Source organism: Serratia sp. DFXYC6 (genome assembly GCF_057196085.1).
The window spans coordinates 255,426-305,422 of record NZ_JBXUNV010000005.1; the positions used below are offsets into that span (position 1 = coordinate 255,426).

The 49,997-nt window shown below is 60.9% G+C and carries 46 protein-coding genes and 1 pseudogene; 38 read left to right on the forward strand and 9 right to left on the reverse strand.

The window, feature by feature from the left end:
• The 4 genes from ftsY to rpoH all read left to right on the forward strand — a co-directional run.
• The coding region (gene ftsY, locus AC2CGQ_RS22215; RefSeq protein ID WP_484593888.1) for a signal recognition particle-docking protein FtsY at positions 1–1,097 on the forward strand (1,097 nt) is incomplete at its 5' end.
• Between the two features lie 5 nt (positions 1,098–1,102).
• Positions 1,103–1,774: a cell division ATP-binding protein FtsE gene (ftsE, locus tag AC2CGQ_RS22220; protein ID WP_004934337.1), complete on the forward strand. Its 672-nt coding sequence runs from the start codon at positions 1,103–1,105 to the stop codon at positions 1,772–1,774.
• Positions 1,764–2,717 carry a permease-like cell division protein FtsX gene (gene ftsX, locus AC2CGQ_RS22225; RefSeq protein ID WP_004934340.1) on the forward strand — a complete coding sequence of 318 codons (954 nt, stop codon included), beginning with the start codon at positions 1,764–1,766 and terminating at the stop codon, positions 2,715–2,717. Before ftsE ends, ftsX begins: the two co-directional genes overlap by 11 nt.
• 317 nt (positions 2,718–3,034) lie before the next feature.
• The gene (gene rpoH / locus AC2CGQ_RS22230; protein WP_004934345.1) at positions 3,035–3,892 is read left to right on the forward strand and encodes an RNA polymerase sigma factor RpoH; all 858 of its coding nucleotides are present in this window, start codon (positions 3,035–3,037) and stop codon (positions 3,890–3,892) included.
• A 63-nt stretch (positions 3,893–3,955) separates the two neighbouring features.
• On the opposite strand, the gene AC2CGQ_RS22235 is transcribed toward rpoH, so the two are convergent.
• The 3 genes from AC2CGQ_RS22235 to panM are packed head-to-tail and all read right to left on the reverse strand — an operon-like array spanning position 3,956 to position 7,624.
• Positions 3,956–5,974, reverse strand: a complete 2,019-nt coding sequence (locus tag AC2CGQ_RS22235; protein ID WP_484593892.1) for a hypothetical protein — start codon at positions 5,972–5,974, stop codon at positions 3,956–3,958.
• A 43-nt stretch (positions 5,975–6,017) separates the two neighbouring features.
• The gene (locus AC2CGQ_RS22240) at positions 6,018–7,235 is read right to left on the reverse strand and encodes a DUF3142 domain-containing protein (RefSeq protein ID WP_021504805.1); all 1,218 of its coding nucleotides are present in this window, start codon (positions 7,233–7,235) and stop codon (positions 6,018–6,020) included.
• Complete coding sequence (panM, locus tag AC2CGQ_RS22245; RefSeq protein WP_015376288.1) at positions 7,232–7,624, reverse strand: aspartate 1-decarboxylase autocleavage activator PanM; 393 nt, start codon at positions 7,622–7,624, stop codon at positions 7,232–7,234. Before panM ends, AC2CGQ_RS22240 begins: the two co-directional genes overlap by 4 nt.
• A 405-nt stretch (positions 7,625–8,029) precedes the next feature.
• On the opposite strand from panM, the gene AC2CGQ_RS22250 reads away from it, so the two are divergent.
• The 12 genes from AC2CGQ_RS22250 (at position 8,030) to AC2CGQ_RS22305 (ending at position 20,316) form a co-directional block, all read left to right on the forward strand.
• Entirely contained in the window at positions 8,030–9,145 is a 1,116-nt protein-coding gene (locus AC2CGQ_RS22250) for a branched-chain amino acid ABC transporter substrate-binding protein (RefSeq protein WP_015376289.1), read from the forward strand.
• Positions 9,146–9,262: 117 nt separating this feature from the next.
• Positions 9,263–10,189, forward strand: a complete 927-nt coding sequence (livH, locus tag AC2CGQ_RS22255) for a high-affinity branched-chain amino acid ABC transporter permease LivH (protein ID WP_015376290.1) — start codon at positions 9,263–9,265, stop codon at positions 10,187–10,189.
• A complete protein-coding gene (locus AC2CGQ_RS22260; RefSeq protein ID WP_060441197.1) occupies positions 10,186–11,469 on the forward strand; it encodes a high-affinity branched-chain amino acid ABC transporter permease LivM in 1,284 nt (427 codons plus the stop codon). The genes livH and AC2CGQ_RS22260 overlap by 4 nt, the downstream gene beginning before the upstream one ends.
• A complete protein-coding gene (gene livG / locus AC2CGQ_RS22265) occupies positions 11,466–12,236 on the forward strand; it encodes a high-affinity branched-chain amino acid ABC transporter ATP-binding protein LivG (RefSeq protein WP_015376291.1) in 771 nt (256 codons plus the stop codon). The genes AC2CGQ_RS22260 and livG overlap by 4 nt, the downstream gene beginning before the upstream one ends.
• Position 12,237: 1 nt before the next feature.
• Positions 12,238–12,939 (forward strand): high-affinity branched-chain amino acid ABC transporter ATP-binding protein LivF, encoded by a 702-nt coding sequence (gene livF / locus AC2CGQ_RS22270; RefSeq protein WP_015376292.1) that lies wholly within the window; start codon positions 12,238–12,240, stop codon positions 12,937–12,939.
• A 44-nt stretch (positions 12,940–12,983) separates the two neighbouring features.
• Entirely contained in the window at positions 12,984–14,171 is a 1,188-nt protein-coding gene (locus AC2CGQ_RS22275) for an aminotransferase-like domain-containing protein (protein WP_099982196.1), read from the forward strand.
• A gap of 187 nt (positions 14,172–14,358) precedes the next feature.
• Positions 14,359–15,678, forward strand: a complete 1,320-nt coding sequence (ugpB, locus tag AC2CGQ_RS22280) for a sn-glycerol-3-phosphate ABC transporter substrate-binding protein UgpB (protein ID WP_004934396.1) — start codon at positions 14,359–14,361, stop codon at positions 15,676–15,678.
• Between the two features lie 78 nt (positions 15,679–15,756).
• Entirely contained in the window at positions 15,757–16,644 is an 888-nt protein-coding gene (ugpA, locus tag AC2CGQ_RS22285) for a sn-glycerol-3-phosphate ABC transporter permease UgpA (protein ID WP_015376293.1), read from the forward strand.
• On the forward strand, positions 16,641–17,486 hold the full coding sequence (ugpE, locus tag AC2CGQ_RS22290; RefSeq protein WP_019455301.1) for a sn-glycerol-3-phosphate ABC transporter permease UgpE: 846 nt from the start codon (positions 16,641–16,643) through the stop codon (positions 17,484–17,486). Before ugpA ends, ugpE begins: the two co-directional genes overlap by 4 nt.
• 5 nt (positions 17,487–17,491) lie before the next feature.
• Entirely contained in the window at positions 17,492–18,562 is a 1,071-nt protein-coding gene (locus AC2CGQ_RS22295) for a sn-glycerol-3-phosphate import ATP-binding protein UgpC (RefSeq protein WP_043137521.1), read from the forward strand.
• Positions 18,562–19,299, forward strand: coding sequence for a glycerophosphodiester phosphodiesterase (ugpQ, locus tag AC2CGQ_RS22300; protein WP_004934408.1), 738 nt, complete (start codon positions 18,562–18,564; stop codon positions 19,297–19,299). The genes AC2CGQ_RS22295 and ugpQ overlap by 1 nt, the downstream gene beginning before the upstream one ends.
• A gap of 60 nt (positions 19,300–19,359) precedes the next feature.
• Positions 19,360–20,316: an AEC family transporter gene (locus AC2CGQ_RS22305; protein ID WP_015376296.1), complete on the forward strand. Its 957-nt coding sequence runs from the start codon at positions 19,360–19,362 to the stop codon at positions 20,314–20,316.
• Here the strand turns inward: AC2CGQ_RS22305 and AC2CGQ_RS22310 are convergent.
• Positions 20,297–20,626, reverse strand: a complete 330-nt coding sequence (locus AC2CGQ_RS22310; protein WP_016929457.1) for a hypothetical protein — start codon at positions 20,624–20,626, stop codon at positions 20,297–20,299. The genes AC2CGQ_RS22305 and AC2CGQ_RS22310 overlap by 20 nt on opposite strands.
• 151 nt (positions 20,627–20,777) lie before the next feature.
• On the opposite strand from AC2CGQ_RS22310, the gene AC2CGQ_RS22315 reads away from it, so the two are divergent.
• On the forward strand, positions 20,778–21,638 hold the full coding sequence (locus tag AC2CGQ_RS22315; RefSeq protein WP_484593889.1) for a carboxylate/amino acid/amine transporter: 861 nt from the start codon (positions 20,778–20,780) through the stop codon (positions 21,636–21,638).
• 16 nt (positions 21,639–21,654) lie between these two features.
• On the opposite strand, the gene metR is transcribed toward AC2CGQ_RS22315, so the two are convergent.
• A complete protein-coding gene (gene metR / locus AC2CGQ_RS22320) occupies positions 21,655–22,599 on the reverse strand; it encodes an HTH-type transcriptional regulator MetR (RefSeq protein WP_015376299.1) in 945 nt (314 codons plus the stop codon).
• Positions 22,600–22,689: 90 nt separating this feature from the next.
• Between metR and metE the strand changes: the two genes are divergently transcribed.
• Positions 22,690–24,978, forward strand: a complete 2,289-nt coding sequence (metE, locus tag AC2CGQ_RS22325; protein ID WP_174242154.1) for a 5-methyltetrahydropteroyltriglutamate--homocysteine S-methyltransferase — start codon at positions 22,690–22,692, stop codon at positions 24,976–24,978.
• A gap of 86 nt (positions 24,979–25,064) precedes the next feature.
• On the opposite strand, the gene AC2CGQ_RS22330 is transcribed toward metE, so the two are convergent.
• Positions 25,065–25,892, reverse strand: coding sequence for a dienelactone hydrolase family protein (locus AC2CGQ_RS22330; RefSeq protein WP_015376301.1), 828 nt, complete (start codon positions 25,890–25,892; stop codon positions 25,065–25,067).
• A 493-nt stretch (positions 25,893–26,385) separates the two neighbouring features.
• Between AC2CGQ_RS22330 and udp the strand changes: the two genes are divergently transcribed.
• From udp to hemB, 12 genes are all read left to right on the forward strand, one after another.
• Positions 26,386–27,147, forward strand: coding sequence for a uridine phosphorylase (gene udp / locus AC2CGQ_RS22335; protein WP_004934432.1), 762 nt, complete (start codon positions 26,386–26,388; stop codon positions 27,145–27,147).
• 129 nt (positions 27,148–27,276) lie between these two features.
• A complete protein-coding gene (locus tag AC2CGQ_RS22340) occupies positions 27,277–28,059 on the forward strand; it encodes a tyrosine-protein phosphatase (RefSeq protein ID WP_484593890.1) in 783 nt (260 codons plus the stop codon).
• A gap of 79 nt (positions 28,060–28,138) precedes the next feature.
• Positions 28,139–28,669 carry a DedA family protein gene (locus AC2CGQ_RS22345; protein WP_004934438.1) on the forward strand — a complete coding sequence of 177 codons (531 nt, stop codon included), beginning with the start codon at positions 28,139–28,141 and terminating at the stop codon, positions 28,667–28,669.
• 140 nt (positions 28,670–28,809) lie between these two features.
• Positions 28,810–30,357: a DNA recombination protein RmuC gene (rmuC, locus tag AC2CGQ_RS22350; RefSeq protein WP_015376303.1), complete on the forward strand. Its 1,548-nt coding sequence runs from the start codon at positions 28,810–28,812 to the stop codon at positions 30,355–30,357.
• 78 nt (positions 30,358–30,435) lie between these two features.
• Positions 30,436–31,191, forward strand: coding sequence for a bifunctional demethylmenaquinone methyltransferase/2-methoxy-6-polyprenyl-1,4-benzoquinol methylase UbiE (ubiE, locus tag AC2CGQ_RS22355; RefSeq protein WP_004934443.1), 756 nt, complete (start codon positions 30,436–30,438; stop codon positions 31,189–31,191).
• Positions 31,192–31,204: 13 nt separating this feature from the next.
• A complete protein-coding gene (gene ubiJ, locus AC2CGQ_RS22360; RefSeq protein ID WP_015376304.1) occupies positions 31,205–31,813 on the forward strand; it encodes a ubiquinone biosynthesis protein UbiJ in 609 nt (202 codons plus the stop codon).
• A complete protein-coding gene (gene ubiB, locus AC2CGQ_RS22365) occupies positions 31,810–33,441 on the forward strand; it encodes a ubiquinone biosynthesis regulatory protein kinase UbiB (RefSeq protein WP_004934451.1) in 1,632 nt (543 codons plus the stop codon). Before ubiJ ends, ubiB begins: the two co-directional genes overlap by 4 nt.
• An 80-nt stretch (positions 33,442–33,521) precedes the next feature.
• A complete protein-coding gene (gene tatA, locus AC2CGQ_RS22370) occupies positions 33,522–33,785 on the forward strand; it encodes a Sec-independent protein translocase subunit TatA (protein ID WP_004934452.1) in 264 nt (87 codons plus the stop codon).
• Between the two features lie 3 nt (positions 33,786–33,788).
• A complete protein-coding gene (gene tatB / locus AC2CGQ_RS22375) occupies positions 33,789–34,340 on the forward strand; it encodes a Sec-independent protein translocase protein TatB (protein ID WP_021504797.1) in 552 nt (183 codons plus the stop codon).
• Positions 34,341–34,343: 3 nt separating this feature from the next.
• Positions 34,344–35,114, forward strand: coding sequence for a Sec-independent protein translocase subunit TatC (tatC, locus tag AC2CGQ_RS22380; RefSeq protein ID WP_004934456.1), 771 nt, complete (start codon positions 34,344–34,346; stop codon positions 35,112–35,114).
• A 53-nt stretch (positions 35,115–35,167) separates the two neighbouring features.
• Positions 35,168–35,950 (forward strand): 3'-5' ssDNA/RNA exonuclease TatD, encoded by a 783-nt coding sequence (gene tatD / locus AC2CGQ_RS22385; RefSeq protein ID WP_048326672.1) that lies wholly within the window; start codon positions 35,168–35,170, stop codon positions 35,948–35,950.
• A gap of 14 nt (positions 35,951–35,964) precedes the next feature.
• Positions 35,965–36,987, forward strand: a complete 1,023-nt coding sequence (hemB, locus tag AC2CGQ_RS22390; RefSeq protein WP_004934463.1) for a porphobilinogen synthase — start codon at positions 35,965–35,967, stop codon at positions 36,985–36,987.
• A gap of 45 nt (positions 36,988–37,032) precedes the next feature.
• Here the strand turns inward: hemB and rfaH are convergent, their stop codons facing one another.
• Positions 37,033–37,521, reverse strand: coding sequence for a transcription/translation regulatory transformer protein RfaH (gene rfaH / locus AC2CGQ_RS22395; RefSeq protein ID WP_004934466.1), 489 nt, complete (start codon positions 37,519–37,521; stop codon positions 37,033–37,035).
• 244 nt (positions 37,522–37,765) lie between these two features.
• On the opposite strand from rfaH, the pseudogene pepE reads away from it, so the two are divergent.
• From pepE to fre, 3 genes and pseudogenes are all read left to right on the forward strand, one after another.
• Positions 37,766–38,489, forward strand: a pseudogene (gene pepE / locus AC2CGQ_RS22400) (dipeptidase PepE).
• Positions 38,490–38,551: 62 nt separating this feature from the next.
• Positions 38,552–40,072, forward strand: a complete 1,521-nt coding sequence (gene ubiD / locus AC2CGQ_RS22405) for a 4-hydroxy-3-polyprenylbenzoate decarboxylase (protein WP_033631521.1) — start codon at positions 38,552–38,554, stop codon at positions 40,070–40,072.
• A 50-nt stretch (positions 40,073–40,122) separates the two neighbouring features.
• Positions 40,123–40,824: an NAD(P)H-flavin reductase gene (fre, locus tag AC2CGQ_RS22410; protein ID WP_004934474.1), complete on the forward strand. Its 702-nt coding sequence runs from the start codon at positions 40,123–40,125 to the stop codon at positions 40,822–40,824.
• Between the two features lie 172 nt (positions 40,825–40,996).
• On the opposite strand, the gene fadA is transcribed toward fre, so the two are convergent.
• The gene (gene fadA, locus AC2CGQ_RS22415; protein WP_025304928.1) at positions 40,997–42,160 is read right to left on the reverse strand and encodes an acetyl-CoA C-acyltransferase FadA; all 1,164 of its coding nucleotides are present in this window, start codon (positions 42,158–42,160) and stop codon (positions 40,997–40,999) included.
• A 10-nt stretch (positions 42,161–42,170) separates the two neighbouring features.
• The gene (gene fadB, locus AC2CGQ_RS22420) at positions 42,171–44,360 is read right to left on the reverse strand and encodes a fatty acid oxidation complex subunit alpha FadB (protein ID WP_033631522.1); all 2,190 of its coding nucleotides are present in this window, start codon (positions 44,358–44,360) and stop codon (positions 42,171–42,173) included.
• A gap of 233 nt (positions 44,361–44,593) precedes the next feature.
• Between fadB and AC2CGQ_RS22425 the strand changes: the two genes are divergently transcribed.
• The 5 genes from AC2CGQ_RS22425 to hemG all read left to right on the forward strand — a co-directional run bounded on the left by AC2CGQ_RS22425 (position 44,594) and on the right by hemG (position 49,890).
• Entirely contained in the window at positions 44,594–45,790 is a 1,197-nt protein-coding gene (locus AC2CGQ_RS22425) for an MFS transporter (RefSeq protein WP_484593891.1), read from the forward strand.
• A gap of 112 nt (positions 45,791–45,902) precedes the next feature.
• On the forward strand, positions 45,903–47,234 hold the full coding sequence (pepQ, locus tag AC2CGQ_RS22430) for a Xaa-Pro dipeptidase (protein ID WP_004934485.1): 1,332 nt from the start codon (positions 45,903–45,905) through the stop codon (positions 47,232–47,234).
• Complete coding sequence (locus AC2CGQ_RS22435; protein WP_004934489.1) at positions 47,234–47,848, forward strand: IMPACT family protein; 615 nt, start codon at positions 47,234–47,236, stop codon at positions 47,846–47,848. Before pepQ ends, AC2CGQ_RS22435 begins: the two co-directional genes overlap by 1 nt.
• Positions 47,849–47,883: 35 nt before the next feature.
• Entirely contained in the window at positions 47,884–49,335 is a 1,452-nt protein-coding gene (gene trkH, locus AC2CGQ_RS22440) for a Trk system potassium transporter TrkH (RefSeq protein WP_004934492.1), read from the forward strand.
• A 21-nt stretch (positions 49,336–49,356) separates the two neighbouring features.
• Complete coding sequence (gene hemG, locus AC2CGQ_RS22445; RefSeq protein WP_004934493.1) at positions 49,357–49,890, forward strand: menaquinone-dependent protoporphyrinogen IX dehydrogenase; 534 nt, start codon at positions 49,357–49,359, stop codon at positions 49,888–49,890.
• Positions 49,891–49,997: the final 107 nt, after the last annotated feature.

The window sequence follows — 49,997 nt, forward strand, 5'->3', positions numbered from 1 at the left end:
CGGTCGTTGAGCCTGAGCCGGTCGTTGAGCCTGAGCCGGTCGTTGAGCCTGAGCCGGTCGTCGAACCCGAGCCGGTCATCGAACCCGAGCTGGTCGTTGAGCCAGAGCCGGAAGCGGAAGAAGAGCCGCTGGAACCCGTCGTGCCGGCCGCTGCGCAAGAGCAGGAGCGCCCGACCAAAGAGGGCTTCTTCGCGCGCCTGAAGCGCAGCCTGCTGAAGACCAAGCAGAACCTCGGCTCCGGCTTTATGGGGCTGTTCCGCGGTAAAAAGATCGACGACGACCTGTTCGACGAGCTGGAAGAACAGCTGCTGATCGCCGACGTTGGCGTGGACACCACGCGCAAGATCATCACCTCCCTGACCCAGCACGCCAGCCGCAAGCAGCTGAAAGACGCCGAAGCGCTGTACGGCAAGCTGAAGGAGGAAATGTCCGAAATTCTGGCCAAGGTCGATCAGCCGCTGGATGTCAGCGGGAAAACCCCGTATGTCATCCTGATGGTCGGCGTGAACGGCGTGGGTAAAACCACCACCATCGGCAAGCTGGCGCGCCAGTTCCAGGCGGAAGGCAAGTCGGTGATGCTGGCGGCGGGGGACACCTTCCGCGCCGCGGCGGTGGAGCAGCTGCAGGTGTGGGGTGAACGCAACCGCATTCCGGTGGTGGCGCAGCATACCGGCGCGGATTCCGCTTCGGTGATCTTCGATGCGGTGCAGGCCGCCAAGGCGCGCGGCATCGATGTGTTGATCGCCGATACCGCCGGCCGTCTGCAGAACAAATCGCACCTGATGGAAGAGCTGAAGAAGATCGTCCGCGTCATGAAAAAACTGGACGACCAGGCCCCCCATGAGGTTATGCTGACGCTCGATGCCAGCACCGGCCAGAATGCGGTCAGTCAGGCGAAATTATTTAATGAGGCCGTGGGCTTAACCGGCATCACGCTGACTAAACTGGACGGTACCGCCAAGGGCGGGGTGATCTTCGCCATCGCCGATCAGTTCGGTATCCCGATCCGCTATATCGGCGTCGGGGAAGGCATCGAAGATTTGCGGCCGTTTAAGGCTGACGATTTTATTGAGGCACTTTTTGCCCGAGAGGATTAATACGGATGATTCGCTTTGAACAGGTCAGTAAAGCTTATCTGGGCGGACGGCAAGCGCTGCAGGGGGTTGATTTCCATCTGCGCCCGGCGGAGATGGCGTTTCTGACCGGCCATTCCGGCGCGGGGAAAAGTACCCTGCTGAAACTGATTTGCGGTATCGAACGGCCCAGCGCCGGCCACATCTGGTTTGGCGGTCACGACATCAGCCGTTTGAAAAACCGCGAGGTGCCGTTCCTGCGCCGGCAGATCGGCATGATCTTCCAGGATCACCACCTGCTGCTGGATCGCACGGTGTATGACAACGTGGCGATGCCGCTGATCATCGCCGGCGCCAGCACCGAAGATATCCGCCGCCGCGTTTCCGCCGCGCTGGACAAGGTCGGTTTGCTGGATAAAGCGAAGAACTTCCCGATTCAGCTGTCCGGCGGTGAGCAGCAGCGTGTGGGCATCGCCCGTGCGGTGGTGAACAAGCCGGCGGTGCTGCTGGCGGATGAACCGACCGGTAACCTGGACGATGCGCTGTCGGAAGGCATTTTGCGCCTGTTTGAAGAATTCAACCGCGTCGGCGTGACCGTTCTGATGGCGACGCACGACACCGGGCTTATCGCCCGCCGCAATTACCGCATCCTGACGCTGAGCCAGGGCCGCATGCAAGGAGGCGCTCACCATGGCCAATAACGCAAAAACCGCCAAGAGCAAGGCGCTGCGCGGCGGCTGGCGCGAACAGTGGCGTTACGCCTGGATGAACGCCATCAAAGACATGCTGCGTCAGCCGTTGGCGACGCTGCTGACGGTGATGGTGATCGCCATTTCCCTGACGCTGCCGAGCGTATGCTACATCGTGTGGAAAAACGTCAGCACCGCGGCCAGCCAGTGGTATCCGACGCCGCAGCTGACCGTCTATCTGGATAAATCGCTCGATGACGACGCCGCGCTGAAAGTGCTCGACGCCATCAAGGCGGAAGCCGGCGTGGAGAAGGTCAATTACCTGTCGCGTGAAGAAGCGCGCGGCGAGTTCCGCAACTGGTCGGGCTTTGGCGGCGCGCTGGATATGCTGGAAGAGAACCCGCTGCCGGCGGTGGCGATCGTCACGCCGAAGCTGAGCTTCCAGAGTTCGGATACCCTCAACACCCTGCGCGATCGCGTAGCGGCGGTGCAGGGCGTGGAAGAAGTGCGTATGGATGACAGCTGGTTTGCCCGCCTGGCGGCGCTGACCGGGCTGGCGGGCCAGATTGCGGCGATCATCGGCGTGCTGATGATCGTGGCGGTGTTCCTGGTGATCGGCAACAGCGTGCGTCTGAGCATCTTCAGCCGTCGCGACACCATCAACGTGATGAAACTGATCGGCGCCACCGACGGTTTTATCCTGCGGCCGTTCCTCAACGGCGGGGCGATGCTGGGCTTTGCCGGCGCGCTGCTGTCGCTGGTGCTGTCCGGGGCGCTGGTATGGCAACTGGAGTCGGTGGTCGCCGGCGTGGCCAAGGTATTCGGCACCACCTTCACCCTGCACGGGCTGGGCTGGGATGAGGCGCTGCTGCTGCTGATCATCTCCGCGATGATCGGTTGGATCGCCGCCTGGCTGGCGACGGTGCAACATTTACGCCGATTTACACCACAGTAAGATTTTTTTGGTATACTCTTCTCCTGCTGCTTTTGATCGCGTTGCGGGAGAAGAGTGACCTCAAGCGAAGTCAGCACCATCCCTCTCTTCTTAGCGCACAAATTCCCTATCGGCCTGCACCTTCGTCACGTATTGTCAGCAACAATGCTTGCAAAAAAGGGTGAACTTCTGGGGCGGAGTACGGTCAAAAATTGCAGCAAATGTTAAGGTGCCCGGCGTGTGGAACCGCTTTTGCTTCAGCAACTGCCGTAGAATCAATCATTTCCCCGCTGTAATAATCACCTGCATGATTTTGTATTCTCATAGAGAGGGTTTGAATGACCAAAGAAATGCAAACTTTAGCCTTAGTACCCCAAGGTAGCTTGGAAGCCTATATCCGGGCAGCCAACGCCTATCCGATGCTGACGGCAGAGGAAGAGCGGGAGCTGGCTGAACGGCTGCATTATCAGGGCGATCTGGATGCCGCTAAGCAGCTCATCCTGTCTCACCTGCGCTTTGTCGCTCATATTGCCCGCAACTATTCAGGCTATGGTCTGCCGCAGGCGGATCTGATTCAGGAAGGCAATATCGGCCTGATGAAAGCCGTTCGCCGCTTCAACCCTGAAGTCGGCGTGCGTCTGGTTTCCTTTGCGGTGCATTGGATTAAGGCGGAAATCCACGAGTACGTATTGCGCAACTGGCGCATCGTGAAAGTGGCGACCACCAAAGCGCAGCGCAAGCTGTTCTTTAACCTGCGCAAAACCAAGCAGCGTTTGGGTTGGTTCAACCAGGATGAAGTGGAACTGGTGGCCCGTGAGCTGGGCGTAACCAGCAAAGACGTGCGCGAGATGGAATCGCGCATGGCGGCGCAGGACATGACGTTCGATCCGACTCCGGACGACGAGGCCCGCGACGGCCAGTCGATGGCGCCGGTGCTGTACCTGCAGGACAAGAGCTCGGACTTCGCCGAAGGCATCGAGGAAGATAACTGGGAAAGCAACGCCGCAGACAAACTGGCCTATGCGCTGGAAGGTCTGGACGAGCGCAGCCAGCATATCATTCGCGCCCGTTGGCTGGACGACGACAACAAGTCGACGCTGCAGGAGCTGGCCGATCAGTATGGCGTTTCCGCCGAACGCGTGCGCCAGCTGGAAAAGAACGCCATGAAGAAACTGAAAATGGCGATCGAAGCCTGAGTCGATGCGAGATTCGATAAAAAAGCCCGGCAAGCCGGGCTTTTTAGTGCCTGAAATCCGGCGCTATGGCGCCACGGCGGCAAAGTCTGGCGCCGGGCAGTCGTAGCCGAATTTCGCCGCCCACGGGTAGCGGGTGCCGGTGTTGATGTAGCGCTGATAAAGCGCCCGGCCGGTTTTGGCGTCGCGCTTGATAACCCAGCTGGCGGCGTTACACAGCACGGCGGCATAGGCCTGGCTCTTCGGCGGCAGCAGATCGGCCGCCTGCTGCGCCAGCCCAACCGCCTGCCAGCGATAGTGCAGGAAACGGTTGTCTTCCGCCGGTAGCGCCGCCTTGGCGCGTACCGCTTCCGCGCTGTCGATCCAACTTTTGTGCTTCAGCTCGCGGGTATCGAACGCATCCCCCAGATAGGAATAGCCGGCGCCATAGATGGCGTAGTCCGGCGTCATCTCATAGCCGGTAAATTCCAGCCCCTGGGCGCGCAGCAGGTTGGCGGCGCGATAGTAAGCCTGCGCACGCGCCAGCGGTGCGGCGGATTTGTCCTTGGCGGCCTTCAGCTCGTCGGCATACTGCTGCGCTGCCTGCCGGTAGTTGGGGATATCGAAGTAGGCCAGCGCCTCCGGGGCTCTTCCGGCGCGCATCAGCCGCCGCGCCAGCAGTTCGCGCAGCTGCACTTCCGGCGTGATCTGCTGGCCGCCGTAGTCGTCCGGGTTAACCGGCTTGAGCGGCGTCGTCGGCGCCGGGGCGTGCTTATCGACAAAGCCTTTCAACTCATCGACGGTCAGCACTCGCTCCGCCACGTCGGCCACGTCGGCCCAATAGAGCGCCTTGCCGCGATACAGCAGGTCCATCGCCTGCAGATAGTCGCCGCGGTTCAGCGCCAGGATGGCCTGTTCGCCGGCCACCCGGCATTCGGGCACGATGGTTTCCGCAACGAAGTCGGCGTTGCGCTGTTCACCCCAGCTTTCGTCGGCGGGGAACGCGCTTGCCGCCTTGGCGTAGGCGGCGGTGGCGGCTTTCACATCGCCGTCGCGCAGCGCCATTTTGGCGCGCAGCCACCACGCCAGGCCGCTGTCGCCGGCATTTTTCAGCAGGCTCGCCGCCATCGGGTACTGCCCCGAACGGTAAGCCAGAGCCGCCAGCCGATCGCTGCCGGCGAAGCCGCTTTTCACTGAGCCGTCCAGCAGCGTCAGGATCTGGTTGATGATTTGCGCGGAGCGGCCGTTGCCGTCGGTATCCGCCATTTGCAGGTTGCCGCTGCGAGCGAACAGCTCAATGGTCACCAGCTGCTGGATCAACGGATCGCCGATAATCTGTTTCAGCGTGTCCAAATGGTCGGGATTGACCAGGAAGCTGGAGACGTACTGCAGCGACTGCCCGCCGCTCGGATCGCCCTGCGCCGCCTGCTGTGCGTACAGGTGGGCGGCGGGGGCGACCTCACCCAGCCACAGGTGGATGCGCGCCTGCTGCCCAAGGCTGCTCAGCGCCAGCTGATCGGGATCGGCGGTACCGTTTTTCACCCGATCGATCACCTGCTGGAATGCAGCCAGCGCCTGTTCGAGCGCGGCTTTTGGCGGGTGCTCGGCGGCGGGGGCCGCTTCACCGGATTCGTTCACCGGCGTCCCGTGGTCCGCCATCAGTACCCGCCCCAGCGAATACTGCGCCCGCAGCCCCCAATCGCCCTGCTCGGCGGCCGGTAGCTTCAGCACCTGCTGGAAATAGTCTGCGGCGCGCGGATCGTGGCTGGCGAAAGCCACGGCGCCCAGTTGATAGAGACGCGCAGCGTTGGACAACCCCTGCGTATTGACGGCGTCAGCCTCTTCCACCGTTTTGGCGGCGCGCATTTTGCCGATCGCTATCGTTTCCGGCGATTGCGGCATCGGTTTCGGCGGCATCGGCGGCGGCGGGGCCTGCCAGTGCGGCAACTGACTGTCCGCCGGCACCAGCCGGCCGGCTTCGAAGGCGAAATTGCCCTCCGGCATATACAGCAGGGTGCCGTTGCGGTCGATCAGCAGCCGGTTAGGAAAATCCGGGCCGCAGGCATAGCCGTTCAGCGGCAGCGCCAGCGCGGCGCCGATCAGCATGGCCAGCGGAAGAAGGCGGCGGGTGTTCCGTGCCGCGCGCGTATCAAGGTGTGACAAGGGTGCCTCCTGGCGTCAGTTGTTGGCAGCGCAGCCAGCCCAGCGGCCGGGATTGCCCGGCGCGCAGCTGATCGCCGCTGATGCGAATAAAGCGTTGCCGTTGCGGTGCGGATTCCAGCCGGTAGTTGCCGACCGCGTCCGCCGCCAGGCAGTCGTCGGCGCGGATGATGACTTCTTGCGGCAGCGGGGCGTCCACCGGCCCGTTGTTATGAATTATCAGATCATACAGCCCGTTTTGCTGTGGCTGAGGCCTAAATTTTACCTGCCAGTCGACATTCAGCGGCCGCCGTTCGATCACCACTCGCAGCGTGGCGAGCGACCAGGCGCGCCGATCGTCCGCCAGCGGCAAGCGGAACCAGATAATGCCGCGCAGCCGGGGCGGCGTTTGCTGCGCCAGCGTTTGCAGAAAATCGGCGATCTGCTGCGGCGCGACCGTCAGTTCGCGGCCGTTGCCGGCCACGCGCAGCGAGGATTCGCTCTCCACCTGCGCGCCCTGTGCATCAAAACCCAGCAGTGCCATGCCATAAGCCGGCAGCGCGACGCGAAACGGCTTCGGTGTGACGGCGGCGTACTGCCGCACCCAGCGTAGCGCCAAAGAGCCGTCAAACAGCCCCTGCTGCGGCGAGAGCACCGCATGCACCTGCAGGACGGAACTGTCGGCCTGTTGCAGTACGCCGGGCAGGCCGGGTGAACCGATCCAGGCGGGCAGGGCGGTGATGCCGAGTTGCAAAGCGGCGGGCAGGCGTTGGCGCAGCCGCTGCAGAAAGCGTTGGTAGTCCGGCAGGCGGGCGGTGGCGGCGTCATGATCGATCTCGACGCCGGTGACGGGCAGCCCGGCCGCCTGCCAGCGTTGGGCGAGCGCCAGCAGCCGCTGGATAATGGCTTCCTGGTCCAGCTGCGGCAGCTGGCCGTCGAGGCGCGCCACCAGCCAGAGCGGGCGGCCATCCTGTTGCAATAAGCGCAGGTCGGCCGGGATTTCCCGCCAGCCCTCGCGTGGATGCACCTGCAGCGCCAGCACCCGCAGCCCGGCGAACAGATCGCGGCTGTGCGCCAGCGCATCGGCGTGCTGCGGCGTCCAGACCCGCTGCCAGACATAAACCTGCTGATCCCAGTCTGAGGCCAGGCGCAGCGCCTGCTGGCGCCCGAGGAACGCGGCCGCCAGCCCCAGCGCAATCAAGACCAGCGCCGCCAACCGGCGTTTCATTTTTGCCAGAGATCGCCCTGCGGTGCGAAGCCGCAGGCGCGCATGAAGTTCTCGACTTCCCCGCGTTCGCGCGGTGCCAGGCCGGCGGTCGACAGCTGCCAGTGAGCGACCTGCGGCAGCTGACGCTGCGCATCCTGCACCAGGTAAAGACCGACGCCGCGGCGGCGCGTCACTTCGCGCACCAGCAAGTCCTGCAGCTCGGCGCGGTCATCCTGCAGCGCAATTTTCACCGCGCCCAGCAGACGCTCGTTGAAGCGGGCGGCGAACAGCGCCTTGCCGCCGCTCAACCAGCTCTGCCACTGTTCCGGCTGCTGATGCGGCCAAATTTTACCGAGATCGATAAGGTCTTGCGGGGACAGCGCGGTCAGGCGCTCGATGGTCAGTTTCATGCAGAATTTCCGCGCAGCTAAATGATGCCGACAGTGTAATAGATCTTGTGCAGAGCGTTGTGTAAGTTTTTCTGTACGATTACTGTGCAATATGTTTTTTGCACGGGGCATTTTCCGAGTAAATAGTTAGTAAAGGGATTGTTAACCAGCACAACGCGCTACGCCTCAAGGTAAACGGCGCAGATTTAATTCGAATTTTATCCTGTTTACACCGCTTGTTTCTGCCTGATGAAGTTGATTTGCAGCAGAAAATTCCTGTTTAATGGCATGAAAAATAAAGTCTTATTAGAAAATAATGCCGACAAATTGCCTAAATCATTATTACTTATAACAAAAGCGGTCAATAACGATCGGGCGCAGGCAAACACAACAGGTACGTTCACAACGACAGATGGGGATTTGCGGATGAAATTAACAACAGGTAAGGCACTGCTGGCGGGTTGCATTGCGATGGCCATGAGCCAGGCGGCTATGGCGAAAGACATCAAGGTGGCGATCGTCGGGGCGATGTCCGGCCCGGTCGCGCAGTATGGCGACATGGAGTTTACCGGCGCGCGCCAGGCGATTGCCGACATCAACGCCAAGGGCGGCATCAAGGGCGACAAGCTGGTTGGCGTGGAATACGACGACGCCTGCGATCCGAAACAGGCGGTTGCGGTCGCCAACAAGGTGATCAACGACGGCATTCGCTACGTGATTGGCCACCTGTGTTCCTCTTCCACCCAGCCGGCGTCCGATATCTATGAAGACGAAGGCGTGATCATGATTACCCCGGCGGCCACCAACGCCGATCTGACTACTCGCGGCTACAAGATGATCCTGCGCACCACCGGTCTGGATTCGGATCAGGGCCCGACCGCCGCCAAATACATCCTCAGCGACATCAAGCCGAAGCGCATCGCCGTGGTGCACGATAAGCAGCAATACGGCGAAGGCCTGGCGCGCTCGGTGCGCGACAGCCTGAAAAAACAGGGTACCGAAGTGGCGATGTTCGAAGGCATCACCGCCGGCGACAAAGACTTCTCCACCCTGGTGGCGCGCCTGAAGAAAGAGAATATCGACTTCGTGTACTTCGGCGGTTACTACCCGGAAATGGGCCAGATCCTGCGTCAGGCCAAACAGGCCGGGTTGACCACCCGCTTCATGGGGCCGGAAGGCGTGGGTAACTCCTCGCTGTCCAACATCGCCGGCGCCGCCTCGGAAGGCATGCTGGTGACGCTGCCGAAACGCTACGATCAGGTGCCCGCCAACCAGCCGATCGTCGATGCGCTGAAAGCCAAGAAGCTGGATCCGACCGGCCCGTTCGTCTGGACTACCTATGCCGCGCTGCAGTCGCTGACCACCGGCATGGAGCGCAGCGGCAGCCAGGAGCCGGCGGACATCGTCAAGGATCTGAAAACCGGCAAGCCGGTGGACACCGTGATGGGGCCGCTGAGCTGGGATGACAAGGGCGACCTGAAAGGCTTCGAGTTCGGCGTGTTCGAGTGGCATGCCAACGGCACGTCCACACCGATCAAATAAGCCATAATGATTAGGGTGGGGCGCAGTTTGCTGCGCCCGGCGAGTCGGCTTGCCGGCCCCGTCTCCCTTTACCCGCCGGTTCTCCGCCGGCGGGTTTCGCAGCCAAGGGTTCAGAGTATGTCAGAGCAGCTCCTCTATTTTCTGCAGCAGATGTTCAACGGCTTAACGTTGGGCAGCACCTATGCATTGATCGCCATCGGTTACACCATGGTTTACGGCATCATCGGCATGATCAACTTCGCCCACGGCGAGGTGTACATGATCGGCAGCTATGTCTCCTTTATCGTTATCGCCGCCCTGATGATGCTCGGCATCGACGTCGGCTGGCTGCTGATCGGCGCCGCGTTCCTGGTCTCGATCGTCATCGCCAGCGCCTACGGCTGGAGCATCGAGCGGGTAGCCTACAAACCGGTGCGCAACTCCAAGCGCCTGATTGCGCTGATCTCGGCCATCGGCATGTCGATATTCCTGCAAAACTACGTCAGCCTGACGCAGGGCTCACGCGATCTGGCGCTGCCCAGCCTGGTGACCGGCCAGTGGGTGCTGGGGGAAAGCAACGGCTTCGCCGCCACCATCAGCACCATGCAGCTGACCATCTGGCTCGTGACCTTCCTGGCGATGCTGGCGCTGACGCTGTTTATCCGCTATTCACGCATGGGCCGCGCCTGCCGCGCCTGCGCGGAAGATCTGAAGATGGCCAGCCTGCTGGGCATCAACACCGACCGGGTGATCTCGCTGACCTTCGTCATCGGTGCGGTGATGGCGGCGGTGGCCGGGGTGTTGCTCGGCCAGTTCTACGGCGTCATCAACCCTTACATCGGCTTTATGGCCGGTATGAAAGCCTTTACCGCTGCGGTCCTGGGCGGCATCGGCAGCATTCCCGGCGCGATGATCGGCGGCCTGGTGCTGGGCGTGGCGGAAGCGCTGACCTCCGCTTATTTGAGCACCGAATACAAAGACGTGGTGTCGTTCGCGTTGCTGATCGTGGTGCTGCTGATCATGCCGACCGGCATTCTTGGGCGTCCGGAGGTTGAGAAAGTATGAAACTCAATCTGCTTAATGCGCTGATCGCCACGGCGGTGCTGTTCGTGATGGCTTCGTTCCTGATGGGCATGCAGCTCAGCCTGGACGGCACCAAACTGGTGGTGCACGGCGCGGCGGAAGTGCGCTGGATGTGGATCGGCATCGGCTGCGTCATCGTCTTTTTCTTCCAGCTGTTGCGCCCGCTGCTGCAGCAGGGCTTGAAAAAGGTCTCCGGCCCGGCGTTCGTGCTGCCGAGCTTCGACGGCACCACGCCGCGGCAAAAGCTGCTGGCGGCTCTGCTCATCGTCGCGGCGGTCGCCTGGCCGTTCCTGGTGTCGCGCGGCACGGTGGATATCGCCACCCTGACGCTGATCTACGTGATGCTGGGCCTCGGCCTCAACGTGGTGGTGGGCCTGTCCGGTCTGCTGGTGCTCGGTTACGGCGGTTTCTATGCTATCGGCGCCTACACCTACGCGCTGCTGAATCACTATTACGGCCTCGGTTTTTGGGAGAGCCTGCCGCTGGCGGGTATCGTTACCGCCGCCTTCGGCTTCCTGCTCGGTTTCCCGGTGCTGCGGCTGCGCGGCGACTATCTGGCGATCGTGACGCTCGGCTTCGGCGAGATCGTGCGCATCCTGCTGCTGAACAATACCGAGATCACCGGCGGGCCGAACGGCATCAGCCAGATCCCGAAACCGACCTTTTTCGGCCTGGAGTTCAACCGCAGCGTGCGCGACGGCGGTTGGGATACCTTCCATAACTTCTTCGGCCTGAAATACGATCCGAGCGATCGCATCGTGTTCCTGTACCTGGTGGCGCTGCTGCTGGTGGTGCTGACGCTGTTCGTCATCAACCGCCTGCTGCGCATGCCGCTCGGGCGCGCCTGGGAAGCGCTGCGTGAAGACGAGATCGCCTGCCGCTCGCTGGGCCTCAGCCCGACGCGCATCAAGCTGACCGCCTTTACCATCAGCGCCGCCTTCGCCGGGTTTGCCGGCACGTTGTTCGCCGCGCGCCAGGGTTTCGTCAGCCCGGAATCCTTCACCTTCGTCGAGTCGGCCTTCGTATTGGCGATCGTGGTGTTGGGGGGCATGGGCTCGCAGTTCGCGGTCATTCTGGCGGCGATCCTGCTGGTGGTGTCGCGCGAGCTGATGCGCGATCTGAATGAATACAGCATGTTGCTGCTGGGTGCGCTGATGGTGCTGATGATGATTTGGCGGCCGCAGGGGCTGTTGCCGATGAAACGGCCGCAGCTGAAGCTGCAGGCGGCGGATATTCACGCGGGCAAGGGGGAACAGGCATGAGCGTTCAACCTTTACTTCAGGTGGAAGGCCTGTCGATGCGTTTCGGCGGGCTGCTGGCGGTCAACAATGTGGCGTTGACGCTCAATGAAGGCGAAATCGTGTCGCTGATCGGCCCCAACGGCGCCGGTAAAACCACGGTATTCAACTGCCTGACCGGTTTTTACCGTCCGAGCGGCGGCACCATCAAATTGCGCGATCGCCATCTGGAAGGGCTGGCGGGGCAGGCCATTGCCCGTATGGGCGTGGTGCGCACCTTCCAGCATGTGCGGCTGTTCCGTGAAATGACGGTGATTGAGAACCTGCTGGTGGCGCAGCATCAGCACCTGAAAAGCGGCGTGTTCGCCGGGTTGCTGAAAACCCCGGCCTTCCGCCGCGCCGAAGCCGAAGCGCTGGCGCGCGCGGCGGAGTGGCTGGAGCGCGTCGGCCTGCTATCGATGGCCAACCGTTCGGCGGGCAACCTGGCCTACGGGCAGCAGCGTCGGCTGGAGATCGCCCGCTGCATGGTGACCCGACCGGAGCTGCTGATGCTGGACGAACCGGCCGCCGGCCTCAACCCGAAAGAGACCGACGAGCTGGATCATCTGATCGTCGAGCTGCGCGATCGGCATAAGGTCTCGGTGCTGCTGATCGAGCACGACATGAAGCTGGTGATGGGCATTTCCGATCGCATTTACGTGGTGAATCAGGGCACGCCGCTGGCGCAGGGCACACCGGCGGAGATCCGTAACAACCCGGACGTGATCCGGGCTTATTTGGGCGAAGAATAATATGTTGTCATTCAATCAGGTATCCGCCCATTACGGCAAAATTCAGGCGCTGCATCAGGTCAGTCTCACGATAAGTCAGGGCGAAATCGTGACGTTAATCGGCGCCAACGGCGCCGGTAAAACCACGCTGCTCGGCACCCTGTGCGGCGAACCGCGCGCCAGCGAAGGCAGCATCGTCTTTCAGGGCCAGGACATCACCCAGTGGCAAACCTCGCGCATCATGCGTGAAGCGGTGGCGATCGTACCGGAAGGGCGGCGCGTCTTCTCGCGCATGACGGTGGAAGAAAACCTAGCGATGGGCGGCTTCTTCGCCGATCGTCACCAGTATCAACAGCGCATCGAACGGGTGTTCACGCTGTTCCCGCGCCTGCTGGAGCGCCGAAGCCAGCGCGCCGGCACCATGTCCGGCGGCGAGCAGCAAATGTTGGCCATCGGCCGCGCGCTGATGAGCCAGCCGAAGCTGCTGCTGCTCGACGAACCTTCGCTTGGGCTGGCGCCCATCATCATCCAGCAGATCTTCGACATCATTCAGCAGCTGCGGGAAGAGGGCATGACTATCTTCCTGGTGGAGCAAAACGCCAATCAGGCGCTGAAATTGGCGGACCGCGGTTATGTGCTGGAAAACGGCCGCGTGGTGTTGGAAGATACGGGGGCTGCATTGTTAGCCAACGAAGCAGTGAGGTCGGCGTATCTGGGCGGTTAATCCGCCCCCCTACGAATTAAAATAATCAGGTACGAGAAGAAGAAATGAAGACAGAAGGGTTACTCGCGCAGCGCATCGTTAACGTAAAAAGTTCGGCCATCCGTGAATTGCTTAAGCACAGCAAGATGGAACACGTCATTTCGCTGGCGGGCGGCATCCCCTCTGATGCGCTGTTCGATTTCGAAGGATTGAGCATTGCCACCCAGCAGGCGATCACCGAACAGCCGAAAAGCGCGTTCCAGTATGGCCTGACCGAGGGCAGCCCGCTGCTGCGTGAGCGCATTTGCGCGCTGTGCGCCGAGCGCGGCGTCACCGCGCGCGCGGAAGAGGTGATGGTCACCGCCGGTTCTCAGCAGGCACTGGATTTGGTGATGCGCGCCATCGTCAACCCGGGCGACGTGTTCGTGGTGGAGCGCCCGACCTACCTGGCGGCGCTGCAAACGCTGGAACTGGCGGAAGCCAACATCATGTCGGTCTCGTCCGACAGCGACGGCATGGTGGTGGAAGAGCTGGCCGAGCTGCTGAAAACCCAGCGTATCAAGGGCGTGTACGTGGTGCCGAACTTCGGCAACCCGAGCGGCATCACCCTCAGCGCCGCGCGCCGCGAACTGCTGGTGAAGCTGGCCGCCGAACATAACTTCCTGATCATCGAAGACGATCCGTACGGCGAGCTGCGTTTCACCGAAGAGCGCCACCCGACGCTGCATCAGGTGTCGCAGCGGGTGCTGGGCAATACCGACCACATCATCTATACCTCGACCTTCTCCAAGATCCTGGCACCGGGCCTGCGCCTGGGATGGGCGATCCTGCCGCCGTTCCTGCTGCATAAAGTGGCGATCATCAAACAGGCGGCGGATCTGCACGCCAGCGCCCTGTCGCAGAGCATCGTCGAATGCTACCTCGGCCTGGATCGCCTGCCGGCCCAGATCGAGAAGATCCGCGCCGCCTACAAACAGAAGGGTGAGATCCTGGCCGGTTTGGTGGAGCAGGAGCTGGGCGACTACATCACCTTCGATAAACCGAAGGGTGGCATGTTCCTATGGGCGCGTTTCCGCCAGCCGTTCAACGCCACCGAATGGCTGAACACCACGCTGCAGCAGGGCGTAGTGTTCGTGCCGGGGGAATACTTCTTCTCCGACAACCCGGATCGTTCGACCTTCCGCCTGTCGTTCGCCACTGCCACCGAGCAGCAGATGCAAGAAGCGGTGGCGCGCCTGCGCCGTTCGCTATAAGCCTCGCGGCGGCGGAGCTGATGCCCGCCGCCGACATCAAACCGCCATCTTCACTTCACCTTGCCGTCATGTGGCTGTCATCTAACGGTTATTTTTCTGTCATCCGCGCATGGCATGTTAGCTTCCGAACAAAAAACTGATTCTTTTCGCTCACGCGCTTTTACACCAGCTTTTTCAGGAGTTAGGCATGCTCACCTACGCTATTCGCAAAACCACGCTGTGCGTCGCATTGACCCTGGCGGTCAGCGCCCAGGCGCTGGCGGCGACAGAAATCCCGTTCTGGCATTCGATGGAAGGCGAACTGGGTAAAGAAGTGGACTCTCTGGCGGATCGCTTCAACCAGTCGCACAGCGACGTCAAGATTGTGCCGGTTTATAAAGGCAACTACGAACAGAGCCTGGCGGCGGGCATCGCCGCTTACCGCTCCGGCAAGGCGCCGGCGATCTTGCAGGTTTACGAAGTGGGCACCGCCACCATGATGGCCAGCAAAGCCATCAAGCCGGTCTACGAAGTGTTTAAAGAGGCCGGCATCAACTTCGACGAATCGGTGTTCGTGCCGACGGTGGCCGGCTATTACACCGACAACAAGAGCGGGCATCTGCTGTCGCAGCCGTTCAACAGCTCCACGCCGGTGCTGTACTACAACAAAGACGCCTTCAAAAAGGCCGGCCTGAACCCGGATCAACCGCCGAAAACCTGGCAGGAACTGGCGGCGGATACCGCCAAGCTGCGCGAAGCCGGCATGAAGTGCGGTTACGCCAGCGGCTGGCAGGGTTGGATCCAACTGGAGAACTTCAGCGCCTGGCACGGCGTGCCGTTTGCCAGTGAAAACAACGGTTTCGGCGGCACCAGTGCCAAGCTGGAGTTCAACCAACCGCTGCAGGTCAAGCATATCGCGCTGCTCGAAGCGATGAACAAGAAGGGTGATTTCACCTACTTCGGCCGCAAAGACGAATCCACCGAGAAGTTCTACAACGGCGATTGCGCCATCACCACCGCCTCTTCCGGTTCGCTGGCGGACATCAAGCACTACGCCAAATTCAACTACGGCGTCGGCATGATGCCGTACGACGCTGACGCGAAAAATGCGCCGCAGAACGCCATCATTGGCGGGGCCAGCCTGTGGGTGATGAACGGCAAAGACGCCGCCACCTACAAGGGCGTGGCCGAGTTCCTGCAGTACCTGGCGCAACCGGAAATCGCCGCCGAATGGCACCAGAAGACCGGCTATCTGCCGATCACCACCGCGGCTTACGATCTGACCAAGCAGCAGGGCTTCTACGACAAGAACCCGGGTGCCGACGTCGCCACTCGCCAGATGCTGAACAAGCCGCCGTTGCCGTTCACCAAGGGCCTGCGCCTGGGCAACATGCCGCAGATCCGCAGCGTGGTGGATGAGGAGCTGGAAGGCGTGTGGACCGGCAAGAAAACGCCGCAGCAGGCGTTGGACGCCGCCGTGCAGCGCGGTGACGTGCTGCTGCGTCGCTTCGAAGCATCAACCAAATAACCCTGCGTCGCGGGCCCGGCGGACCGGGCCCGCGTCTTCACGCCGATCCTTCCGTGCCCGATTAATGGTTTAACTGCTATGTCATCTTCCCGTCCCGGTTTCGGCTGCAGCTGGTTGCCCTATGCGCTGGTGCTGCCGCAGCTGCTGATTACCGCCGTCTTCTTTTTATGGCCCGCCGGCGAGGCGCTGTGGTATTCGGTGCAGAGCCTCGATCCGTTCGGCCTGTCCAGCCAGTTTGTCGGGCTGGATAACTTTAAGCAGCTGTTCCAGGATCCTTACTATCTCGACTCGTTCTACACCACGCTGATCTTCAGCTTCCTGGTGGCGGGCATCGGGCTGGCGGTCTCGCTGTTTTTCGCCGCGTTGGTGGACTACGTGCTGCGCGGCAGCCGCCTCTACCGCACGCTGATGATCCTGCCCTATGCGGTGGCGCCGGCAGTGGCGGCGGTGCTGTGGATTTTTCTGTTCAACCCCGGTCTCGGGTTGATCACCCACTTCCTCAATGGGCTGGGCTATAACTGGAACCATGCGCAAAACAGCGGCCAGGCGATGTTCCTGGTGGTGCTGGCCTCGGTATGGCAGCAGATAAGCTATAACTTCCTGTTTTTCCTCGCGGCGCTGCAGTCGATCCCGCGTTCGCTGGTGGAGGCGGCGGCCATCGACGGCGCCGGTCCGGTACGCCGCTTCTTCCATCTGGTGCTACCGCTGATCGCGCCGGTGAGCTTCTTCCTGCTGGTGGTCAATCTGGTGTACGCCTTCTTCGATACCTTCCCGGTGATCGACGCCGCCACCGGCGGCGGGCCGGTGCAGTCCACCACCACGTTGATCTACAAGATCTACCGCGAAGGCTTCGCTGGATTGGATCTCTCCAGCTCCGCCGCGCAGTCGGTGATCCTGATGCTGCTGGTGATCGGCCTGACGGTGATCCAGTTCCGCTTCGTTGAACGTAAGGTGCGCTACCAATGATTGAGAATCGACGCGGGCTGGACATCTTCAGCCATGTGATGCTGATTATCGGCGTGCTGGTGGTGCTGTTCCCGCTGTACGTGGCCTTTGTCGCCGCCACGCTGGACGACAAACAGGTGTTTCAGGTGCCGATGACGCTGGTGCCCGGCGGCCACCTGTGGGAGAACATCCGCAATATCTGGCAGGGCGGCGTGGGCAACCTCAAAGTGCCGTTCTCGTTGCTGCTGCTGAACAGCGTGATCATGGCGCTGGCGATCACCTTCGGCAAGATCGCGGTGTCGGTGCTGTCGGCTTACGCCATCGTGTACTTCCGCTTTCCGCTGCGTAGCCTGTTCTTCTGGCTGATTTTCCTCACCCTGATGCTGCCGGTGGAGGTGCGTATTTTCCCGACGGTGGAGGTGATCTCCAACCTCAACCTGCTGGACAGTTACACCGGTCTGACGCTGCCGCTGATGGCCTCGGCTACCGCCACTTTCCTGCTGCGCCAGTTCTTCATGACGCTGCCGGATGAGCTGCTGGAGGCGGCGCGCATCGACGGCGCCGGGCCGATGCGTTTCTTCTGGGACATCGTGTTGCCGCTGTCGAAAACCAATCTGGCGGCGCTGTTCGTCATCACCTTTATCTACGGCTGGAACCAATACCTGTGGCCGATCCTGATCACCAGCGACGCCTCGATGGGCACCGCGGTAGCGGGCATCAAGAGCATGATCTCCACTTCCGGCGCGCCGACCCAGTGGAACCAGGTGATGGCGGCGATGATTCTGACTTTATTGCCACCGCTGGCGGTGGTGCTTCTGATGCAGCGCTGGTTTGTGCGCGGTCTGGTTGATAGCGAGAAATAACGACGATGGCAGGATTAAAACTACAGGCGGTCACCAAGTCTTACGACGGTAAAACGCCGGTGATCAAACAGATCGATCTCGATGTGGCGGACGGTGAGTTCATCGTGATGGTCGGCCCGTCCGGCTGCGGCAAGTCCACGCTGCTGCGCATGGTGGCCGGGCTGGAACGCACCACCAGCGGCGATATTTATATCGATACCCGGCGCGTGACCGATCTGGAGCCCAAGGATCGCGGCATCGCGATGGTGTTCCAGAACTACGCGCTCTATCCGCACATGAGCGTGTACGACAACATGGCTTACGGCCTCAAGATCCGCGGTTTCGGCAAGGAGCATATCCGCCAGCGGGTGGAGGAAGCGGCGCGCATCCTGGAGCTGGAGCCGCTGCTCAAGCGTAAACCGCGCGAACTTTCCGGCGGCCAGCGCCAGCGGGTGGCGATGGGGCGCGCCATCGTGCGCGAACCGGCGGTATTCCTGTTCGATGAGCCGCTGTCCAACCTGGATGCCAAGCTGCGGGTGCAGATGCGCCTGGAGCTGCAACAGCTGCACCGCCGTCTGAAAACCACCAGCCTGTACGTGACCCACGATCAGGTGGAGGCGATGACGCTGGCGCAGCGGGTGATCGTGATGAATAAGGGCGTGGCGGAGCAGATCGGCACCCCGAGTGAAGTGTACCAACGGCCGGCTTCGCTGTTCGTCGCCGGCTTTATCGGCTCGCCGGCGATGAACCTGCTGCCCGGCACCCTGAGCGCCGACGGCGGCCAGCTGCTGTTGGCGGACGGCATGACGCTGCCGTTGCCGGCGGCCAAGCCGCAGTGGGCGGGGCGGCCGTTGACGCTGGGCATTCGGCCGGAGCATATTCAATTGGTGGCGCAAGGCCAGGGCGTGCCGCTGCAGCTGCAGACGCTGGAACTGCTGGGAGCCGACAATCTGGCGCACGGCCAGTGGGGCGGTCACGGGGTGATCGCGCGGCTGTCGCATGAAACCTTGCCGACGGCGGGCAGTACGCTATATTTGCAGCTGCCTGCTCAGGCGCTGCACTTCTTTGACACCCACAGCGGATTACGGATGGATTGATGACGAGACCCTGGCCTTACCCTCATATCGTTGCCCACCGCGGCGGCGGTTCTCTGGCGCCGGAAAATACCCTGGCGGCGATCGACGTCGGCGCGCGCCACGGCCACAAGATGATCGAGTTCGACGCCAAACTGGCGCAGGACGGACAAATTTTCCTGCTGCATGATGATACGCTGGATCGCACCAGCAACGGCTGGGGCGTGGCGGGCGAGCTGCCGTGGGATAAGCTGGTGCAGCTGGACGCCGGCAACTGGTACAGCTCGGCCTTCAAGGGCGAGCGGCTGCCGCTGCTGTCGGAGGTGGCGGAACGCTGCCGGGAACACGGCCTGATGGCCAATATCGAGATCAAACCGACCACCGGCAGCGACGACGAAACCGGCCGGGTGGTGGCGCTGGCGGCGCGGCTGCTGTGGCAAGGGCAGACCGACCCGTTGCTCTCCTCCTTCTCGGTGGAAGCGCTGGCGGCGGCGCAACGCACCGTGCCGGATTTGCCGCGCGGCTTGCTGCTGGAGGACTGGGACGACAACTGGCGCGAGCTGACCGAACGTCTGGACTGCGTCTCGCTGCATATCGACCACAAGGCGCTGACCGCCGAGCGGGTGAAAGCGTTGAAAGACGCCGGTCTGCGCATTCTGGTGTACACCGTTAACCAGCCTGATCGCGCGCGCCTGCTGCTCGACTGGGGCGTTGACTGCATTTGCACCGACCGGATAGATTTGATTGGCTCGGAGTTCTAATCCGGCGCCGATGAATCCTGCGACGACAAGCCTTGCCGCCGCACCACCGGAAGGAATGCGATGCCTGGCTTTATCCTGTCACTGTGGCACCAGATGGTGCTGTCATTACCGCTGTTCGTCCTGATCGCGTTGGGTTATGGGCTGATTCGCTGGGGGAAATGGCCCGCCAGCATCACCGATGGCCTGACGCGCTTTGTGTTTTCCCTCGCCTTGCCCGCCATGCTGTTTCGCATGATGTGCGACTTCTCGCAGCGTCCGGCGGTCGATGCCCGGCTGTTGATCGCGTTCTTCGGCAGTTGCCTGATCGTGTTCGTGCTCGGCCGCCTGGTTGCCCGGTACCTTTTCCGGCTGGATGGCGTCGCCGGGTCGGTGTTTGCGCTGGGCGGTATTTTCTCCAATAACGTGATGCTCGGTTTACCGATCGCCAGCGTGATGCTGGGGCAGGCGGCGATCCCGTCGGTGGCGCTGGTGCTGGTGTTCAACGGCCTGATCCTGTGGACGCTGGTCACGGTGTCGATCGAATGGGCGCGCAACGGCTCGCCGACGCTGGGGGGCTTTGCTAAAACCGCGCGCAGCGTGCTGACCAACCCGCTGATCGTCGGCATTTTGTCCGGCACGCTGTTTAGCCTGACCGGCCTGCCGCTGCCGGACTTCGTCGATCGGCCGGTCAGCATGCTCGGCCAGGTGGCGGCGCCGCTGTCGCTGGTGGTGCTTGGCATGGGGCTCGCCGAGTACCGCATCAGCGAAGGCTGGCAACTGAGCAGCGCCATCTGCGTGCTGAAGTTGCTGGTACAGCCGTTGGTGATTTGGCTGCTGGCCTGGATGATGGATCTGCCGCCGATGGAGACCCGCGTGGTGGTGCTGCTGGGCTCAATGGCGGTGGGGGTGAATGTCTACCTGATGTCGCGTCAGTTCAATACGCTCACCGGCCCGGCCGCCACCAGCCTGGTGATGTCCACCGTGCTGGCGGCGATCACCACGCCGCTGATCCTCACCGTTATGGGCGTGCGGGCGTAGCCGGCAGCGGGGCCTGCGGCACCGCCGGCGCGGTACGGTTGAACGGATCGCGCGGCTGGTTGCCGTTAGGCAGCAGCTGGCCGCCGTTCGGCGTGGTTTGCAACAGCTGTTGCCGTTGATTGTCGAACTGTCGCTGTTGTTGCAGGCGGCGTTGATCCATCTGCCGGTTGTTCAACAAGCGCTGTTGCTGCGCCTGTTGGCTGTTTTGGTTGAGAAGCTGCTGCTGTGAACGCAGATCGGTTACGCCGTTGGCCGCTGCAGCCAGGCCGGGCAGCAACAGCAGAGCGAACAGGATGTGAGACGTTTTCATGATGGTTACCTCGCTTTTTTATTAAGCCTAACCCAGCGGTGAAATTTTGCTGGTAGTTTGTCTTTTGTTCAAATGTAAACCGCCTTTTCGCCAACGCGGTGCCCATCTTCCGTTACAATCGCGGTTTATGAATTGCTAGGATGAACCCATCGTGCTGCTCTTGGTTATCACCACCATTCTGTGGGCGTTTTCTTTTAGCCTGATCGGCGAGTATTTGGCGGGTCAGGTCGACAGCGGGTTTTCGGCGCTGGTGCGCATCGGGCTGGCGGCGCTGGTGTTCCTGCCGTTCCTGCGCTGGCGCAATATCAAGCCCAGGGTGATCCTGCTGTATATGCTGGTGGGCGCCTTCCAACTGGGCATCATGTATCTGTTCAGCTTCCGCGCCTATCTCTACCTGACGGTACCCGAATTCCTGCTGTTCACCGTGTTGACGCCGCTGTACATCACGCTGATCTACGACTTACTGAGCGGCCGATGTTTACGCTGGGGCTATGTGTTCAGCGCGCTGCTGGCGGTGCTGGGCGCGGCGATCATTCGCTATCACCAACTGAGCGAACACTTCTGGTGGGGGCTGCTGTTGGTGCAGGCGGCGAACATCAGCTTCGCCATCGGCATGGTCGGCTATAAGCGCCTGATGGAAGTGCACCCCTTGCCGCAGCACACCGCCTTTTCCTGGTTCTACCTGGGGGCGGCGGTGGTGGCGGTGGTGGCCTGGTTCCTGTGGGGCAATCCGCAGCAGCTGCCGACGACCAATCTGCAGTGGGGCGTGCTGATCTGGCTGGGCGTGGTGGCGTCGGGGCTGGGCTATTTCATGTGGAACTACGGCGCGACGCAGGTGGATGCCGGCACGCTCGGCATCATGAACAACATGCATGTGCCGGCCGGCTTGTTGGTCAACCTTGCCATCTGGCAGCAACAGCCGCACTGGCCGAGCTTTATCATCGGCGGGGCGGTGATCGTCGCTTCGCTGTGGGTGCACCGCCGCTGGGTGGCGCCGAAACAGCTCGGCTAAACGGGAGGGCGACAGTTTATACGCCGGCCGCCAACGCTTTGGCGCCGGTCGCGCCGGGGCGTGCCGCGTCGCGCACGAACGGCAGATGATCGCAGGCGTGCTGGCGGGCCGAGCGGATAAAGGCTTCGGTCACCGCCTGGCGCTGTTCGCCGTCGCGCACGGCGGCGTACAGGCGGCTCCACAGGCCGTCACCCAGGGTTTTGGTCACCACCAGCCCCTGCCGTTCGAAACTCTCCACCACCCAGTGCGGCAGCGCCGCAATCCCCATCCGCGCCGACACCATCTGGATCAGCAGCAGCGTGTTATCGACGTTCTTCAATGCCGGGTTGACGCCCGCCGGCTGCAGGAAATGCCGCCAGATATCCAGCCGCTGGCGCTGCACCGGGTAAATCAACAGCGTTTCATCGCTCAAGTCTGCCGGCTCGATGTGCGGCTTGCCGGCCAGCGGATGATCCGGCGCCAGCACCAGACGCACCTCGAAATCGAACATCGGCGAATAGTGCAGGCCGCTGCGCGGCAGAATATCCGACGTCATCACCAGATCCAGCTCGCCCTGTTGCAGGGCCGGCTGCGGATCGAAAGTCACGCCGGAGGTGAAGTCCATCACCACCTGCGGGAAACGCTGGCGGAAATTGTCCAGTGCCGGCGTCAGCCACTGAATGCAGCTGTGGCATTCGATGGCGATGCGCAGCGTGGTCTGGTGCGGCTCGTGGCAGGCCTGCAGCGCCTGTGAGATTTGCGGCAGCACCTGTTCCGCCAGCTGCAGCAAGATCTCGCCCTGGGCGGTGAAGCGCAGCGGCTGGCTCTTGCGCACGAACAGCTTGAAGCCCAGACGTTGCTCAAGATCGCTGAACTGGTGCGACAGGGCAGACTGCGTCTGATGAAGTTGGGCCGCCGCCCCCGCCAGCGAACCGCTGCTGCGCAGGGCCTGCAGCGTCCGTAAATGTTTCAGTTCGATCATGAGAGTCCTTCACATTGACAGTGAATAAATTGCGCTTGTGGTTAATACAGTACCTGCTGATTATGGATGTGTAAACATCTGGACGGCTAAATGGGGAATAAGACGATGGCAATTTTGAATCACACACTGGGTTTTCCTCGCGTTGGGCTACGACGTGAGCTAAAAAAAGCTCAGGAAAGCTACTGGGCCGGCAACTCAACGCAGGAAGAGCTGTTGGCGGTTGGCCGCGAGCTGCGCGCTCGCCATTGGCAACAGCAACAGCAGGCCGGGGTGGATTTGGTGCCGGTCGGCGATTTCGCCTGGTACGATCATGTGTTGACCACCAGCCTGCTGCTGGGTAACGTGCCGGCGCGCCATCAGAATGCGGATGGCTCGATCGATCTGGACACGCTGTTCCGCATCGGCCGTGGCCGCGCACCGACCGGCGAGCCGGCGGCCGCGGCAGAAATGACCAAATGGTTCAACACCAACTACCACTACATGGTGCCCGAGTTCCAACAAGGCCAGCAGTTCAAGCTGGGCTGGACCCAACTGCTGGATGAAGTGGACGAAGCGCTGGCGCTTGGTCACCGCATCAAACCGGTGCTGCTGGGCCCGGTGACCTATCTGTGGCTGGGTAAAGTGAAGGGCGAGCCGTTCGATCGCCTGTCGCTGCTGAAAGACATTCTGCCGGTTTACCAGCAGGTGCTGGCCGAGCTGGCGAAACGCGGCGTCGAGTGGGTGCAAATTGACGAGCCTGCGCTGGTGCTGGAGCTGCCGCAGGCCTGGCTGGACGCCTTTAAACCAGCTTACGACGCGCTGCAGGGGCAGGTTAAGCTGTTGTTGACCACGTATTTCGACAGCGTCGGCCACAACCTCGATACGGTTCGCACGCTGCCGGTGCAGGGGCTGCACGTCGATCTGGTCGCCGGTCACGACGATATCGCCGCGCTGAGCGCCGCATTGCCGCAAGACTGGCTGCTGTCGCTGGGCGTGATCAACGGCCGCAACGTTTGGCGCGCCGATCTGAGCCGCTGGTTCGAACGTCTTCAGCCGCTGGTGGGCACCCGCCCGTTGTGGATTGGCTCCTCCTGTTCACTGCTGCACAGCCCGATCGACCTGAGCGTGGAAAGCCGTCTGGATGAAGAAGTGAAAAGCTGGTTCGCCTTCGCTCTACAAAAATGCGCCGAGTTGGCGCTGCTGGCTGCGGCGCTGAACGCGCCTGACGCGGCGAAGCAAGCCGAACTGGACGCCTACAGCGCACCGATCCGCGCCCGCCGTCAGTCGAGCCGTGTACACAATGCGCAGGTTGAGCGCCGTCTGGCCGCGATCACTGCGCAGGACAGCGAGCGCCACAGCGCTTACGCCGAGCGCGCCAGGGCGCAGCGCGAACGTTTCAACCTGCCGGCCTGGCCGACCACCACCATCGGTTCGTTCCCGCAAACCACCGAGATCCGCGGCCTGCGCCTGGATTTCAAACAGGGCCGTTTGGACGGCAACAACTACCGCACCAGCATTGGAGAGCACATCAAACAGGCGATCGTTGAGCAGGAGCGCCTCGGGCTGGACGTGCTGGTGCACGGTGAAGCCGAGCGCAACGACATGGTGGAATATTTCGGCGAGAACCTCGACGGCTTCGTGTTTACCCAGAATGGCTGGGTGCAGAGCTACGGCTCCCGCTGCGTGAAGCCGCCGGTGATCATCGGTGACGTCAGCCGCCCGGAAGCCATCACCGTCGAATGGGCCAAATTCGCCCAGTCGCTGACCGACAAGCCGGTAAAAGGCATGTTGACCGGGCCGGTCACCATCCTGTGCTGGTCGTTCCCGCGTGAAGACGTGACCCGCGAAGTGATTGCCAAGCAGATTGCGCTGGCGCTGCGCGACGAGGTGGAAGATCTGGAAAAAGCCGGTATCGGCATCATTCAGATCGACGAACCCGCCCTGCGCGAGGGGCTGCCGCTGCGCCAATCCGACTGGGCCGCCTACCTGAACTGGGCGGTGGACGCCTTCAAATTGAACGCCGCCGTGGCGCAGGATGACACCCAGATCCACACCCACATGTGTTACTGCGAGTTCAACGACATCATGGACTCCATCGCCGCGCTGGACGCCGACGTGATCACCATCGAGACCTCGCGTTCCGATATGGATCTGCTGGAAGCCTTCAAAGAGTTCGAATACCCGAACGAAATCGGGCCGGGCGTCTACGATATCCACTCGCCGAACGTGCCGAGCGTGGAATGGATCGAAGCGCTGCTGCGTAAAGCGGCGCAGAACATCCCGGCGGAACGCCTGTGGGTTAACCCGGACTGCGGCCTGAAAACCCGCGGTTGGCCGGAAACCCGGCAGTCGCTGGCCAACATGGTATTGGCGGCGCAGCGCCTGCGCGAGCAGGCGTGATGGCGTGCGGCGGATGAGCTCCGCCGCTTACAGATTGACTGGTGTGATGATTGGGCGCTTCGGCGCCCTTTTTTATGCGGGGGAGGTTACTTGACGCCGTGCTGGGCGAACCACGCCAGCATGCGCTGCCAGCCGTCTTGCGCCGCTTCGGCGTTGTAGCTGGGACGATAATCGGCGTTGAACGCATGCCCGACCTCGGGGTACACCACGATTTCGGCCTCGGCGTTGGCGGCGCGTATCGCCTGGCGCATGGTTTCCACCGTCTCCAGCGGAATGCCGCTGTCCTGCCCGCCATACAGCCCCAGTACCGGCGCCGACAGGTGGGTGGCGACATCGACCGGATGCTTCGGTGAATTCAGCGTTTTCTCGCCGACCAGTTTGCCGTACCAGGCGACCGCCGCCTTCAACTGCGGGTTGTGCGCTGCGTACAGCCAGGTAATGCGACCGCCCCAGCAGAAGCCGGTGATCGCCAGCTTGCCGGCGTCGCCGCCGTGGCGGATAGCCCAGTGCGCGGCGTGATCCAGATCCGACAGCACCTGACGATCCGGCACCCTGGTCACCAACTGCTGGAACAGCTCGCCGATATCGCTGTAGTCGTTGGCATCGCCCTGGCGAAAATAGAGCTCAGGCGCGATCGCCAGATAGCCCTGCTTGGCCAGGCGACGGCAAAGATCCTGAATGTGCTCATGGACGCCGAAGATTTCCTGCACCACCAGCACGATGGGAAAGGGGCCGTTATGGTCGGCGGGTTTGGCGACGTAGGCCGGCAGCGCGTCGCCCTGAGAAGGGATGGTCGTTTGCCCGGCATGAATGCCCTGTTCGTCGGTGATAATCGCGGAGGCGGCCAACGGCGCGGCGGCCGGGGCGAATCCCCCCTGAGCCTGTTCTAATGTCATCACATGTTCGGTTTTCATTGCGGTCTCCGTGCAATAGAAAAAAGCGCTGAGATTAACTATAGGAAAGATTACCCATTATTGGCGCTGCGTGGCGCACTTTCGGACAAGTCGATAAAAAACGGCTAATTATCTGGCTTTGCGGCATTTTTAAGCGCTTTTTATCATGTTATTACGCGTTTTGGCCCGCGTAAGTGCCATAAGGTGCGTTAGAGGGCTTTTTTGCCCCTAAGCAACCGATAAGATGGAGTTATTTCGGATTGATGAGCTAAATAGTTTCAGCCGGCAACCAACGGGCAGGGAGCTGCAAGGTTTGTCGGCTAGACTGAGGTTTAGCGGTGCATTCTGGATGCCTTATAGTGATAGTGATTTTTTGTGATAAAAATCACAAAAAATATGTAGCATGTAATTTGTTTCTCTTTTCATAGTGACTGTCGTCACGAAATTAAGCGGCGATTTTCAGTAGAGTGCTTTTTTGTTCCTCCCAATAAACATGATCCATGAGGAGTCTCGTATGTCTCAGTCTGACGTTTTTCATCTCGGCCTCACCAAGAACGATTTACAAGGGGCCCAGCTTGCCATCGTGCCGGGCGATCCGCAGCGCGTAGAGAAGATTGCCAAGCTGATGGAAAATCCGGTGCATCTGGCCTCCCATCGTGAATTCACCACCTGGCGCGCAGAGCTGGACGGCAAGGCGGTGATCGTCTGCTCCACCGGTATTGGCGGCCCGTCTACCTCTATCGCGGTGGAAGAGCTGGCGCAGCTGGGCATTCGCACCTTCCTGCGCATCGGCACCACCGGCGCCATTCAGGCCAATATCAACGTCGGTGACGTGCTGGTGACTACGGCGGCGGTACGCCTCGACGGCGCCAGCCTGCACTTTGCGCCGATGGAGTTCCCGGCGGTTGCGGACTTCGCCTGCACCACCGCGCTGGTGGAAGCGGCCAAAGCCAGCGGCGCGACCACCCACATTGGCGTAACCGCTTCTTCCGATACTTTCTACCCGGGCCAGGAACGTTACGACACCTACTCCGGCCGCGTGGTCAGCCGTTTTAAAGGCTCGATGGAAGAGTGGCAGGCGATGGGCGTGATGAACTATGAAATGGAGTCCGCCACGCTGCTGACCATGTGCGCCAGCCAGGGCCTGCGTGCCGGCATGGTGGCTGGGGTGATCGTTAACCGCACCCAGCAAGAGATCCCGAACGCCGAGACCATGAAAAACACCGAAAGCAAAGCGGTGCAGATCGTGGTGGATGCCGCCCGCCGTCTGCTGTAATCGCCTCCCCTGAACGGGCCGCCGCCGCGGCCCGTTTTTCCATTCGCGACTAATCTGTTACGGTGATACTCCTCAGCGCTGCGCCGATGGCCGCCGCGCGTTGTCATAACAAAAACAACGAGGACGTTTATGACCGCCCAGATCCTGCTTCATCCTTCGCTTGCGCCGCTCGACGGCGGCATTAATTTCCGTGACTTCGGCGGCAACGGCGTGGCCGACGGGCGCCGCATCAAGCGCGGCCTGCTGTTTCGTTCCGGTTCCCTCGAGCGGCTGACGGAAAACGACTGCGCCTTTCTCGCCGGCGTGCCGGTGCGTTCGGTGCTGGACTACCGCGATGCCGACGAAGTGCAGGCCAAACCGGATATTCTGTGGAATGGCGCCGACTATCATCACGTGCCGGCCAACCCGCTGAGCAGCGAAGTCAACGCCAACCTGGAGAAGCTCACCAACGAAACGCTGGCCGCTTTCGACGCCCGCGCGTTCATGCTGGAACTGTATCGCCGCCTGCCGTTCGGCAATGTGGCCTATCAGCGGTTGGCGCAGCTGCTGAGCAACCCCGGCGGCGGCGCGATCGTGCAGCACTGCGCAGTCGGCAAGGATCGCACCGGGGTCGGTTCGGCACTGGTGCTGTTCGCGCTGGGGGCCGACGAAGCGACGGTGCTGGAAGACTATCTGCTGACTGAAACCACGCTGGTCACTTTCCGCGAGCAGATGCTGGATCAGCTCTCTATCAAGCTGAATGCGGCGGCGCTGGAGCAATTCGCCTACGTGCTCAGCGCGCGCGAGGAGTTCCTGATGACGGCGCTGGGCTGCATCCGTCAGCAATACGGCTCCACCGACCGCTGGCTGGAAGCGGAATACGGTCTGGGCGCGGCCCAGCGCGAAGCGCTGCAGGCGTTCTACCTCGAGTAAATCGCTGCGTGTTTAACCGGGGTTTAACTCGCCCCGGCTTATCCTAGGCGGCGAACCATCGCGTATCAGGAGCCCCGTATTGAGCCTCAATGACGTTATCAACTGGGTCAGCGACGTCGTGCGTCAGCACGAAGGCTGGGCCATTCCCATCATCTTCTTCCTGGCGTTCGGCGAGTCGCTGGCGTTTTTGTCGCTGCTGCTGCCGGCCACGGTGATCCTGCTGGCGCTGGGCGCGCTGATCGGCGAAAGCGGCATCGCCTTTTGGCCGATTTGGGCCGCCGCCGCCGCCGGGGCGTTTTTCGGCGACTGGCTCTCTTACTGGATCGGCTATCACTATCAGGATCGCGTGGCCCATATGTGGCCGCTGTCGCGCAATCCGCAGCTGCTGGCGCGCGGCCACGCCTTCTTTGAACGCTGGGGCGTGCTGGGCATTTTCATCGGCCGCTTCTTCGGCCCGCTGCGCGCCGTGGTGCCGTTGGTGGGCGGCATTTGCGGCATGCCGCAGCGCTATTTCCAACTGGCCAACGTCACGTCGGCGATGATCTGGGCGTTCGGCATTCTGGCGCCGGGGGCGTTCGGCATCAAGTGGCTCAGCCAGTGGCTGGGTTGATTTCTCGCTAAATTGCGCAGCGCCGCGCAATATTGTGCGCGGCCGGCAAAATCAGGCTGGACATCCATACAGCCTCCCCTTAACGTGACGGGCAATGGGCGTGCAAAACGCCGCAACGGCAAGGTGCAACAGGAGGCAGGGTGGATACCAGTCTGATTTATGGGATTGGCGGCGTAGCGATCGGCATGCTGTTGGGGTGGCTGATCGCCAGTCTGCGGGTGCAGCAGACGCATGCGCAACATGAAACCGAGCTGCGGTTGCTGGAGCAAGCGTTGCAGCAGGCGCAGCAGGAAACGGCGGCGCGGCAGGAAACGCTGCAGCGCCACGAACAGCAGTCGCGCCAGAGCGAGCTGGAGCTGCGCAATCTGCACAGCCAACTGGCGGCCGGACATGAGAAGCTGCAACAGCTCAACCATTGGCGCAACGAATGCGAACTGCTCAATCAGGAGCTGCGCGCCCAGCGCGAGGTTAACAGCGCGCAGGAAGCCGAACTGCGCGAAGTCACCATCCGTCTGGAAGAGACGCGTATGGCAGCGGAGGAGAAGCAGCGCCTGCTTATCAACAGCGAACAGCGGCTCACCACCCAGTTTGAAAATCTCGCCAACCGCATTTTTGAACACAGCGGCCGCAAGGTGGACGAGCAAAATAAGCAAAGTTTGGATCGTTTACTGTTGCCGCTGCGCGAACAGCTGGACGGTTTCCGCCGGCAGGTGCAGGACAGCTTTGGCCAGGAGGCGCGGGAGCGCCATACGCTGACGCACGAGATACGCAATCTGCAGCAGTTGAACGCGCAGATGGCGCGCGAGGCGATCAACCTCACCAAGGCGCTGAAAGGCGACAACAAAACGCAGGGCAACTGGGGCGAGGTGGTGCTGAGCCGGGTGCTGGAGGCTTCCGGCCTGCGCGAAGGACATGAGTATGAAACGCAGGTCAACGTGCGGGTGGATCATCAGAGCCGCATGCAGCCCGATGTGATCGTGCGCCTGCCGCAGGGTAAGGATGTAGTGATTGACGCCAAGATGTCGCTGATCGCCTACGAGCGCTATTTCAACGGCGAGGATGAGGCGGAGCGCGAAGCGGCGCTGAGCGAACATATCGCCTCGCTGCGCGGCCACATCCGCATGCTGGGCCGCAAGGACTATCAGCAGTTGCCGGGGCTGCGTTCGCTGGATTATGTGCTGATGTTCATTCCGGTCGAGCCCGCCTTCCTGCTGGCTATCGATCGCGAGCCGGAGCTGATCAGCGAAGCGCTTAAGCACAACATCATGCTGGTCAGCCCGACCACGTTGCTGGTGGCGCTGCGTACCATCACCAACCTGTGGCGCTATGAGCATCAGAGCCAGAACGCCCAGCGCATCGCCGATCGCGCGGCGAAACTGTATGACAAGATGCGGCTGTTCGTGGACGATATGTCCGCGCTGGGGCAGAGCCTGGACAAGGCGCAGGGCAGTTATCGTCAGGCGATGAACAAACTGAGCGAAGGCCGTGGTAATCTTATCGGCCAAATTGAAGGTTTCCGCGCGTTGGGGGTTGAGGTCAAACGGCCGATAAACCCGCTGCTGGCGCAGCAAGCCGGCGCGCAACACGATGAAGCGGAAGAGGCGAACGACGATGATGTCGCCGCGCTGCCGCAGACGAACGACGATGACGATACCGCCGGGGAACCGGGCTTCGTTTCGCACGGCTGAGGCCGTGGCGAGGTGGGGTATTCACCGGGCTTCTGGTACACTCATCCACACAAAATTGACTGAATAGCAGGCAGGACAATGGCAGATCAATCGCAGGAAACCACCGATTTCGGTTTTCGCACCGTCGCTAGAGACGAAAAACAGGCCATGGTGGCGGACGTTTTCCATTCGGTAGCGGCAAAGTATGACGTGATGAACGACCTGATGTCGTTCGGTATTCACCGTATCTGGAAGCGTTTCACCATTGACTGCAGCGGCGTGCGCCGCGGGCAGCGCGTGCTGGATCTGGCCGGCGGTACCGGCGACCTGGCCGCCAAGTTCTCCCGCATGGTGGGCGAGCAGGGGCAGGTGGTGCTGGCGGACATCAACGATTCGATGCTCAAGATGGGGCGCGAGAAGCTGCGCGATCGCGGCATCGTCGGCAACATCAATTACGTGCAGGCCAACGCCGAAGCGCTGCCGTTCCCGGACAATTACTTCGATTGCATCACCATCTCCTTTGGCCTGCGTAACGTCACTGACAAAGACAAAGCGCTGCGCTCGATGTTCCGCGTGCTGAAGCCGGGCGGCCGTCTGCTGGTGCTGGAATTCTCCAAGCCGCTGCTGGCGCCGCTGAGCAAAGCCTATGACGCCTACTCTTTCCACGTGCTGCCGAAGATCGGCGAGCTGGTGGTGAAAGATCCGGACAGCTACCGCTACCTGGCGGAATCGATCCGCATGCACCCCGATCAGGAAACCCTGAAGGGCATGATGGGCAACGCCGGTTTTGAAAACGTCACCTATTTCAACCTGACCGGTGGTATTGTCGCCCTGCATCGCGGCTTCAAGTTCTGAGAGGGAGATGCCGATGCTGTTTACCCCTCTGCTGACCGGTGCGCTGGAAACCTCGCTGAATAACCTGCTGTTTCGCGATCGCAGCATGAAAGCCGCCCGCCAACGCCTGGCGGGCAAGGTGCTGCGCATCGAACTGGAAGAGTTGGCTTCGCCGCTGGTGCTGGTGTTCAGCGAACTGCGCGTGGATGTGCTGGGGCAGTCTGAAGACAGCGCCGATTGCACCGTGCGTAGCCGCATTCCCTCCTTGCTGAAGCTGCGCGATCGCCAGCAGTTGCCGGTGCTGATGCGCAGCGGCGAATTGACGGTGGAAGGCGATATTCAGGTGGTGCAACAGCTGGTTGGCCTGCTCGATCTGGCGGAGTGGGATCCGGCGGAGTGGCTGGCGCCCTACATCGGCGATATCGCCGCCCAAGGCATTACACAGGCGCTGGGAAAAGGCGCCTCGCTGCTGAAAGCCGGCTTTATGCGCCGGCAGCAAGACATGGCTGAGGCGTTGACAGAAGAGTGGCGCCTGGCGCCGGGGCCGCTGGAAGTGGTGTGGTTCAACGAAGAAGTTGACGCACTCGCCCGCAGCGCGGAAGCGCTGATTGCCCGCATGGACAAGTTGGAGGGCAAGCGATGACCCCAGGCGAACTGCGCCGTTTGTATTTTATCGTCCGCGTTTTTCTCAGCTACGGGCTGGACGAGCTGATCCCTAAAATGCGGTTGACGCTGCCGCTGCGCTTTGGCCGCCGGCTGCTGTTCTGGATGCCGAATCGGCACAAGGACAAACCGCTGGGTGAACGTCTGCGGCTGGCGCTGCAGGAACTGGGGCCGGTCTGGATCAAGTTCGGCCAAATGATGTCGACCCGTCGCGATCTGTTTCCGCCGCACATTGCCGATCAGCTGACGCTGCTGCAGGATCGGGTGGCGCCTTTCGATGGCGCGTTGGCGCGTAAGCATATCGAGCTGGCGATGGGCGGCCCGCTGGAGACCTGGTTCGATGACTTCGATCAGCAGCCGCTGGCCTCTGCCTCGATCGCGCAGGTGCATACCGCGCGGTTGAAAACCACCGGCCAGGAAGTGGTGCTGAAGGTGATCCGGCCGGATATCGGGCCGATCATCAAGGCCGACGTGCGTCTGATGTACCGGTTGGCAGGCTGGGTGCCGAAGCTGTTGCCGGACGGCCGCCGTCTGCGCCCGCGCGAAGTGGTACGCGAGTATGAGAAAACTCTACTGGACGAATTGAACCTGCTGCGCGAAGCGGCTAACGCCATTCAGCTGCGCCGCAATTTCGACGGCAGCCCAATGCTGTACGTACCGGAAGTTTATTCCGACTACTGCCGCGAAAGCGTATTGGTGATGGAGCGCATTTACGGCATTCCGGTCTCGGACATCGCCACGCTGGAACAGCAGGGCACCAACATGAAACTGTTGGCGGAACGCGGCGTCCAGGTGTTCTTTACCCAGGTCTTCCGCGACAGCTTCTTCCATGCGGACATGCATCCCGGTAATATTTTCGTCAGCTACGAACATCCGGAAGATCCTTGCTACATCGGCATCGACTGCGGCATCGTCGGTTCGCTGAACAAGGATGATAAACGCTACCTGGCGGAAAATTTCATCGCCTTCTTCAACCGTGATTACCGCAAGGTGGCGGAACTGCACGTCGACTCCGGGTGGGTGCCGCGCGACACCAACGTGGAAGACTTCGAATTCGCCATCCGCACCGTGTGCGAGCCGATTTTCGAGAAGCCGCTGGCGGAGATTTCCTTCGGCAACGTGCTGCTGAACCTGTTCAACACCGCGCGACGCTTCAATATGGAAGTGCAGCCGCAGCTGGTGTTATTGCAGAAGACCTTGCTGTATGTTGAAGGACTGGGGCGTCAGCTCTATCCGCAGCTGGATCTGTGGACCACCGCCAAGCCGTTCCTCGAGAGCTGGCTGCGCGATCAGGTCGGCATTCCCGCCGTGGTGCGTGCGCTGAAAGAGAAAGCGCCGTTCTGGGCGGAGAAGCTGCCGGAACTGCCCGAGCTGTTTTACGATAGCTTGCAGCAGCATAAACTGTTGCAACAAAGCGTTGATAAGCTGACCAACCAGATGCAGGCTCAGCGGGTTCGTCAGGGGCAGTCACGTTATTTGTTCGGCGTTGGCGCTACACTGTTGGTAAGCGGCACGCTGTTGCTGCTGGGGCAAATCGAGGTGTTTCCCGCCTGGATGATGGCCGCCGGCATCGTATGCTGGGTGATTGGCTGGAAGCGAACCACCTGATTTAATTCGTTACTCTGGTAAAGTCGGCTCTATAATGCGGGCTGGCTTTAAAAGACCCTTTAAAATTAGAGGTAATTAAAATGGGCGGTATTAGTATTACGCAATTGTTGATCATCGCAGTGATCGTGGTGCTGTTGTTCGGTACCAAAAAACTGCGCACGCTGGGCTCCGATCTCGGCGCCTCGATCAAGGGCTTCAAGAAGGCGATCGGCGACGATACGCCGTCGACCCCCAACACGGCTGAGAAAAGCAGCCTGGATGACGCTGACTTCTCGGCCAAGCCTATTACCGATAAGCAGCCGGAAGTGAAACCGGAAGAGTCGAAGAACAAAGAGCAGGTATAAACCGTGTTTGACATTGGGTTTAGTGAGCTGCTGCTGGTGCTGGTGATCGGCCTGGTTGTTCTGGGGCCGGAACGCTTGCCGGTCGCGGTCAGAACGGTATCGGGCTGGATCCGCGCGCTGCGCTCGCTGGCGGCCTCGGTGCAGCACGAACTGTCTCAGGAGCTGAAGCTGCAGGAGCTGCAGGACAGCCTGAAAAAAGCGGAACAGGCCGGCCTGCAGAACCTGACGCCGGAACTGAAGGCGTCGATGGATGAGCTGAAAGACGCGGCGGAATCATTGAAACGCACCTACCAGGGCGAGAAAGAAGAGCTGGCGAACACCATTCATAACCCGCAGATCACCGATCCGGAAGCCTTGCACGACGGCGTGACGCCGGCGGAAGCGGCAACCCGCGCCAGTGCGCCCGCCGCCGCGCCAAAACCGGCAGCGGAACCTGAAGCCGTCGCGCCGGTGGCGGCGCAACCGGCTAAAGCGCCGGCGGAAACCGCGCCGGCACCTGTCGAACCTGTTGCGGATAAAACCCCAGCGTCTCACCAACCTAGTGGCGATCGTTAATACATGGCTGTTGAAGATACCCAACCCCTTATCAGTCATCTGATAGAGCTGCGCAAGCGGCTGCTTAACTCGATTATTTGCGTGCTGGCGGTGTTCGTGGTGCTGGTGTTTTTCGCCAACGACATCTACCAGTTGGTCTCTGCGCCGCTGCTCAAGCAGCTGCCGGCCGGGGCGAGCATGATCGCTACCGACGTGGCGTCACCGTTCTTTACGCCGATCAAGCTGACCATGATCGTCTCGGTGTTCGTCTCCGCGCCGATGATTTTGTATCAGGTGTGGGCATTCATCGCGCCGGCGCTGTACAAGCATGAACGCCGCCTGATGATGCCGCTGCTGGTGTCCAGCAGCCTGCTGTTCTACCTCGGCATGGCTTTCGCCTACTTCATCGTGTTCCCGCTGGCCTTCGGCTTCTTTGCCAAGACCGCGCCGATGGGGGTGACCATTGCCACCGACATCAAAAACTACCTCGATTTCGTCATGGCGCTGTTTATGGCGTTCGGTGTCGCCTTCGAAGTGCCGGTCGCTATCATTCTGCTGTGCTGGAGTGGCGTCACCTCGCCGGAAGATCTGAAGAAGAAACGGCCGTATGTGTTGGTCGGCGCGTTTGTGGTCGGCATGCTGTTGACGCCGCCGGACGTGTTCTCGCAAACCCTGTTGGCAATACCGATGTACCTGCTGTTTGAAGTGGGGGTGTTCTTCGCTCGCTTCTATACCGGCAAACGTCGTCCACAGGCGGAAGAAGAAGACGAGGGTGACGAACCGCCAGCCCCTTGATCCATCTTGATTGCTAAGCCGCCCATTGGGCGGCTTTTGCTTTGGAAAAAACCATGTTTGATATCGGCGTTAACCTCACCAGCAGCCAATTCGCCAAAGACCGCCAGGCGGTAGTGGAGCGCGCCCGCGCGGCGGGCGTTACCGGGATATTGATTACCGGCACCGATCTGGCAGAGAGCCGCGAAGCGGCGGAATTGGCGCAGCAACATGCGGGCTACGGTTGGTCTACCGCCGGTGTGCATCCGCATTACGCCAGCGGTTGGGATGAACAGACCGCCGAGCAGATTTATGCGTTAGCCGTACGCCCTGAAGTGGCGGCGATCGGCGAATGCGGCCTGGATTTCAATCGCAATTTCTCGACGCCCGTACAGCAGGAAGCGGCGTTCACCGCGCAGCTGGCGCTGGCGGCGGAGTTGGCGCTGCCGGTGTTTCTTCATTGCCGCGACGCACACGCACGTTTTGCCGAGCTACTGACGCCGTGGTTGGATAAACTGCCCGCGGCCGTGGTGCACTGCTTCACCGGCACCGCCGAAGAATTAACAAGCTGCCTGTCGCTGGGTCTGTCGATCGGGATCACCGGTTGGGTCTGCGACGAGCGGCGCGGCTTGGAATTGCGCGCCCTGTTGCCGCAGATCCCGGCCGAGCGTTTGCTGCTGGAAACGGACGCCCCTTATCTGTTGCCCCGGGATTTACAGCCTAAACCCGCATCTCGCCGCAACGAACCCTGTTTCCTGCCCCATATCGTGCAGCAGGTCGCCGTCTGGCGACAGGAAGAGCCGCAATGGCTGGGGCAAAAAACCGATGAGAACGCCCGCCGGCTATTCCGGCTGGTTTGAGCTAGGAGAAAACTATGAGCTATGCATTTCCGGGCACCTTCCCTGGTCGCCGTATGCGCCGCGTGCGCCGTCACGACTTCAGCCGCCGCCTGGTGGCCGAGAACCAACTGACGGTCAACGACCTGATTTATCCGGTGTTTGTCATGGAAGGCAGCAACCGCCAGGAAGAAGTGGCCTCGATGCCGGGCGTATCGCGCATGACGATCGATCTGCTGGTGAAGGAAGCGGAAACCATCGCCAAACTTGGCGTGCCGGTGATTTCCCTGTTCCCGGTAATTGAACCGAGCCTGAAATCGCTGCATGCGGAAGAAGCCTATAACCCAGAAGGGTTGGTACAGCGCACGGTGCGCGCGCTGAAAGACGCGGTGCCTGAGCTGGGCATTCTGACCGACGTGGCGCTCGATCCCTACACCACGCATGGGCAGGACGGGGTGATCGATGAGCAGGGTTATGTGATTAACGACGTGACCAAAGACATTCTGGTGCGTCAGGCGCTGTCCCATGCCGAAGCGGGCGCGGAAATCGTGGCGCCGAGCGACATGATGGACGGCCGCATCGGGGCGATCCGCGATCGTCTGGAATTGCAGGGCCTGGTGAATACCCAAATCATGGCTTACTCCGCCAAGTATGCTTCCTGCTACTACGGCCCGTTCCGCGATGCGTTGGGCTCCAGCGGCAACCTGAAGGGCGGCAACAAGAAGACCTATCAGATGGATCCAGCCAACAGCGACGAAGCGCTGCAGGAGATTGCGCAGGATCTGCAGGAAGGTGCGGACATGGTGATGGTGAAACCGGGCATGCCGTACCTCGACGTCGTGCGCCGCGTGAAGGATACCTTCGGTGTGCCAACCTTCGCTTATCAGGTGTCCGGCGAGTACGCCATGCATATGGCGGCGATTCAGAACGGCTGGCTGCAGGAGCAACCTGCGGTGATGGAATCGTTGATGTGCTTCAAACGCGCCGGCGCCGACGGCGTGCTGACCTACTTCGCCAAGCGTGTCGCCCAGTGGCTGCACGACGATGCGATGCGTCGCTAAGCGCAAAATGAGCCAACAAAAAGGCGCCTGAGGGCGCCTTTTGCATTACATCTTCTGGAACTGTCGGTTGTCGATGCTTTGACTGACCTGCTTGTTGATCAGGTTCAGCAACAACATGGAACGCGCCTCGCCGTCCGGTTCGGTGTAGATCGCCTGCAGCCCTTCGAACACGCCGTCGACGATCAGAACGGTATCCCCTGGCTGTGGGGTTTCCGGATCGACATAGGTTTCGCTGGCGTGCGTGCGCAGCTCATCGATCACCTTGCTCGGGATGACGCTCGGCAACGCGCCGAAACGCACGAAGTGGCTGACGCCACGGGTGGCGCTGATGGTGGTGGTGTGAATGCGCTCCGGGTCGAACTCCACAAACAGATAGTTGGGAAACAGGGGTTCGCTGACCGCGATGCGCTTACCACGCACGATCTTTTCCAGCGTGATGATCGGGCTGAGGCAGTTTACCTGCTGCCGTTCCAGATGTTCCTGCGCCCGCAACAGCTGACCGCGTTTGCAATAAAGTAGATACCAGGATTCCATAGTTTCACATGCCTTTCTGCCAGCCGGTAAGCATATCAAAAGCTATTCCGGATACATAGTGATGCAAGTTTCAGCGTGTAACATCACCTATCTCTATGAATCTGCGGCTATTAGCGAGGGGTCACACACTTATCGATACGGCGCTGGTATAACAGAGGGCTAAAAATTTGTTACCGTCACAGTATGGCAGGCGTTGCGCCGCTGGCTGTGACGCTATTCATCGTTTTGACCGAGAGGGAAAGAAATGGAGCTGTTTCTGTTGAGCAACGGCAAGCTGTCTGGCGAAGCCGAGCTGCTGGGGTACGCCAAAAGCCAACTGCTGGCGATGATTGCGCGTCGCGGCATCAAATCCGCCGTCTTTATCCCTTACGCCCTGATCCGTTACGACTACGACCAGCGTGCGCAGGAGCTGGCGCAAACGCTGGGCATTGAAGTCACCAGCATCCATCACGCGGCTTCGCCGGCGGCGGCGATCGCGCAGGCGGAGTGCATTTTGGTCAGCGGCGGCAATACCTGGTTGCTGAACCAAATGCTGCACGAACAAGGCCTGATCGTGCCCATCCAGCGCGCGGTGCGCGAGCGTGAAGTGCCTTACGTCGGCTGGAGCGCCGGCTGCAACGTGGCCACGCCGAGCATTCGCACCACCAATGACATGCCGGTGCGCTGCAGCGTGGTGCTGCCGGCGCTGGGGCTGTTCCCGGTGCATCAACCCGCACTACATCGACGCACATATCAGCGGCCACATGGGCGAAACCCGTGACGAGCGCCTGGCGGAGTTCTGCGCGGTCAATCCAAGCGAGTCGGTGGTGGCGCTGCGTGAAGGTAGCCTGCTGCACGTTGAAGGCAATGCGCTGCGTTACTTCAGCGCTAACGGGCAGGGCTTCAAGGTGTTCCGCCACGGTGAGGAGACGCGTGAATATCAGGATACGCGCGCGCTGGCTGCGCTGGTGCCGTTCAACTGCGGCTGAGGGCCACCCGGCGGCGGGCGGCGTTAACAAAATTGCAGCAACAACCGTGAAGAGGGCTTATAATGCCCTCCCCACTGGCCGTTATAATGATCAGCATGAAATACCGTGACTTACGCGATTTCCTCTCGTTGCTGGAGAAGAGAGGGGAACTAAAACGCATCAGCCAGCCGATCGATCCTTACCTGGAAATGACGGAGATTGCCGATCGCACCCTGCGAGCGGGCGGTCCGGCACTGCTGTTTGAAAACCCGAAAGGGTATGACATGCCGGTGCTCTGTAACCTGTTCGGCACCGCCAATCGCGTGGCGATGGGCATGGGGCAGGAAGACATCAGCGCGCTGCGCGAAGTCGGCAAACTGCTGGCGTTCCTCAAAGAACCGGAGCCGCCGAAAGGCTTCCGCGATCTGTTCGACAAAATGCCAAAGTTCAAGCAGGTGCTGAACATGCCGACCAAGGTGCTGGGATCCGCGCCTTGTCAGGAGCAGGTATGGCAGGGCGACGATGTCGATCTGGGCCGTATTCCGGTGATGCACTGCTGGCCGGAAGACGCCGCGCCGCTGATCACCTGGGGGCTGACGGTGACCCGCGGCCCGCATAAGGAACGGCAAAACCTCGGCATCTATCGCCAGCAGGTGCTGGGCAAGAACAAAGTGATCATGCGCTGGCTGTCGCATCGCGGCGGCGCGCTGGATTATCAGGAGTGGTGCCAGGCGCACCCGGGTGAGCGTTTCCCGGTCGCGGTGGCGCTGGGCGCCGATCCCGCTACCATCCTCGGTGCGGTCACGCCGGTGCCGGATACCCTGTCTGAATACGCCTTTGCCGGGCTGCTGCGCGGCAATAAAACCGAAGTGGTCAAGTGCATTTCCAACGATCTGGAAGTGCCCGCCAGCGCCGAAATCGTGCTTGAAGGCTATATCGAGCCGGGTGAAATGGCGCCGGAAGGCCCCTACGGCGACCACACCGGTTACTACAATGAAATCGACCAGTTCCCGGTGTTCACCGTTACTCACATCACCCAGCGCCGCAACGCGATCTACCACTCGACCTACACCGGCCGCCCGCCGGATGAGCCGGCGATCCTGGGCGTGGCGCTGAATGAAGTGTTCGTGCCGATCCTGCAAAAGCAGTTCCCGGAAATCGTTGATTTCTATCTGCCGCCGGAAGGGTGCTCGTACCGCCTGGCGGTAGTGACCATGAAAAAACAGTACGCCGGCCACGCTAAACGCGTGATGATGGGCGTCTGGTCGTTCCTGCGGCAGTTTATGTACACCAAATTTGTTATCGTCTGTGATGATGACGTCAATGCGCGCGACTGGAACGACGTGATTTGGGCGATCACCACACGAATGGATCCGGCAAGGGATACCGTTCTGGTGGAGAATACGCCGATCGACTATCTGGACTTCGCCTCGCCGGTTTCCGGCCTGGGTTCGAAGATGGGGCTGGACGCCACCAATAAATGGCCGGGTGAAACCGATCGCGAATGGGGCCGTCCGATTCAGATGGATGAAAAGGTACGTGCGCGCGTCGACGAAATCTGGGATGAGCTCGCAATCTTCAGTGACAGGGAACCGACGTTATAGCGTCAGGCCCTGTTCTCAGCTTTGCATTGATGACCCGACAGAGGGAACGCATGACAATATTGAGCTGTAAAGTGACCTCGGTAGAGGCCATTACCGATACGGTTTATCGGGTACGTCTGGTGCCCGAACAGCCGTTTTCTTTCAAGGCAGGGCAATATCTGATGGTGGTGATGGATGAGCGCGACAAGCGTCCGTTCTCACTGGCATCAACCCCGACGCAGCAAGATTACATCGAGCTGCATATCGGCGCTTCGGAGCTGAATCTGTACGCCATGGCGGTGATGGATCGCATCCTGAAAGAGCAGGCGATCACCGTTGACGTGCCGCATGGCGACGCCTGGCTGCGGGAAGAGGGCAGCCGTCCGCTGGTGCTGATCGCCGGCGGCACCGGTTTCTCTTACGCGCGTTCAATCCTGTTGACCGCGCTGGAGCAGCAGCCGGATCGCGACATTTCAATCTACTGGGGCGGACGTGAGCTGAAGCACCTGTACGATTTGAGCGAGCTGGAAGCGCTGTCGTTGCAGCATCCGAATCTGAAGGTGATCCCGGTGGTCGAGCAGCCGGAGGCTGAATGGCGTGGCCGCAGCGGCACCGTGCTTAGCGCGGTGCTGCAGGATTTCGGCACGCTGGCGGAGCATGACATTTACATCGCCGGGCGTTTCGAGATGGCGAAAATCGCCCGCGAGCGTTTCTGCGCCGAGCGCGGCGCGCTGGAAGCGCATATGTTTGGCGATGCGTTTTCGTTTATCTGACAGAGGCGATGCGCAGTGAACGGGGTGGCCGAGGGTCGCCCCGTTTTTATTTGGGCGTCGGCTAACTTCAGGCATAAAAAACCCGCCCCTGACAGGCGGGAAGAACGGCAACTAAACTTGGCGGGATGCCGCGATTTGAAGTGGTGACGCGGTCATCCCAAGATAGACACAGCTAAACGCGTTCAAACACGGTGGCGATGCCCTGGCCCAGGCCGATGCACATGGTCGCCAGGCCGAACTGCGCGTCGCGACGTTCCATGTTGTTCAACAGGGTGGTCGAGATGCGGGAGCCTGAACAGCCCAGCGGGTGGCCGAGCGCGATGGCACCGCCGTTCAGGTTAATCTTGTCGTCGATGCTGTCCATCAGCCCCAGATCCTTGATGCACGGCAGAGACTGGGCGGCGAACGCTTCGTTCAGCTCGAACAGATCGATGTCCTGCACGCTCAGACCGGCGCGTTTCAGCGCCAGCTTGCTGGCCGGCACCGGGCCGTAGCCCATGATGGAAGGATCGCAGCCGACGACCGCCATCGAGCGGATGCGGGCGCGGGCCTTCAAACCGAGCGCTTTGGCGCGCGATTCGCTCATCAGCAGCATGGCGGAAGCGCCGTCCGACAGGGCGGAGGAGCTGCCGGCGGTGACGGTGCCGTTGACCGGATCGAACGCCGGGCGCAGGGCCGACAGGCTTTCGACGGTGGTCTCCGGGCGAATGACTTCATCGAAATCGTAACGGGTCAGCACGCCGTCGGCGTCGTGGCCGTTGGTCGGTATGATCTCGTTTTTGAAGTAACCCGCCAGCGTCGCCGCATGTGCGCGCTGGTGAGAGCGGGCGGCAAATTCATCCTGCATCTGGCGACTGATGTTGTGCATCTTGGCCAGCATTTCGGCGGTCAGCCCCATCATCCCGGCGGCTTTGGCCACGCTGCGGCTCAGGCCCGGATGGAAATCCACGCCGTGATTCATCGGCACATGGCCCATGTGTTCCACGCCGCCGATCAGGCTGACGTGCGCGTCGCCCACCATGATGGCGCGCGCCGCGTCGTGCAGCGCCTGCATCGAAGAACCGCACAGGCGGTTGACGGTCACCGCCGGCACGCGGTGCGGGATCTCGGCCAGCAGCGCGGCGTTGCGGGCGATGTTGAAGCCTTGTTCCAGCGTCTGCTGCACGCAGCCCCAGTAAATGTCATCAATCTCGGCGGCGTCCAGCGCCGGGTTGCGGCTCAGCACTTCACGCATCAGGTGAGCGGAGAGATCTTCGGCGCGTACCTGGCGGAAGGCGCCGCCCTTGGAGCGGCCCATCGGCGTGCGTACGGCATCAACAATAACTACGTTTTCCATCTTTATGACCTCATGCCGGTTGGCGGGTAGCGACGTCGGACAGCGGTGTCGCCACCGGGTAGTAGCTTTCATTGCGTTCGGCCTTGGCGCGCAGACCGGCCGGCACCTGGTACAGGGCGCCGAGGTGTGCGTAACGCTGGGCCAGCTCAACGTAGTTGGCGGTGCCGAGCGTATCCAGGTAGCGGAACGCGCCGCCGTGGAACGGAGGGAAACCGATGCCGTAGACCAACGCCATATCGGCTTCGGCCGGGCTGGCGACGATCTTTTCTTCCAGGCAACGCACCACTTCGTTGATCATCGGGATCATCATGCGCGCGATGATTTCTTCGTCGCTGATGGTCTGGCGCGGTTGGCTCACTTCGGCCAGCAGCGCATCGGTTTGCTCATCGTTGTCCTTGCGCGGCTTGCCTTTGCTGTCCTGGCTGTAGCGGTAGAAGCCCAGTTGATTTTTCTGACCGAAGCGCTGGTTGTCGAACATCACGTCAATGGCGTCACGGTAGTCTTTGCTCATGCGATCCGGGAAACCGGCGGCCATCACGGCCTGCGCGTGGTGCGCGGTGTCGATGCCCACGACGTCGAGCAGGTAGGCCGGGCCCATCGGCCAGCCGAACTGTTTTTCCATCACTTTATCGATTTGACGGAAGTCGGCGCCGTCGCGCAGCAGCAGGCTGAAGCCGGCGAAGTACGGGAACAGCACGCGGTTGACGAAGAAGCCCGGGCAATCGTTCACCACGATCGGCGTTTTGCCCATGCGGCTGGCGTAGGCCACCACTTTGGCGATGGTGTCATCGCTGGTCTGTTCGCCGCGGATGATTTCAACCAGCGGCATGCGGTGCACCGGGTTAAAGAAGTGCATGCCGCAGAAGTTTTGCGGGCGCTTCAGCGATTTTGCCAGGTGATTAATCGGAATGGTCGAGGTGTTCGACGCCAGAACGGTGTCTTCACCGATCAGGCCTTCCACTTCCGACAGCACGGCGGCTTTGACTTTCGGATTCTCGACGACCGCCTCAACGATCACCTGCGCGCGCTCGATGCCGGCGTAGTCCAGCGTCGGCTGAATGGTCGACAGCACCTGCGCCATTTTCAGGCCATCCAGCTTGCCGCGCTCCAGCTGCTTGTTGAGCAGCTTGGCCGCTTCGCTCATGCCCAGCGTCAGCGACTTGTCGCTGATGTCTTTCATGATCACCGGTACGCCTTTCAGCGCCGATTGGTAGGCGATGCCGCCGCCCATGATGCCGGCGCCCAGCACCGCCGCCTGTTTTGGCGCATCCACATTCTTGGCCAGCTTTTTCGCCTGGCCCTTCACGAACTGATCGTTAAGGAAGATGCCGACCAGCGCGCGCGCTTCGTTGGAGCGGGCCAACGGCACGAAGCTGGCGGTTTCCAGTTTCAGCGCTTCATCGCGACCCAGCTTGGCGGCGGCTTCAATGGTCTTCACCGCGGTCATCGGCGCCGGGTAATGTTTACCGGCGGTCTGCAGCACCATGCCTTTGGCGGTGGTGAAGCTCATCGCCGCTTCAATCGGGCTGAGTTTCAGCGGCTCCAGCTTAGGTTGACGCGCGGCGCGCCAGTCCAGCTTGCCGTCGATCGCCTGTTGCAGCATGTTGAGCGCCGCTTCGGCCAGTTTTTCCGGCGCCACTACCGCATCGACCAGGCCGACTTTCAACGCGTCTTTGGCGCTGACGTCTTTGCCGGCGGCGATGATTTCCAGCGCGCTGTCGTTACCCAGCAGGCGTGGCAGACGGACGGAACCGCCGAAGCCCGGCATGATGCCCAATTTGGTTTCCGGCAGGCCGATGCGCGCGTCCGGCGAGGCGACGCGGAAATCGGTCGCCAGAATGCATTCGCAACCGCCGCCGAGCGCATAGCCGTTAATGGCCGAAATGGTCGGTACCGGCAAATCTTCCAGCCGGTTAAAGACGTTGTTGGCGAATACCAGCCACTCGTGCAGCTTTTCAGCCGGTGCGGCAAACAGAGAAAGGAATTCGGTGATATCGGCGCCGACGATAAATGCGGCTTTGGTGGAGCGCAGCAGCAGCCCCTTGAGCTCAGGCTGGTTTTCCAGCACGGTGAGCGCCTCGCCCAGGCTGGCGACGGTGCGGGTGTCCAGCTTGTTGACCGAGCCTGATGCGTTGAACACCAGCTCGGCAATGCCGTTATCGAGCCAGTGCAGTTGTAATGTTTCGCCTTGGTAGAGCATGTCTATCTCCTGAATCAGCGTATGATCTGGTATGACCAGATGAAGAGGAGTGTGGTTTTTATGTTAAAAATATGCAAATGAGAGATTGCATATTTGCCGGTCTGATCACATCTCACCAAGTTAGTGTTTTGATTTAAAACGGAGTTATATTTTATGTGCTATCGGCATTTGCTGGTGGTTGTCGGCCCTCATACACTTGCCTGCAGCGATTGATCATTCAGACGAGGTAAGGCATGACTAAGGCGGCTTGTGCCAAACGCAGCGGCTTATGGAGCATTCCCGCCAGAACCATGACGCTGGCGTGTCTGTTGGTGTTTATGGCGCAGATGGCGACGACCGTGTATCTGCCTTCGCTGCCGACGGTGATGCGCGAGCTGGCGATGAGCCGGCGCGCCACCGAGCTGTCCATTTCGATCTTCGTCATCGGCGCTGCCTTGCCGGTGCTGTTCTGGGGCGCGGCGGCCGATCGCTTTGGCCGCCGAGTGCCGCTGACGCTTTCCCTGTTTCTTTTCATTGGCTGCAGCGGGCTGTTGGCGCTGTGCAGCAACGGTACCCAACTGCTGGCGCTGCGTGCGCTGCAGGGCGTCGGCGCCGGCGGTGCGGCGATCATTGCGCGTATCATCGTGCGGGATAACTGGAGCGGTGACGAGTTGGCGCGTCGGTTATCGGTGCTCTCCATCGCTTTTATCACCGCGCTGGGCGGGGGGCAGTTTATCGGCGGCCTGCTCAGCCAATATTCGCACTGGCAGATGGGCTTCGTCCTGATGGGCGCCACCGGTTTGGCCATTCTGGCGCTGATGGTGACGCTGCCGCTTGAGGCGGGGCGCGCACGTGAGCCACGCCCAGCGATGGCGGCCACCTATTTCGCCATTCTGCGGCGGCCGGGGTTCTTCTGGCCGGCCTGCGTCGGCGGATTGGGCTTCGCCACCACGGTGACATTGCAGGAGGTGAGCCCGTTCGTCATGCAGCAGGGTTTTGGTCTCAACGTTACGGCGTTCGGTGCCCTGGGGCTGGTGATCGGCGTCGCCTACTTCAGCGGGGCGCTGACGGTGAACCGCACGGTGGCGCGTGTCGGTGGGAAAAAACTGATGCAAACCGGCAGCGGTATCGTGGCTCTGGCGACGGCGGCGATCCTGCTGTTGTGGTGGAGCGGCATTCTGGCCGGCCTTTCCGGTATGACGCTGTTCATCGCGCTGTATTGCCTGACCATTTTTGGCCAGGCGGTGTTATTTCCCAACAGCATGGCGATGGCGGTCAGCGACGCCAAAGAGTACGGCGCCTATGCGATGGCGCTGTGCGGCTTTCTGCAGCAGTGTCTGGCGGGCGTTGCCGCGGCTGGCGCGGTGTTGTTGGAGCACCATGGCCTGTGGGCGCTGGCGATAGCGTTGCTCGGCCTGGCCGGCTGGCTAATGGTTAAACTGCGGATGTAACGGCATTTGCAGGGAATTGCGAGCTGCTCCGCATGCCCAACGCGATAAGGTTGGTGCGCCGGAGCGCTGTGTTAAGATGACTTCTTTCGTGCTAAGGCATAAGGGTACTGTGATGGAAACGCTGGCTTCTTTGTATAACGACCACCTGGCAGAGCTGCAAAAACGCGCGCGCGAAGTGCTGGAGCGCAACAAGTTGGATGCGCTGCTGATTCACTCCGGTGAGCTGCAAAAGGTATTTTTGGACGACCATAGCTATCCGTTCAAAGTGAACGCGCATTTCAAAGCCTGGGTGCCGGTGACGTCGGTGCCGAACTGCTGGTTGTGGATCGACGGTGTCAATAAGCCTAAGCTGTGGTTCTACTCCCCGGTCGACTACTGGCACAGCGTAGAGCCGCTGCCGGACAGTTTCTGGACCAAATCCCTTGAATTGATGCCGTTGGCCAACGCCGACGCCATCGCCCAGCAGCTTCCGCCGCAGCGCGAGCGCGTGGGCTATATCGGTTATGCGCAACAGCGCGCACGCGATCTCGGTATTTCTTCTGAAAACATCAACCCGAAAGCGGTGTTGAACTACCTGGATTTCCACCGTTCTATCAAAACCGGCTACGAGCTGGCCTGCATGCGCGAAGCGCAGAAGACGGCGGTAACCGGCCATCGTGCGGCGCATGAGGCGTTCCTCTCCGGCATGAGCGAGTTCGACATCAACCTGGCCTACCTGACGGCGACAGGCCACCGCGATACCGACGTGCCTTACGACAACATCGTAGCGCTGAACGAACACGCTTCGGTATTGCACTACACCAAGCTGGATCATCAGCCGCCGGCCGAACCCCTGAGTTTCCTGATCGACGCCGGCGCGGAATATAACGGCTATGCCGCCGATCTGACCCGCACCTACGCGGCGCAAAGCGGCAGCGAGTTCGCCCACCTGGTGAAAGATCTCAATGGTGAACAGCTGGCGCTGATCGACACCATCAAGCCCGGCGTGCGCTATACCGACTACCATGTGCAAATGCATCAGCGCATCGCCAAGCTGCTCAAGAATCACAAGTTGGTGAACGGCCTCAGCGAAGAGGCGATGGTTGAAACGGGTATTACCACGCCGTTCCTGCCGCACGGGCTGGGCCATCCGCTGGGCCTTCAGGTGCACGACGCCGCCGGCTTTATGCAGGACGAACAAGGCACCCATCTGCCGGCGCCGTCCAAGTATCCATTCCTGCGTTGCACCCGCGTGTTGCAGCCGGGCATGGTGTTGACCATCGAGCCAGGTCTGTACTTCATCGAGTCTCTGTTGGCACCGTGGCGCAGCGGTGAATTCAAGCAGCACTTCGCCTGGGATCGCATCGATGCGCTGAAGCCGTATGGCGGCATCCGTATCGAAGACAACATCGTGATCCACGAAAAGCGCATCGAGAACATGACGCGCGATCTGAACCTGGCCTGATGCGGCCTTACCCGATACCGGCGGAAGCCACCTGCTTTACCGAAGAAATAAAGAAGAGCCGTTTTATCACCCTGCTGGCGCCGACCAGCGGGGTAGAAGCGGCAAAGGCGTTTATTCAGCAGGTGCGGGATGAGCATCCGGCGGCGCGACACCATTGTTGGGCTTTCGTCGCCGGCAGCCCCGATGACTCGCAGCAACTGGGGTTCTCAGACGACGGAGAGCCGTCGGGCACCGCCGGCAAACCGATCCTCGCGCAGCTGATGGGGAGCGGCATCGGTGAAGTGACCGCCGTGGTCGTTCGTTACTATGGCGGCGTCAAGCTGGGCACCGGCGGGCTGGTGAAAGCCTATGGCAACGGTGTTCAACAGGCGTTGAAGCAGTTGGCGTTGGCACAAAAGGTGCCGGAAGCCGAATATATCTTGCAGTGCGACTATGCGCAGTTGGCGTTGGTGGAGAACTTGCTGCAGCAAACCGCAGGTCGGATCCTGCAGGGCGAATACGGCGCCGCCGTCGTGCTGCATCTGGCGTTGCCGGCCACCGAGGTCGAACTGTTTGGGAATAAATTGCGTGATCTCAGTCGCGGTAATTTGCAATTAACCCCCATTTCGCAATAATTCCTCCCAATTGAATTGCTAAGGATCGTGCTGAAATGCATTTTCGCGCCATAACCCGTATCGTTGGTCTGCTGGTCATCCTGTTCTCCGGGACGATGTTTATCCCCGGCCTGGTGGCATTGATTTACCGCGATGGGGCGGGGCGCGCGTTCAGCCAAACCTTCTTCGTGGCGCTGACCATCGGTCTGATGCTGTGGTGGCCGAACCGCAAACAGAAACACGAGCTGAAGCCCCGTGAAGGCTTCCTGATTGTCGTGTTGTTCTGGACCGTGCTGGGCAGCGTGGGGGCATTGCCGTTCCTGTTTTCGGAGCGCCCTAATTTGTCGCTGACCGACGCCTTCTTTGAATCCTTCTCGGGATTGACGACTACCGGCGCAACGACGCTGGTGGGGCTGGACTCGCTGCCGAAGGCCATCCTGTTCTATCGCCAAATGCTGCAATGGATGGGCGGCATGGGGATCATCGTGTTGGCGGTGGCGATACTGCCGATACTTGGCGTCGGCGGCATGCAGCTGTATCGAGCGGAAATGCCCGGGCCGCTGAAAGATAACAAGATGCGTCCACGCATCGCCGAAACAGCCAAAACCCTGTGGCTAATCTATGTGTTGCTGACCGTCGCCTGTGCGCTGGCGCTCTGGGGGGCCGGGATGTCGGTGTTCGACGCGATCGGCCACAGTTTCTCGACCATCGCCATTGGCGGGTTTTCTACCCACGACGCCAGTATCGGTTATTACGCCAGTCCGACTATCAACACCATCATCGCCGTGTTCCTGCTGATTTCCGGCTGTAACTACGGCCTGCACTTCGCTTTGCTAAGCGGCCGTAGTCTGAAGGTGTACGGGCGCGATCCTGAATTCCGCATGTTCATCTTCGTTCAGTTGACGCTGGTGGTGGTATGCACGTTGGTGCTCTGGGGACATGGCGTCTATAAGAGCGGTATGGAAACGCTCAATCAGGCGTTCTTCCAGGTGGTATCGATGGCGACCACGGCCGGTTTTACGACCGACAGCATCGCCAAGTGGCCGCTGTTCCTGCCGATGTTGTTGCTGTGCTCAGCGTTCATCGGCGGCTGCGCCGGCTCGACCGGAGGCGGCCTGAAGGTGATCCGTATTCTGCTTCTGTACCTGCAGGGCTCGCGAGAGTTGAAAAGGCTGGTGCACCCCAACGCGGTCTATACCATCAAATTGGGCAATCGCGCACTGCCGGAACGTATTCTGGAAGCGGTGTGGGGATTCTTCTCCGCCTATGCGCTGGTGTTTATCGTCAGCATGCTGGCGATCATTGCCACCGGCGTTGACGATTTTTCCGCGTTCGCCGCAGTGACGGCAACACTCAATAACCTTGGCCCCGGCCTGGGCGTGGTGGCAGATAACTTCACCACGATGCCGGCGGCGGCCAAGTGGATCCTGGTGGTGACGATGCTGTTCGGGCGCCTGGAAGTGTTTACATTGCTGGTGCTGTTCACGCCAACTTTTTGGCGTGAGTGAGCCTGATATAAGGAGTACGCCATGAAGGCATTGATACTTTATTCGAGCCGTGACGGGCAAACACGTGCTATCGCTTCTTATATAGCAAGCAAGTTGCAGGACACGCTGCGTTGTGAGGTGATTGATCTGCTGCAGGCGGAACAGGTCGACCTTAGTCAGTACCAGCAGGTGATGATCGGTGCTTCTATCCGTTACGGGCACTTTAACCCGGTGCTGGATAAATTCGTTAAGCGCCATGCCGAACAGCTGAATAGGATGCCGAGCGCCTTCTTCGCCGTGAACCTGACCGCGCGTAAACCGGAAAAGCGTTCGCCGCAAACCAACGCTTATACCCGCAAGTTCCTGCTGGCCTCGCCGTGGCAGCCAAAACAGTGCGCGGTGTTTGCCGGCGCATTGCGGTATCCGCGCTATCGTTGGTTCGACCGCATCATGATTCAATTTATTATGCGTATGACGGGCGGTGAAACGGATACCAGTAAGGAAGTGGAGTACACAGATTGGCAGCAGGTCGATCGTTTCGCCCAGGAATTTAGCCAGATCCAGTACGAAAAGTGACAAAAACGCGGGTTTGGCCAGCGTTTTGCCGAAAAAATCCGCGCTTGAAAAGTTTTTTGCAATTAGGGGTTGCGGCCTGCCGAGAACTCCCTATAATGCGCCTCCAC

Coding starts and splice junctions, on each gene's coding strand:
- ftsE (WP_004934337.1), top strand. CDS start 1,103: ATGATTCGCTTTGAACAGGTCAGTAAAGCTTATCTGGGCGGACGGCAA.
- ftsX (WP_004934340.1), top strand. CDS start 1,764: ATGGCCAATAACGCAAAAACCGCCAAGAGCAAGGCGCTGCGCGGCGGC.
- rpoH (WP_004934345.1), top strand. CDS start 3,035: ATGACCAAAGAAATGCAAACTTTAGCCTTAGTACCCCAAGGTAGCTTG.
- AC2CGQ_RS22235 (WP_484593892.1), bottom strand. CDS start 5,974: ATGCTGATCGGCGCCGCGCTGGCGCTGCCGCTGAACGGCTATGCCTGC.
- AC2CGQ_RS22240 (WP_021504805.1), bottom strand. CDS start 7,235: ATGAAACGCCGGTTGGCGGCGCTGGTCTTGATTGCGCTGGGGCTGGCG.
- panM (WP_015376288.1), bottom strand. CDS start 7,624: ATGAAACTGACCATCGAGCGCCTGACCGCGCTGTCCCCGCAAGACCTT.
- AC2CGQ_RS22250 (WP_015376289.1), top strand. CDS start 8,030: ATGAAATTAACAACAGGTAAGGCACTGCTGGCGGGTTGCATTGCGATG.
- livH (WP_015376290.1), top strand. CDS start 9,263: ATGTCAGAGCAGCTCCTCTATTTTCTGCAGCAGATGTTCAACGGCTTA.
- AC2CGQ_RS22260 (WP_060441197.1), top strand. CDS start 10,186: ATGAAACTCAATCTGCTTAATGCGCTGATCGCCACGGCGGTGCTGTTC.
- livG (WP_015376291.1), top strand. CDS start 11,466: ATGAGCGTTCAACCTTTACTTCAGGTGGAAGGCCTGTCGATGCGTTTC.
- livF (WP_015376292.1), top strand. CDS start 12,238: ATGTTGTCATTCAATCAGGTATCCGCCCATTACGGCAAAATTCAGGCG.
- AC2CGQ_RS22275 (WP_099982196.1), top strand. CDS start 12,984: ATGAAGACAGAAGGGTTACTCGCGCAGCGCATCGTTAACGTAAAAAGT.
- ugpB (WP_004934396.1), top strand. CDS start 14,359: ATGCTCACCTACGCTATTCGCAAAACCACGCTGTGCGTCGCATTGACC.
- ugpA (WP_015376293.1), top strand. CDS start 15,757: ATGTCATCTTCCCGTCCCGGTTTCGGCTGCAGCTGGTTGCCCTATGCG.
- ugpE (WP_019455301.1), top strand. CDS start 16,641: ATGATTGAGAATCGACGCGGGCTGGACATCTTCAGCCATGTGATGCTG.
- AC2CGQ_RS22295 (WP_043137521.1), top strand. CDS start 17,492: ATGGCAGGATTAAAACTACAGGCGGTCACCAAGTCTTACGACGGTAAA.
- ugpQ (WP_004934408.1), top strand. CDS start 18,562: ATGACGAGACCCTGGCCTTACCCTCATATCGTTGCCCACCGCGGCGGC.
- AC2CGQ_RS22305 (WP_015376296.1), top strand. CDS start 19,360: ATGCCTGGCTTTATCCTGTCACTGTGGCACCAGATGGTGCTGTCATTA.
- AC2CGQ_RS22310 (WP_016929457.1), bottom strand. CDS start 20,626: ATGAAAACGTCTCACATCCTGTTCGCTCTGCTGTTGCTGCCCGGCCTG.
- metR (WP_015376299.1), bottom strand. CDS start 22,599: ATGATCGAACTGAAACATTTACGGACGCTGCAGGCCCTGCGCAGCAGC.
- metE (WP_174242154.1), top strand. CDS start 22,690: ATGGGGAATAAGACGATGGCAATTTTGAATCACACACTGGGTTTTCCT.
- AC2CGQ_RS22330 (WP_015376301.1), bottom strand. CDS start 25,892: ATGAAAACCGAACATGTGATGACATTAGAACAGGCTCAGGGGGGATTC.
- udp (WP_004934432.1), top strand. CDS start 26,386: ATGTCTCAGTCTGACGTTTTTCATCTCGGCCTCACCAAGAACGATTTA.
- AC2CGQ_RS22340 (WP_484593890.1), top strand. CDS start 27,277: ATGACCGCCCAGATCCTGCTTCATCCTTCGCTTGCGCCGCTCGACGGC.
- ubiE (WP_004934443.1), top strand. CDS start 30,436: ATGGCAGATCAATCGCAGGAAACCACCGATTTCGGTTTTCGCACCGTC.
- ubiJ (WP_015376304.1), top strand. CDS start 31,205: ATGCTGTTTACCCCTCTGCTGACCGGTGCGCTGGAAACCTCGCTGAAT.
- ubiB (WP_004934451.1), top strand. CDS start 31,810: ATGACCCCAGGCGAACTGCGCCGTTTGTATTTTATCGTCCGCGTTTTT.
- tatA (WP_004934452.1), top strand. CDS start 33,522: ATGGGCGGTATTAGTATTACGCAATTGTTGATCATCGCAGTGATCGTG.
- tatC (WP_004934456.1), top strand. CDS start 34,344: ATGGCTGTTGAAGATACCCAACCCCTTATCAGTCATCTGATAGAGCTG.
- tatD (WP_048326672.1), top strand. CDS start 35,168: ATGTTTGATATCGGCGTTAACCTCACCAGCAGCCAATTCGCCAAAGAC.
- hemB (WP_004934463.1), top strand. CDS start 35,965: ATGAGCTATGCATTTCCGGGCACCTTCCCTGGTCGCCGTATGCGCCGC.
- rfaH (WP_004934466.1), bottom strand. CDS start 37,521: ATGGAATCCTGGTATCTACTTTATTGCAAACGCGGTCAGCTGTTGCGG.
- ubiD (WP_033631521.1), top strand. CDS start 38,552: ATGCCCTCCCCACTGGCCGTTATAATGATCAGCATGAAATACCGTGAC.
- fre (WP_004934474.1), top strand. CDS start 40,123: ATGACAATATTGAGCTGTAAAGTGACCTCGGTAGAGGCCATTACCGAT.
- fadA (WP_025304928.1), bottom strand. CDS start 42,160: ATGGAAAACGTAGTTATTGTTGATGCCGTACGCACGCCGATGGGCCGC.
- fadB (WP_033631522.1), bottom strand. CDS start 44,360: ATGCTCTACCAAGGCGAAACATTACAACTGCACTGGCTCGATAACGGC.
- AC2CGQ_RS22425 (WP_484593891.1), top strand. CDS start 44,594: ATGACTAAGGCGGCTTGTGCCAAACGCAGCGGCTTATGGAGCATTCCC.
- pepQ (WP_004934485.1), top strand. CDS start 45,903: ATGGAAACGCTGGCTTCTTTGTATAACGACCACCTGGCAGAGCTGCAA.
- AC2CGQ_RS22435 (WP_004934489.1), top strand. CDS start 47,234: ATGCGGCCTTACCCGATACCGGCGGAAGCCACCTGCTTTACCGAAGAA.
- trkH (WP_004934492.1), top strand. CDS start 47,884: ATGCATTTTCGCGCCATAACCCGTATCGTTGGTCTGCTGGTCATCCTG.
- hemG (WP_004934493.1), top strand. CDS start 49,357: ATGAAGGCATTGATACTTTATTCGAGCCGTGACGGGCAAACACGTGCT.